The sequence below is a fragment of the Streptomyces sp. NPDC102278 genome (genome assembly GCF_044766345.1).
GTDB lineage: Bacteria > Actinomycetota > Actinomycetes > Streptomycetales > Streptomycetaceae > Streptomyces.
Genome location: NZ_JBIWLV010000006.1, coordinates 1 through 57310, shown reverse-complemented (window position 1 = coordinate 57310; position 57310 = coordinate 1). Strand labels below are relative to the sequence as shown.

Here is a 57310-nt window from a genome sequence, read left to right as displayed (position 1 = left end):
GTGCTCGGCGGCCGCGGCATGGAGATCGTCTACGACGAGACCCGCCTGGAGTCGTACATCGCGGAGTCCACCGAGATCTCCCCGACCCGCCCCGTGCTGGTCGACCGCTTCCTCGACGACGCGATCGAGATCGACGTCGACGCGCTGTACGACGGCCACGAGCTCTACCTCGGCGGCGTCATGGAGCACATCGAGGAAGCCGGCATCCACTCCGGCGACTCGGCCTGCGCCCTGCCCCCGATCACCCTCGGCGGCCACGACATCAAGCGCCTGCGCACCTCCACCGAGGCCATCGCCAAGGGCGTCGGCGTCCGCGGCCTGATCAACATCCAGTTCGCGATGGCGGGTGACATCCTCTACGTCCTGGAGGCCAACCCGCGCGCCTCCCGGACCGTGCCCTTCACCTCGAAGGCGACCGCGGTACCGCTGGCCAAGGCCGCCGCCCGCATCTCGCTCGGCACCACCATCGCCGAGCTGCGCGAAGAGGGCATGCTGCCCAAGACCGGCGACGGCGGCACCCTGCCGTTCGACGCGCCGATCTCCGTCAAGGAGGCCGTGATGCCGTGGTCGCGCTTCCGCGACATCCAGGGCCGCGGCGTCGACACCGTCCTCGGCCCGGAGATGCGCTCCACCGGCGAGGTCATGGGCATCGACTCCGTCTTCGGCACGGCGTACGCCAAGTCGCAGGCCGGCGCCTACGGGCCGCTGCCCACCAAGGGCCGCGCGTTCATCTCCGTCGCCAACCGCGACAAGCGCTCGATGATCTTCCCGGCGCGCGAGCTCGTCGCCCACGGCTTCGAGCTGATGGCGACCTCGGGCACGGCGGAGGTGCTGCGCCGCAACGGCATCAACGCCACCGTCGTGCGCAAGCTCAGCGAGGGCGAGGGCCCCGACGGCGAGAAGACCGTCGTCCAGCTCATCCACGACGGCCAGGTCGACCTGATCGTCAACACCCCGTACGGCACCGGTGGCCGTCTCGACGGCTACGAGATCCGTACGGCGGCCGTGGCGCGCGGCGTCCCGTGCCTGACCACGGTCCAGGCGCTCGCCGCCGCCGTCCAGGGCATCGACGCGCTCAACCGCGGCGACGTCGGCGTCCGCTCGCTCCAGGAGCACGCGGAACACCTGATCGCGGCCCGCGACTAGCAGCCCGTACGAAAGGGGGGCACCGGCACAGCGACCGGTGTCCCCCCTTTCATGAGCGCACAAGGGATATTTCGGACGATGTACAAACTGTTCTTCAACCTCGTCTTCAAGCGCATGGACCCGGAGCGGGCGCACCACCTGGCCTTCCGCTGGATCCGCCTCGCGGCCCGCGTCCCGGTGCTGCGGACCTTCGTCGCCGCTTGGCTGGCGCCCCGCCACAAGGAACTGCGCACCGAGGCCCTGGGCCTGCGCATGCACGGCCCCTTCGGCCTCGCGGCGGGCTTCGACAAGAACGCGGTCGCCATCGACGGCATGACGATGCTCGGCTTCGACCACGTCGAGATCGGCACGGTCACCGCCCAGGCCCAGCCCGGCAACCCCGGGAAGCGGCTCTTCCGGCTGGTCGCGGACCGCGCCCTGATCAACCGCATGGGCTTCAACAACGAGGGCTCGGAGGCCGTCGCCGCCCGGCTGGCCGCCCGCAACCCCGTCTTCAAGACCGTGGTCGGCGTGAACATCGGCAAGACGAAGGTCGTCCCGGAGGCGGAGGCCGCGGCGGACTACGTCGCCTCCACCGAGCGGCTCGCCCGCCACGCGGACTACCTCGTCGTCAACGTCTCCTCCCCGAACACCCCGGGCCTGCGCAACCTCCAGGCCACCGAGTCCCTGCGCCCGCTGCTGACGGCCGTACGGGAGGCCGCGGACCGCGTGGTCACCGACCGCCGCGTCCCGCTGCTGGTCAAGATCGCCCCCGACCTCGCCGACGAGGACGTGGACGCGGTCGCCGACCTGGCCCTGGAACTCGGCCTCGACGGCATCATCGCCACCAACACGACCATCGCGCGCGAGGGCCTGGGCCTGAAGTCCGCCCCCGACCTGGTGAAGGAGACCGGCGGGCTGTCCGGCGCTCCGGTCAAGGAACGCTCCCTGGAGGTCCTCAGGCGGCTGTACGCCCGCGTGGGGGACCGTCTGGTCCTCGTGGGCGTCGGGGGCATCGAGAACGCCGAGGACGCCTGGCAGCGGATCCTGGCCGGCGCGACGCTGATCCAGGGCTACAGCGCCTTCATCTACGAAGGCCCGCTCTACGCCCGCGCCATCCACCGGGGCCTGGCCGCCCGCCTGGCGGACAGCCCGTACGACTCGCTCGCCGACGCGGTGGGCGCCGAGACCCGGAAGGCCTCGCTGTGACCTCTGTGACCCCCTTCGGCACCCGCCTGCGCGCGGCGATGGACTCCCGGGGCCCGCTGTGCGTCGGCATCGACCCGCACGCCGCCCTGCTGGCCTCCTGGGGCCTGGACGACGACATCGCGGGGCTGGAGAGGTTCTCCCGCACGGTCGTGGAGGCACTGGCGCAGGAGGTCGCGGTCTTCAAGCCGCAGGCCGCCTTCTTCGAGCGGTTCGGGTCGCGCGGCATCGCGGTGCTGGAGCGGACCGTCGCGGACGCCCGGGCCGCGGGCACGCTGGTCGTCATGGACGCCAAGCGCGGGGACATCGGTTCGACGATGGCCGCGTACGCGCAGACCTTCCTGTCACCGTCCTCGCCCCTGTTCTCGGACGCGCTGACGGTCTCCCCGTACCTGGGCTACGGCTCGCTCGCGCCGGCGGTGGAACTCGCGCGCGCCTCGGGCGCCGGCCTGTTCGTACTGGCCCTGACCTCCAACCCGGAGGGCGCCGAGGTCCAGCGCGCGGTGCGCGAGGACGGTCGCTCGATCGGGGCGACCATGCTGGCGCACCTGGCGGCCGAGAACGCGGGCGCCACCCCCATGGGTTCCTTCGGCGCGGTGGTGGGCGCCACCCTGGGGGACCTGTCCTCGTTCGACCTGGACATCAACGGGCCGCTGCTGGCCCCGGGCATCGGCGCGCAGGGCGCCACCGCGGCCGACCTCCCGCGCGTCTTCGGAGCGGCCGTGCGCAACGTCGTGCCGAACGTGTCGCGCGGCGTGCTGAAGCACGGCCCCGACGCCGGTGCGCTGCGCGCGTCGGCGGCCCGGTTCGCGGACGAGGTCCGGACCGCGGTGGCGTCGGCCTGAGCCCCGGCGGGGCGAGGGGCGGGGCGAACGTGACGCGGATCACGATCGCCCCGCCGGAACGGCGGTCCCGGAGTGCGGAACGGGGACGTTCGGGGAGTCGCGGGACGGACGCGTCGCACTGCTTGACGAAATTCGAACGTCCTTCACCGGACAAAACCGAGGTATTTTGTCCGTGATGTACGGTTCGACAAAGGCTGACCAGGACTTTTCGTCCGTTCTCGCTGACGGGAGCGGCCTTGGCCGCTAGTCTCCGACCAGAGTGAACGAGCAGCGATCGAGCACCACCGCTGTTCGGGGGCTCGCCTGGTGTGATGCCTTCCGGCATCCCGCCGGTCCGTATCCGACAGTTCGACATCCGAGGTGACGTAGGCGTGGCTCTTCCGCCCCTTACCCCTGAACAGCGCGCAGCAGCGCTCGAAAAGGCCGCCGCGGCTCGCCGGGAGCGGGCCGAGGTGAAGAATCGACTCAAGCACTCCGGCGCCTCCCTCCATGACGTCATCAAGCTGGGCCAGGAGAACGACGTCATCGGCAAGATGAAGGTCTCCGCTCTTCTGGAGTCCCTCCCCGGCGTGGGCAAGGTCCGCGCCAAGCAGATCATGGAGCGCCTCGGCATCTCCGAGTCTCGACGTGTTCGAGGTCTCGGCTCCAACCAGATCGCCTCTCTGGAGCGCGAGTTCGGCGGCAAGCCCGCCTGAGGCTTCGTCCGAAGTTCTCCCGGCGTTCTCAGGCAGTCCCGAGAACCTGGATAATCGCTCTATGGCAGCAGAGGTTCGTCCGCGGCTGACCGTGCTCTCCGGCCCCTCGGGGGTCGGCAAGAGCACGGTCGTCGCGCATATGCGCAAGGTTCACCCCGAGGTATGGCTCTCGGTGTCGGCCACCACCCGCAAGCCGCGGCCCGGTGAGCGACACGGAGTCCACTACTTCTTCGTCAACGACGACGAGTTCGACAAGCTGATCGCCAACGGCGAGCTGCTGGAGTGGGCCGAATTCGCGGGCAACCGCTACGGCACACCGCGCGGCGCGGTGCTGGAACGCCTGGAGAACGGCGAGCCGGTCCTGCTGGAGATCGATCTCCAGGGAGCCCGACTCGTCCGCGATTCCATGCCCGAGGCGCAGCTCGTCTTCCTCGCCCCGCCGAGCTGGGAGGAGTTGGTCCGCCGACTCACCGGTCGCGGGACCGAGTCGGCCGAGGTCATCGAGCGCCGGCTCGGCGCGGCCCGGATCGAACTCGCTGCCGAATCGGAGTTCGACACCACCCTTGTCAACACCTCCGTCGAGGACGTGGCGCGCGAGCTGCTAGCCTTGATGGAAGTTGTCTGATCGTTGATCGATGTTCTTTCGATCGATGTTTGAATCTTCACCCATCTTCGGAAGGTAGAGCGTGTCCTCTTCCATGACTGCGCCCGAGGGCATCATCAACCCGCCGATCGACGAGCTGCTCGAGGCCACCGACTCGAAGTACAGCCTCGTGATCTACGCGGCCAAGCGTGCCCGTCAGATCAACGCGTACTACTCGCAGCTCGGCGAGGGCCTGCTTGAGTACGTCGGCCCGCTGGTGGACACCCACGTCCACGAGAAGCCGCTTTCGATCGCGCTGCGCGAGATCAACGCGGGTCTGCTGACGTCCGAGGCCATCGAGGCCCCGGCCCAGTAAGCACCGAGAATTCCTTTCACCACAGGCCCGGCAGAACATCTGTCGGGCCTGTGGTGTGTCATAGGTGTCAGTAGACGTTCCGCGAAGGGGAGTGTGTGGTGGGCAAGCCGAGGGTCGTGCTGGGGGTCAGTGGCGGAATCGCCGCGTACAAGGCCTGTGAGCTGCTGCGTCGGCTGACCGAGTCCGGACACGACGTACGGGTGGTGCCCACCGCGGCCTCCCTGAACTTCGTCGGCGAGGCCACCTGGGCCGCGCTCTCCGGGAACCCGGCCTCCCAGCAGGTCTGGGAGTCCGTGCACGAGGTGCCGCACGTCCGCATCGGGCAGTCGGCCGACCTGGTCGTCGTCGCCCCCGCCACCGCCGACATGCTCGCCAAGGCCGCCCACGGGCTCGCGGACGACCTACTGACGAACACCCTGCTCACCGCCCGCTGCCCGGTCGTCTTCGCACCCGCGATGCACACCGAGATGTGGGAGCACCCCGCCACCCAGGAGAACGTGGCCACGCTCCGCCGGCGGGGCGCCGTCGTCATCGAGCCCGCCGTCGGCCGGCTCACCGGCAAGGACACCGGCAAGGGGCGACTGCCCGACCCCGAGGAGATCTACGAGGTCTGCCGCCACGTCCTGCGGGGCGCCGGCCGCTCCGCAGGGACCGCCGGCCCCGACCTGGCCGGCCGACACGTGGTGATCAGCGCCGGCGGCACCAGGGAGCCGCTCGACCCGGTCCGCTTCCTCGGCAACCGTTCCTCCGGCAAGCAGGGCTACGCGCTCGCCCGCACCGCCGTCGCCCGCGGCGCCCGCGTCACGCTGGTCGCGGCCAACGCCGCGCTGCCCGACCCGGCCGGGGTGGACGTCGTACGGGTGGGCACGGCCCTCCAGCTCCGGGAGGCGGTCCTGAAGGCCGCCGCCGATGCCGACGCGGTGGTGATGGCCGCGGCCGTCGCCGACTTCCGGCCCGCCCGCTACGCGGACGGGAAGATCAAGAAGAAGGACGGGCAGGAGCCCGAACCGGTGGCCCTCGTGCGCAACCCCGACGTCCTCGCGGAGATCTCCGCCGACCGGGCCCGGGAGGGGCAGGTCGTGGTGGGATTCGCCGCCGAGACGGACGACGTGCTCGCGAACGGCCGGGCGAAACTCCTCCGCAAGGGGTGTGATCTTCTCGTCGTCAACGAAGTGGGCGAGAGCAAGACCTTCGGTTCGGAGGAGAACGAGGCGGTCGTCCTCGCCTCCGACGGTACCGAGACGCCCGTCCCGTACGGTCCGAAGGACGTCCTGGCCGAGGTGATTTGGGATCACGTCGCCCCCAGGCTCGCGCCGCGACGCGCCTGAACGGGACGCTTCCCGCGGACATGCTCGTGGGTCAGAATGGAGTGCCGCAGGTCACACGGCTCCCACAAGGCGAGACGGGTGGTCCGACAGACGGCGGCGACCGATAAACTGCACACTCGGAACGTGATCGGGCGCAGCCCCCGGTGTGGTTCCGCCAAATGATCAGCCAGCAGCCGCTGCAACCCCAGGGAGCGTTGTGTCCCGTCGCCTGTTCACCTCGGAGTCCGTGACCGAGGGCCACCCCGACAAGATCGCTGACCAGATCAGCGACACGATCCTCGACGCGCTTCTCGCCGAGGACCCGACTTCGCGCGTGGCCGTGGAAACCCTCATCACCACCGGTCTCGTGCACATCGCGGGAGAGGTGACGACGAAGGCCTACGCCCCGATCGCGCAGCTCGTCCGCGACAAGATCCTCGAAATCGGCTACGACTCCTCGAAGAAGGGCTTCGACGGCGCCTCCTGTGGCGTGTCGGTGTCCATCGGCGCGCAGTCCCCCGACATCGCGCAGGGCGTCGACACCGCGTACGAGAAGCGGGTCGAGGGCGACGAGGACGAGCTGGACAAGCAGGGCGCCGGCGACCAGGGCCTGATGTTCGGGTACGCCTGCGACGAGACGCCCGAGCTGATGCCGCTCCCGATCCACATCGCGCACAAGCTCTCGCGCCGGCTGTCCGAGGTCCGCAAGAACGGCACCATCCCGTACCTGCGCCCCGACGGCAAGACCCAGGTCACCATCGAGTACGACGGCGACAAGGCCGTGCGCCTGGACACGGTCGTCGTGTCCTCGCAGCACGCCGCCGACATCGACCTGGACTCGCTGCTCGCCCCGGACATCCGCGAGTTCGTCGTCGAGCACGTGCTGGCCCAGCTCATCGAGGACGGCATCAAGCTCGACACCGAGGGCTACCGCCTCCTCGTGAACCCGACCGGTCGCTTCGAGATCGGCGGTCCGATGGGCGACGCCGGCCTCACCGGCCGCAAGATCATCATCGACACCTACGGCGGCATGGCCCGTCACGGTGGTGGCGCGTTCTCCGGCAAGGACCCGTCCAAGGTCGACCGCTCGGCCGCCTACGCCATGCGCTGGGTCGCCAAGAACGTCGTCGCCGCCGGGCTGGCCTCGCGCTGCGAGGTGCAGGTCGCGTACGCCATCGGCAAGGCCGAGCCGGTCGGTCTCTTCGTGGAGACCTTCGGCACCGCCAAGGTGGACGTCCAGAAGATCGAGGAGGCGATCGGCCAGGTCTTCGACCTCCGCCCGGCCGCCATCATCCGCGACCTGGACCTGCTGCGCCCGATCTACGCGCAGACCGCCGCCTACGGCCACTTCGGCCGTGAGCTGCCGGACTTCACCTGGGAGCGCACCGACCGCGTCGACGCCCTGCGCGCCGCCGCCGGTCTCTAGGACCCGGGGCGCGGACGCGCCCGCACGCACGGCCCCGGACCCCGCGGTCCGGGGCCGTGCGTCGTTGTCACCGGCATTTGGTAAGAATTCGGGTGTGAGCAGCGAGAGCGATTCCGAAGAGCGGCCCGAGGACGGGAGTCCCGGTGGCCCGCCGGAGCAGCTCGCGCTGATCCGGGGGATGGTGGCCGAGGCCAAGGCGACGGCCGAGGAGAAGGCCAAGCCCCGCACCTGGCGGGGGGCGCCGCTGGCCAAGGAGCTGCCGATCGCCAGGATCCTCGTCAACAAGGGGGTCCTGCACCTCGATCAGACCTGGGACTACGCCGTGCCCGAGCACCTGGCCGAGGACGCCCAGCCGGGCGTGAGGGTCCGGGTCCGCTTCGGCGCGGGAGAGGGCCGCGTCCGCGACGGACGCCGCGAGGGCGGCGGCCTGATCGACGGCTTCGTGATCGAGCGGATCGCGGAGACGGACTACGACCGGCCGCTCGCCGCGCTGGCACAGGTCGTGTCCCCCGAGCGGGTGCTGAGCCCGCGCATGGAGAAGCTCGCCCGGGCCGTGGCCCAGCGCTACGCGGGCAGCCTCGCCGACGTCCTCCAACTGGCGATCCCGCCGCGCCACGGACAGGCCGAGAGCCGACCCTCCCCGGAGCCGAGGCCCGCCCCCGACGTGCCGGAACCGGGCGGCTGGGAGCGGTACCCGGCCGGACCGGGCTTCCTGCGCGAGCTGGCGTCCGGCGCGAGCCCCCGCACGGTGTGGACGGCGTTGCCCGGTCCGCACTGGCCGGACGAGCTGGCGCGCGCGATGGCGACCACCCTGGCCTCCGGCCGCGGCGCGCTGGCCGTCCTTCCCGACGGGCGCGCCGCCGCCCGGGTGGACGAGGCGCTGACCGCGCTGGTGGGCAAGGGGCTGCACACGCTGCTGACCGCCGAATCGGGACCCCAGAAGCGGTACACGCAGTGGCTCTCGGTGCACCGGGGCTCGGTGCGGGCCGTGATCGGGACCCGCGCGGCCATGTTCGCGCCCGTCCGGGACCTCGGGCTGGTCGCCGTCTGGGACGACGGGGACTCCAGCCACAGCGACGACAACGCCCCCTTCCCGCACGTGCGGGAAGTGCTGCAACTGCGCTCGTTGACGGAGGGCTGCGCCTTCCTGCTGGGCAGTACGAGCTGCACGGTCGAGGCCGCCCAGCTGGTCGAGTCCGGTTGGGCCCGGCCCCTGGTGGCCGACCGGACGACGGTGCGCGCGCACGCTCCCCGCATCCGGACCGTCGGCGACGAGCTCCTCGCGCGCGACGAGGCGGCCCGCGTGGCCCGACTGCCCAGCCTGGCCTGGGAGACCGTGCGGGAGGGCCTGAAGTCCGGGCCGGTGCTCGTCCAGGTGCCCCGACGCGGGTACGTGCCCCGGCTCGCCTGCGAACGGTGCCGGACCCCCGCGCGCTGCGGGGCCTGCGCGGGCCCGCTGGAGGCGCCTGACGAGCGGGAGCTGCACTGCGGTTGGTGCGGGCGGCAGGAGAGCGCCTGGCACTGCGAGGAGTGCGGATCCTTCCGGCTGCGCGCCCAGGTGGTCGGGGCGCGCCGTACCGCCGAGGAACTGGGACGTGCCTTCCCCGCCGTGTCCGTACGCACCTCCGGGCGTGACCACGTGCTGGACCGGGTGCCCGACGCCCCGGCCCTGGTGGTCTCCACGCCGGGCGCGGAGCCGGTGGCGGAGGGCGAGGGCTACGCGGCCGCGCTGCTCCTGGACGGCTGGGCGATGCTCGGCTTCCCCGACCTGCGCGCAGGCGAGGAGGCGCTGCGACGGTGGCTCTCGGCGGCGGCCCTGGTGCGCGGCAGCGGCCAGGTCGTCATCGTGGCCGAGCCCACGCTGCGCCCCGTGCAGGCCCTGGTCAGGTGGGACCCCGTGGGACACGCGCTGCGCGAGCTGGCGGAACGCGCCGAGCTGCACTTCCCCCCGGTGTCGCGGATGGCGTCCGTCATCGGCCGCAAGGAGGCGGTGGAGGGCTTCCTGGCGACGGCGGACCTGCCGTCGGACGCCGAGATCCTGGGCCCGGTGCCGCTGCCGGGCCGCCGCGGGGAGGCCTCGCCGGGCGAGCGGGCGCTGGTTCGGGTGCGGCCGGGCAGCGGGGCCGCCCTGGCGGCGGCGCTCAAGTCGGCGCAGGCCGGCCGGCTGGCCCGGGGCGTGTCGGCGGCGGAGTCGGTGCGGGTCAGGATCGACCCGCCGGACATCGGCTGAGGGCGGCGCGGGCGGCCGATGGTTTCGCCGGAGGGCCGGAGGGCCGGAGAGCCGGGGCCGCTTGGCGTGGGGGCGGCGGGTGGTCGGGAGGGCCGTCGGGTGGTCGGGACGCCGAAGGCCCCCGGCGGGGCGACCGTTCGGATCGCTCCACCGGGGGCGGGGACTGCGCTGTGGCCGGATCGGCCCGGCCGTCGGGGGTCGGCGACCCGGCGGCGGGGACGATCAACCGTTGCGCGGTCCGGGGAAGGCCGGTGAGCGGGGGAGCGCCCCCGCCGGAGCCCCGGCCGGGGCCGTCGCCTGCGACTCCTCGCGTACGGGCTGCGGCGGTACGGAGCGCGCCGCCGGGATGGTGGGGAGCGGCCCCAGGGGGCGGGGGGCGGTCGCCTCGGTCGGGGGCGGCTCGGCCGCCTCGACGGGCTGCGCGCGCCGGGCCCCGTACCGACGGTGCACGGCCTGCTTGGTGACGCCGAGAGCCGAGCCGACCGCGTCCCACGAGAAACCGAGCGAGCGGTCGAAGTCCACCGCGGCGGTGACCAGGGTCTCGACGCTGTCCCGCAGTTCCTGCGCGAGGCGGACGGTGGGCGCGGGCGCCCTGCCGTAGACGACGAAGCCCGTGGAGGGACCTGAGCGGCGCGGGCGGTACACGTTGCCGAGCTGGGCGGTGAGCGTACGCAGAGCATCCACCTGCCGGCGAACCCGCTCGATGTCCCGCACCAGGAGGTGCAGGCTGGCCCGTGCTTGGGCGTCGTGGGTGGCGTGGTCGGCCATGAAGAAGCCTCTCGAACCGGTGCTGAAGAGCGGATGGGCCGCAGACGCCGGTGTGACGCGCAGCCCGTTTCGGTCAATCTCTCTTGACCAACGCTCCACCCGGTGCCCAGGTCACGCTGTGGGGGCGTGTCGGCATATGCGAGGGGCGCGCGCGTGTGCGCACGCCCCCTCGGGGCCGCAGGTGGGCCGCCTCGCGCGCACCCCCATAGACTGGTGTGCTGCTGACAGCCGAGATAGCGAGGTAGTAACCGGTGAAGCTCGTCTTCGCAGGCACCCCCGAGGTCGCCGTGCCCGCCCTGGACGCCCTGATCGCCTCCGGGCGCCACGAGGTCGCCGCCGTCGTCACCCGGCCCGACGCACCGGCTGGTCGTGGTCGACGGCTCGTCGCGAGCCCGGTCGCCGAGCGCGCCGAGGAGGCGGGGATCGAGGTCCTCAAGCCCACCCGGCCCCGCGACCCCGAGTTCCAGGCCCGGCTGCGCGAGATCGACCCCGACTGCTGCCCGGTCGTCGCCTACGGGGCGCTGCTGCCCAAGAGCGCGCTGGAGATCCCCCGCCGGGGCTGGGTCAACCTGCACTTCTCGCTGCTCCCCGCCTGGCGCGGCGCGGCCCCCGTCCAGCAGTCGATCATGGCGGGGGACCAGGTCACCGGCGCGTCCACCTTCCAGATCGAGGAGGGCCTCGACTCCGGCCCGGTCTACGGGATCCTCACCGAGGAGGTCCGGCCGACCGACACCAGCGGCGACCTGCTGACCCGGCTCGCCTTCGCCGGGGCCGGTCTGCTGGCGGCCACCATGGACGGGATCGAGGACGGAACCCTGCGCGCCGTCGAGCAGCCGACCGACGGGATCTCGCTCGCACCCAAGATCACGGTGGAGGACGCGCGGATCGACTGGAAGGCCCCCGCCCTGCGCGCCGACCGCGTGGTGCGGGGCTGCACGCCCGCCCCCGGGGCGTGGACCGTCTTCCGCGGCGAGCGGCTCAAGCTGATCTCCGTCGGGCTGGTGCCCGACCGCACGGACCTGGAGCCCGGGGCCCTCGCCCCGGCCAAGAACAACGTGTACGTCGGCACCGGTTCGCACGCCGTGGAGCTGCTCTGGGTGCAGCCGCAGGGCAAGAAGCCGATGAAGGGCGCCGACTGGGCGCGCGGGGTGCGGATCGCGCCCGGCGAACGCCTCGGTGGGGTCGACGTAGGCTGATCCCCTTCGTTCCTCCCCTCAGCACACCCGTAGCACCTCGTACATCCGGAGCACCTTTCACGTGAGCGAACAGCCTCGCCAGCCTCGTCGTCGACCCGCCGCCACCGGGGGAGGCAAGCCGTCCGGGGCCCAGGGCGGCAAGCCGGGCAAGCCGTACCGCCGGCCGCAGAAGGACCCCGTGCGGATGCTGGCCTTCGAGGCGCTGCGGGCGGTGGGGGAGCGGGACGCGTACGCCAACCTCGTGCTGCCGCCGCTGCTGCGCAAGGCCCGCCAGGACGAGAACTTCCAGGCGCGCGACGCGGCGCTGGCCACCGAGTTGGTGTACGGGACGCTGCGCCGCCAGGGGACGTACGACGCGGTCATCAAGGCCTGCATCGACCGACCGCTGCGGGAGGTGGACCCGCCGGTGCTGGACGTGCTCTCGCTCGGCGCCCACCAGTTGCTCGGGACCCGGATCCCGACGCACGCGGCGGTCTCCGCGAGCGTGGAACTGGCGCGGGTGGTGCTCGGCGACGGGCGCGCCAAGTTCGTGAACGCGGTCCTGCGCAAGATCGCCGCGCACGACCTGGACGGCTGGCTGGAGAAGGTCGCCCCGCCGTACGAGGACGACGCGGAACAGCACCTGGCGGTGTACCACTCGCACCCGCGCTGGGTCGTCAGCGCGCTGTGGGACGCCCTCGGCGGGGGCCGCGCGGGCATCGAGGACCTCCTGGAGGCCGACAACGAGCGGCCCGAGGTCACCCTGGTGGCGCGGCCCGGACGGTCCACCACCGAGGAGCTGACGGAAGCGCTCGGCGAGGACTCGGTCCTGCCCGGGCGCTGGTCCCCGTACGCCGTGCGGATGGCCGAGGGCGGCGAGCCGGGCGCGCTGGAGGCGGTGCGCGACGGGCGCGCCGGCGTACAGGACGAGGGCAGCCAACTGGTGGCGATGGCCCTGGCGGCGGCCCCGATCGAGGGCCGTGACGCCCGGTGGCTGGACGGCTGCGCCGGCCCCGGCGGCAAGGCGGCCCTGCTGGCGGCGCTCGCCGCGCGGCGGGGCGCGTTCCTGCTGGCCTCCGAGAAGCAGCCCCACCGGGCGCGCCTGGTGGAGAACGCGCTGGCCGGCAACCCCGGCCCGTACCAGGTCATCGCCGCCGACGGCACCCGCCCGCCGTGGCTGCCCGGCTCCTTCGACCGGGTCCTGATGGACGTGCCCTGCTCGGGCCTGGGCGCCCTGCGTCGTCGGCCCGAGGCCCGCTGGCGGCGTCGCCCCGAGGACCTCGACGGTTTCGCGCCGCTCCAGCGCGGCCTGCTCAGGGAGGCCCTCTCGGCGGTCCGCGTCGGCGGCATCGTCGGCTACGCGACCTGCTCCCCGCACCTGGCGGAGACCCGGGTGGTGGTCGACGACGTCCTCAAGGGGCGCGGCGCCGGCGCGTCGCCCGTCTCGGCCGAACTGATCGACGCCAGGCCCTACATGGCCGGCGTACCGGCCCTGGGGGACGGCCCGGACGTCCAGCTCTGGCCGCACCTGCACGGTACGGACGCGATGTACCTGGCACTGCTGCGCCGCACCGCCTGAGGACCGTCCCGCCGCCCCCGGCCCAGGGGGCGGCGTGCGGTGGGGCGGTGGCGGGATCCCTCGGCGGCCGCGGGGCGCGCGGCGCGGCCGTGGCAGGGATGGTGACGTGGGGCGAGTGGGGCGTGGCCCATGATCACTCGCGCGTTCCGCCCGGTACGGAGACTTCCGGGGTCATGGCCGGAACCGGGCGGGGGCATGGCAACCTTGGGGCATGGCCGTTCAGATCAATCCCAGCATCCTGTCCGCCGACTTCTCCCGGCTCGCCGAAGAGGCCAGGGCCGTCGAGGGCGCCGACTGGCTGCACGTCGACGTCATGGACAACCATTTCGTCCCGAACCTCACCCTCGGCATGCCGATCGTGGAGTCCCTGAGCCGGGCCACGGACATCCCGCTCGACCTGCACCTCATGATCGAGGACCCCGACCGCTGGGCGCCCCAGTACGTGGAGGCGGGGGCCGGGTCGGTCACCTTCCACGCCGAGGCCGCCGCCGCGCCGGTGCGCCTGGCGCGGGAGATCCGGGCCAAGGGCGCGCGGGCGTCGATGGCGCTGAAGCCGGCCACGCCGATCGAACAGTACGAGGACCTGCTCCCCGAGCTGGACATGGTGCTGATCATGACGGTGGAGCCCGGCTTCGGCGGGCAGGCCTTCCTCGACATCATGCTGCCCAAGATCCGCCGTACCCGGGAGCTGATCGCCAAGCACGGACTGGAGCTCTGGCTCCAGGTCGACGGCGGGGTCTCGGCCTCGACGATCGAGCGGGTCGCCGAGGCCGGCGCGGACGTGTTCGTCGCCGGGAGCGCGGTCTACGGCGCGGTCGACCCGGCCGCCGCGGTGCGGACGCTGCGTGAGCAGGCGAGTGCGGCCATCGCCGCCGCGCCCTGGGGTTGCGACCACTGAGACAAGGCTTGGTGAACAGCTCGGTGAACGGGGGCTGTGCAGGCTGATCAACGGCCGTCGGATCTGACAGGATGAACGGCGAGTCGAGAGTGTGAACACGAGAGTGTGAACAGCAGTGAGGAGAACGCGGTGTCTGCAATGTCGGCGGGACGGTCAGCCCTGCGGATGGGACCCGCGGAGCTGGTGCAGGCGGCGGCCATGGCGCGCCGCTTCTACCTGGAGGGGAAGTCCAAGATCCAGATCGCCGAGGAGTTCGGCGTGAGCCGCTTCAAGGTGGCCCGGGTCCTGGAGACGGCGCTGGAACGCGACCTCGTGCGCATCGAGATCCGGGTCCCGGCCGAGCTGGACGCGGAGCGGTCGGACGCGCTCCGGGCCCGGTACGGGCTGCGGCACGCGGTCGTCGTGGAGTCGCCGGCCGACGCGACCGAGGACGCTCCCGACCCGGAGAACCTCGGCGCGGTCGCGGCCGACCTGCTCGGCGAGCTGGTCAACGAGGGCGACGTACTGGGTCTGGCCTGGGGCAGGTCGACCATCCACATGGCCGCCTCCCTGCACCGGCTGCCTCCCTGCACGGTGGTCCAGCTGACCGGTGTGTACGACGCGGGGACCGCCGAGCGCGGCTCCGTGGAGGCCGTACGCAGGGCCGCGCAGGTCTCCGGCGGCGACGCGCACCCCATCTACGCCCCGATGCTGCTGCCCGACCCGGCGACGGCCGCCGCGCTGCGCGGCCAGACGGGCATCGCGCGGGCCTTCGAGTACTTCGACAAGGTGACCGTCGCCGCCGTCTCCATCGGGTCCTGGGAGACGGGCATCTCCACGGTCCACGACATGCTCACGGACGAGGAGCGCGCGCACTACGCCTCCCTGGGCGTCGCAGCCGAGATGTCCGCGCACCTGTTCGACGCGCAGGGGCGTCGGGTCGGACGGGACCTCGGCGAGCGCTGCATCACCGTCGAGGCGGACCGACTGCGTCGCATCCCCGAGGTCGTGGCCATCGCAGGCGGGCTGCGCAAGGCCTCCGCGATCGGGGCCGTGCTCCGGTCGGGCCTGGTGACCAGCCTCGTCACGGACACCGCGGTGGCCGACTACCTGCTCACGGAATCCGAGCCGGGGCTCCGGCCGGCCCTGGAGCGGGCCGACCCGGACGACTGACCGGGCCCGGTCGGCGGTCCGTGGTGCGGATGGTGCCGGAATTGAGATCCGAACGGCGGACCGTGGGGCGGCCTGTGGGGCGCATACTGGGTTCAATGACAAAGTCAGCAGTACCTCGCCGCCATTTGCCGTCCAGCCCGTTCAAGGCCCCTGTGGAAGCGCCCTTGAGGCACTTCAACGTGGGCGACCGGGTTACTCACGACGAACACGGTCTCGGCCGTGTCGTCGGGATCGAGGAGGGGATCGCCGTTCTCGTCGACTTCGGGTCGGTACAGAAACGAATCCTGAGTCCCTACACCAAGATGGCCGCGCTCTGAGGCCACCGGGCGATTCGCGAGCGAATCGGATATTTGGCACGATCGGTGCATGATCTTTCGGAACGTGCTCCGATCGTTGCTGCGTGTGCTGGGGGCGCTGTTCCTCTGTGTCGCGCTGGTCGGTGCGGCGGGCTGCGGTGCGAAGAATCCCGCGCCCACCGCCGCCAGCCCGCGGGCCTCCGGCTCGGCCTCGGCCTCCGCTTCCACCGGGGGCGACGCCGCCGTGCCGAAATGGGCGAAGGGGATGGCCACGGTACGCGCGGACGCGCTGCCGCGGCAGGCACGTGAGGTGCTGGCGCTGATCGACAAGGGCGGGCCCTACCCGTACCGCCAGGACGGGACCGTCTTCGGGAACTTCGAGAAGGCGCTGCCCCGACAGAAGCGCGGCCACTACCACGAGTTCACCGTGACGACACCGGGGGCGCGCGACCGGGGGGCCCGCCGGATCGTGACGGGCGAGGGCGGGGAGTTCTTCTACACGGACGACCACTACGAGACCTTCAAGGCGGTTCTCCGATGACCCTCGAAGCGCAGCCGCTCGAACCGGCCCTCGCCGCCGCGCGGGAGGCGGGGTGGACGACCCTCCGCCTGGACCTGGACGGGGTGCGGAGCAAGGCCGAGCTGATGCGGCGCCTCGGCGAGACGTTGCGGGCCCCCCGGTGGTTCGGCGGCAACTGGGACGCGCTGGCGGACGCGCTGATCGACCTGTCGTGGCTGCCGGCGGCGCCGGGTCGGCTGGTCGCGGTGACCTCGTGGCGCGGGTACGAGCGGGCCCGACCGGGCGACTGGGAGACCCTGCGGGAGATCCTGGAGGAGGCCGTGGACTTCTGGGCCCGCGACGACGAGGGACCGCCGTCCCCGCTGACCGTGCTGCTGGCGGACGGGGCGGCGCCGGATCGCGGGAACTCGCCCGGCCCTGCGCGCCGCGAACCTCGGCGGGACTGAACGGGAGAACGGGACCGAACGGGTGTGAAGGGTGGGGGCCTGGCCCCCACCGGGGACGAGGTGCTCATGACCGGGAGGCGGCCCTCCCCGGGCCGACCACGTCGGTCACCCGGTAGTGCTTCATTTCCTCGATGTTGCCCACGTACGGGCGGATCGCGCTGAAGAACGCCGGGAACTGCTCGCCCTTGCGGAAGCCCTCCATGTGGTCCGTGACCGAGGTCCAGCGGATGCGCAGGACGTACCGCTCGGCCTCCTCCTCCCCGTGGGCCAGCTCGTAGTCGATGCACTCGGGCGACGCGGCCAGCGACTCGGCGGCCCGGGCGTACGCCGCCTCGAACTCCTGCTGATCGCCCGGGGCGATCCGGTAGCGGATGTATTCAACGGCAGTGGTCATGGGGTGCGTGCCTCTCCCTGGGTTCAGGTGGTCCGGCCAGCCTTCCGCGATCTTGCGTTCCCGACGAGGATTTCGGCTGTGGGGGACCGGACTTCTTGATGTCGGAGTCGTCGTCCGAACCGAGGTCGGGGCCGCGTCGGTGTTCCGGGTGGAACGCGAAACCGTGCGGGTCGAGGCAAGGGGGGCGCGCGGGCAACCCGAGGAAGAGCGGCTCGAAACCGACGGTGACGTCAGGAAGTAGCCGTCTCGGCCCACGGCCGTTCTCCGCGGTCCCGTAGGGTATTGGATCCAGCTGGTCGCGGGGGAGGCCCAGATGGCGCGCGTAGCCCTGCCGGAGGATTCCACGAAGGAAGTCTCCGATGCGATCGACGTACTGATCTCGCTCTTCTTCGAGTCATTACCCCGGCGGGACCAGCGAAACTGGGCCCGCGTTTATCTGAATGGACTGGTGCGAACCACCGGGAAGAAGACCATCCGTAACATCGCCGGAGCCGGGGCCAGTTCCGTCGAACAGAGCCTCCAGCAGTTCATCAGCAAATCACCGTGGGACTGGACCCCCGTCAGACGGTCCCTCGCACAGCACCTCGAACGGACCGCCCAGCGCCCCCTGGCCTGGGTGGTCCAGCCCATGGTCGTCGAGAAGGCCGGCGACGCCTCCGTGGGCGTCGGCCGACAGTTCGTCCCGCAGCTGGGGCGCACCGCCAACTGCCAGCAGGCCGGCGGGATCTGGCTCGTCTCCAGCGAGGCCGGCTTCCCGGTCGAATGGACCCTCACCCTTCCCGAGGCCTGGACCGGCGAACCCCTGCGCCGCACGCGCGCGGGCATCCCGGACACCGCGCGCTCGCTCACCCCCGCGCAGGACGCCGTACACGCCGTCCAGCGGATGGCCGCCACCTGGCAACTCCAGCGGCGCCCCGTGGTGATGGACGTGTCCAACGCCGAACTGCCCCACTGCGTCGCAGCCTTCGCCCTCCAGGACATCCCGTTCGTCTTCAAGGTCGACGGGTCACTGCCCGTCTCCTTCGGCGGCGCGGGTCGCCACAAGCCCGGCCCGCACACCGCGCCCGCCCGGGAACTCATCGAGTCGCTGCGCTCCCGGCGGCGCGTCGTGGAGTGGACCCGGCACGGCCGCACCGAAAGGGCGGTGACCCTGCTGACCTCGGCCGCCATCCTCGCCACCGTCGCCGAGGGCCGGCCGCCACCGGCCCCGACCGCACCCCTGCTGCTCGTGGGGGCCTGGACGGAAGCCGCGCTGCTGCCGTCCGAGTTCTGGATCACGAACATCGGGGACCGGCCGCTCGCCCAGCTCTTCCTCCTCGCCAAACTCACCGACCGGGTCTCCCTGGACTTCGTCGAGACGTGCGAACCCGTCGGCATCCGCGACTTCGAAGGCCGCTCCTTCCGGGGCTGGCACCACCACGCCACCCTCGCGAGCGTGGCCCACGCCGCCCGGCTGCTCGGCTGCGCCACCGGCCGGGCCCACGAACCGGGCGCCCGCCCGCCCTGCCCGGGGCCGTCGCGGTCCCCCGCCGCCCGGTCACCCGCCGCCGCGCCGCCGCGCCCGCCCATTCCCGGGCAGGCCGCGCGCCGCGAGTACACCCGCTGATGCGTCGAGCGGCGGGCCTGGCCACCGTGGTCGCCGTCGGCGGGAGCGCGCCGCGCGGACCGGGCGCCTCGTCAGGCGTGGACGCCGCCGGCACCGCCTGCGGCTTCCTCTCCGGTGGCTGCGCGGAGTCGGCCGTGCACGAGCTGTGTCTCGACGCGATCGCCTTCGGCGAAGGCGGCGGGCACCGCTTCGGCCGCAGCGCCGACGACGCCTTCGCGGTCGGCCTGACCTGCGGAGGAGGCCTGGACGTGCTGATCACCCCGGCCCGACGGCAGGATCTCGTGCGATGCGATCTGCCCTGCACGCGTGATCGACGCCGCCGCCGGCGGGGCGCGGGCCGCGCCCCGCCCCGGGTGGTGTCCGGGCCGCCCGAGCAGCTCGGTCGGGCGCCGGCCGTCCGCGCCGACGGCTCGTACGAGGGGTGCCCGGGCGGCGCCCCGACCCTCGACGAGAGCGCCGGGGGTCGGGGCGCCGGCCGACCGGACCGGTATCGGGGAGCTCGCGGGACGACCGGCTGGCCGTGTGGGACGCCAGTGACCCTGCTGGTCGAATCGGCCGCCCAACGGTCCCGGCTGATCGTTTACGGGGCCATCGATTTCGCCGCCGCCCCGGCGCGGATCGGGGCGTTCCCCGGGCACCGGGTCACCGTTTGCGACGCCCGGCTCGTCTTCGCCACGCGGGCGGCTCCGGCCGCACCGGCACCTCGGCGCGGAAATGGGAGGTGGGGCGCCTGGACGCCCGTACGGCGGTCTGCGTACCGATCCCACGACGTCCGGTTCGACGCTCCGCTGCTCGCACTGGCCCTCGCCCTGGCCCTCGGGCTGCCACTGACCCACGTGGGAGCCGTGGGTTCCCGGGCGCACCCACGGGGAACGGGCCGGTCGACCGCGCGAGGAGGGTGACCGAGGCCGCGCCCGCCGCCCGACCGCGCCGCCCGCCCGGTTCGGGACCAACGTCCCGTAGGAAAGAACCACCCGGCCCGGTCTGTCCTGGACGATCTACCCGGGCCACACCCACACCAGGACGTGGGAGAATGAAGTACGTGCGTTTCCTCGGCTGCCCCGCCCGGGCATGACGGGCTCCTCCGAACGACTGGGATGTTCAGCACGTGCGTTTCCTCAATGACCTGAAGCCGCCGTACGACCTGACGTACGACGATGTGTTCATGGTGCCGAGCCGCTCCGCGGTCGGCTCCCGCCAGGCCGTGGACCTGTCCTCGCCCGACGGCACCGGTACCACCATTCCGCTCGTCGTGGCGAACATGACCGCCATCGCGGGGCGCCGGATGGCCGAGACCGTCGCCCGGCGCGGCGGCATCGTCGTCATCCCGCAGGACATCCCCATCGATGTCGTCACCGACGTCATCTCCTGGGTGAAGACCCGCCACCACGTGCTCGACACCCCGATCACCCTGGCGCCCACCCAGACCGTCGCCGACGCGCTGTCCCTGCTGCCCAAGCGGGCCCACGGCGCCGGCATCGTCGTCGACGCCGACAACCGCCCGATCGGTGTCGTCACCGACCACGACCTGACCGGCGTGGACCGCTTCACCCAGCTCTCCGAGGTCATGTCGAAGGAGCTCCTGCTCATCGACGCCGACATCGACCCGCGCGAGGCCTTCAACAAGCTCGACGCCGGCCACCGCAAGCTGGCCCCCGCCGTCGACAAGGACGGCAGGCTCGTCGGGATCCTGACCCGCAAGGGCGCCCTGCGCGCGACCCTGTACACCCCCGCCACCGACGCCGACGGCAAGCTGCGCATCGCCGCCGCCGTCGGCATCAACGGCGACTTCGCGGCCAAGGCCAAGCAGCTCCTCGGCGCGGGCGTCGACACGATCGTGATCGACACGGCCCACGGCCACCAGGAGTCGATGATCAGCGCGATCAAGGCCGTCCGGGCGCTTGACCCGCAGGTGCCGATCGTGGCGGGCAACATCGTCGCCGCCGAGGGCGTCAAGGACCTCATCGAGGCCGGCGCCGACATCATCAAGGTCGGTGTGGGCCCCGGCGCCATGTGCACCACCCGCATGATGACCGGCGTGGGCCGCCCGCAGTTCTCCGCGGTGATGGAGTGCGCGGCCGAGGCCAGGAAGCACGGCAAGCACGTCTGGGCCGACGGCGGCGTCCGTCACCCGCGCGACGTGGCGATGGCGCTGGCCGCCGGTGCCTCGAACGTCATGATCGGTTCCTGGTTCGCCGGGACGTACGAGTCCCCGGGCGACCTCCAGCAGTCCGCCGACGGTCGCTTCTACAAGGAGTCCTTCGGCATGGCCTCGGCCCGCGCGGTGCGCAACCGCACCTCCGAGGAGTCGGCCTACGACCGCGCCCGCAAGGCGCTCTTCGAAGAGGGCATCTCCACCTCCCGGATGTTCCTCGACCCGACCCGTCCGGGCGTCGAGGACCTGATCGACTCGATCATCGCGGGCGTGCGTTCCTCGTGCACCTACGCCGGCGCCGGCTCCCTCGCGGAGTTCGAGGAGAAGGCCGTGGTCGGCATCCAGTCCGCCGCCGGGTACGCCGAGGGCAAGCCGCTGCACGCCAGCTGGAGCTAGCCACCCGCCTGACCGGCGCGTCCTCGTTCGCGGCCCCGGGCCCGCCCCTTGCGGGCGGTCCGGGGCCGCGGGCGTTCGCGCAGGCCTTCCCGACCCGCTGTCTGCATCACCACCACCCCGCCGCTCGTAGCCTGGTGACACCCCGTCAGGATTCGAGAGGCTCTTCTGTGACCACGTATCTCGTCGGCTCGCGCGCGAGCAATCTGGCCCGGACCCAGGTCCGCGAGTTCCTCGCGCCGCTGCGCGAACGGTTTCCCGACGTGGCGTTCACCCACCGCGTGATCCTCGAAGGCGGGGACCGGGACCGCCGCTCGCCCCTGTCCAGCGTCTCCGCCGTCAGCGGCGGCTCGGCGTTCAGCAGCGAACAGGAGGCGGCGCTCGTCCGGGGCGACGTGGACGTCGTCGTGCACTCGCTCAAGGACCTGCCCACCGAGAGTCCGACCGGCCTGACCCTGCTCCCCCCGCCCGCCCGCGAGGACGTGCGCGACGCGCTGTGCGGATCCACGCTCGCCGGACTGCGCCGGGGAGCCCGGGTCGGCACCGGGTCCGCCCGCCGCAAGGCCCAACTCCTCGCCGTCCGGCCCGACCTCGACGTGGTGCCGATCCGCGGGAACGTGCCGCCGAGGCTCCGCAAGATCCAGACGGAGGGGCTCGACGCGGTCGTCCTCGCGGCCGCCGGTCTGCACCGGCTCGGACTCGCCGACGCGGTGGGGGAGTTCCTCCCGCTCCGGGACTTCCCCCCGTCGCCCGGGCAGGGCGCGCTCGGCATCCAGGTCCGCGAGGGGTGCGGCGCGCTGCGCGAGATCCTCTCCGCGGTCGGAGACCTCGACACCGACGCCCAGGTGCGCGCGGAGCGCGCGCTGCTCGCCGAACTGCACGGCGGGTGCAGCGTCCCCGTGGGCGCCCACGCGCGCATCGCGCCCGACGGGACCCTCACCCTCCACGCCCAGGTCAGCTCCCTCGACGGCCGCCGCAGGGTGTCGGGAACCCTCACCGGGCCCGCGGACGCGCCCGAGAAGATCGGCGCCGCCCTGGCCGGTGAACTGATCGACGAGGGCGCCCGCGAGATCCTCGACGCGGCCCGCGCGGCCCTCTGACGGCGGCGCGGGCCTGGCCGCCGCCGGGCGCCGCACTGACGGGCAGTGCCGGTGGCGGCCCGTCAGTGCGGCGCCCGGTCGGTGCCGGCGCCGGTCGGTACAGGCGCCCGGTCAGTGCCGGTGGCGGTCCGGGGGGCCCGGGTCACCGGGCGCCGACGTGTGCACGCCCGCCCGGTACTTGGGGATCCGTATCGTGATCTTCATGCCGGCGCCCACACCCGTCTCGATGACGAGGCCGTACTCGTCCCCGTACACCTGCCGCATCCGCTCGTCGACGTTCGGCAGGCCGACACCCGAGGAGGAGCCGGTCCGCTCCCCGGCCAGGATCCGCCGCAGCAGCGCCGGATCCATCCCGACCCCGTTGTCCTCGATGGTCAGTACGGCCTCGGAACCCTCGTCCCGGGCCGCGATGGTGATCCGACACTCCTCGGTGGAGTCCTCCAGCCCGTGCTTGACCGCGTTCTCCACCAGCGGTTGCAGGCACAGGAACGGCAGCGCCACCGGCAGCACCTCCGGCGCCACCCGCAACGTCACCTTCAGCCGGTCGCCGAACCGGGCCCCCGCCAGGGCCAGGTACTGCTCGATGGAACGCAACTCCTCGGCCAGCGTGGTGAAGTCGCCGTGCCGACGGAACGAGTAGCGGGTGAAGTCCGCGAACTCCAGCAGCAGCTCCCGCGCCCGCTCCGGGTCGGTCCGGACGAACGAGGCGATCGCGGCCAGGGAGTTGAAGATGAAGTGCGGGGATATCTGCGCCCGCAACGCCTTGATCTCCGCCTCCATCAGCCGGGTGCGCGAGCGGTCCAGCTCCGACAGTTCCAGCTGCACCGAGACCCACCGCGCGACCTCCGTCGCGGCCCGCACCAGCACCGCCGACTCCCGCGAGCCGTACGCGACGAGCGCGCCCAACATCCCGTCCTCACCGGTCAGCGGAGCGAACACCGCCCACTTCAGCGGACAGCCGGGCCGCTGACAGTCGGTGCGCAGACTCACGCTGCGCCCCGATTCAAGCATCTCCGTCACCCGGTCCATCGCCCGCCGCTCGTGGTGATCGGCGCCCGGCCCGTCCCAGGCCAACACCGCCACCCGGTCGGTGAGGCACAGCGCCTCCGTGCCGAGCAGCGACCTCAGCCGCCTGGCGGCCTTGCGGGCCGCGTCCTCGGTGAGCCCGGCCCGCAGCGGGGGAGCGGCCAACGAAGCGGTGTGCAGCGTGTGGAACGTGGCCCGCTCGACGGGAGTACCGAGGTCCAGCCCCGACGCCCGGTCGCCGCGCCGCGCCTGCCACCGCCCCCCGGCCCAGCCCAACCCCAGCAGCAGCGCCGCACCCGCCAGGGCCGGCGCCGCGAGCGCCACCGCGCCCAGGGTGCCGGTCACCGCGCGTCCCCGGCGCGGTTCCCGGCCACGTCCTCCGGCAGATGCAGCCGGGCCAGGGTCGCCGCGGTCCCCGCCGGGATCCGGGACCTCGTACCCAGCGACACCGCCACCATCGTCAGGAAGCCCAGCGGCACCGACCACACCGCCGGCCAGGCCAGCAGGGTGTGCGACCAGCCCGGCGCCGCCAGCCCGCAGCGGGTCGCCACCACCGCGCCCAACGCCGCCCCGCCCCCGGTGACCAGCCCGGCGACCGCCCCCGGCGGGGTCAGCCCGCGCCACCAGATGCCCAGTACCAACAGGGGGCAGAAGGAGGACGCGGACACCGCGAAGGCCAGGCCCACCGCGTCCGCCACCGGTACCGCCGTCGCCGCCACCGCGCCCACCAGCGGAACCAGCATCGCGACCACCACCGCGAACCGGAAGCTGCGCACCCCCCGCCTCGGCAGCACGTCCTGGTGCAGCACCCCGGCCACCGCCATGGTCAACCCCGAGGCCGTCGACAGGAACGCCGCGAACGCGCCCCCCGCCAACAACGCCCCCAACAGCTCGCCGAGCAGACCGCCCACCATCCGTCCCGGCAGCACCAGCACCGCGGCGTCGGCGTCACCGGTCAGCGCCAGCTCGGGCGTGTAGATCCGGCCCAGCGTCCCGTAGACCGGCGGCAGCAGGTAGAAGATCCCCACCAGCCCCAGCACCACCAGCGTGGTGCGCCGGGCGGTCCGCCCGTCCGGGCTCGTGTAGAACCGCACCGCCACGTGCGGCAGGCCCATCGTGCCGAGGAAGGTCGCCAGGATCAGCCCGTACGTGGCGTACAGCTGGTGCCCCCGCCGCTCCCCGGACAACGGCTCCGACCAACTGGACGGGCCCGGCCCCGACTCGGCGCGGGCGTCGGGCACCGGGCTGTTCGGCGCGAACTCCAGCAGGGTGCCCGCCCGTACCGCGTGCTGCCCGGTGGCCAGGACCAGCGACTCGCCCTCGACGTCACGCCCGTCCACCCGCCCGGTCACCGTCAGGGCCAACGGCTCGTCCAACGCGATCCGCAGGTCCTCGCCCACCGTCACCGCCGTGTGCTCACGGAAGACCGCCGGGGCGTCGAAGCCCGCGCGCGGGGCCCCGTCCCCCGCCCAGGCCGCGATCAGGAAGAAGGCCGGCACCAGCAGGGCGGTGAGTTTGAGCCAGTACTGGAACGCCTGGACGAAGGTGATGCTGCGCATCCCGCCGGCCCCCACGGCCGCCGTCACCACACCGGCCACGACCAGCCCGCCGACCCAGGTCGGGGCCCCGGTCAGGATCTCCAGGGTCAGCCCGGCACCCTGCAACTGGGGCAGCAGGTAGAGCCAGCCCACCCCTACGACGAACAACACGGCGATCCGACGCACCGCCCGCGACTCCAACCGGGCTTCGGCGAAGTCGGGCAGCGTGTACGCGCCCGAGCGCCGCAACGGGGCCGCCACCAGCACGAGCAACACCAGGTACCCGGCCGTGTAGCCGACCGGATACCAGAGCATCTGCGGCCCCTGGAGCAACACCAGCCCCGCGATGCCGAGGAACGAGGCGGCGGAGAGGTACTCCCCGCCGATGGCCGCCGCGTTCAGACGGGGACCCACGGTGCGCGAGGCGACGTAGAAGTCGGAGGTGGTCCGGGATATCCGCAGGCCCAACGCCCCGACGAGCACCGTGACCAGGACGACGACGGTGACCGCGGTCAGCGCGTACGTCTGGTTCACCGGGCGGGTCCTTCGACGGGGGAAAGTGACGGGCGGAGGGGACTTCGGAGTCTATGCAGCGCCGCGCACCGGCGAACAGGCTCGTTCCGTCACGTCCGTGACGGGCCGGGGCCGACGGGCCGGGACCAGTCGACCGGGGATCGGCCCAGGCGGGGATCAGTCGACGGGGGACCAGTCGACCGGGGATCGGCCCGCCCGGGGATCGGCCGCCCGGGGGTCCGCTCGCCCGAGGTCAGGGGGCCGGCGTCAGCGGGCCGGGTCGCGGTGGTCCGCGCAGTCGCGCAGGGCGATCTCCAACTCCACGTACGACTCCTCCGCCCGACGGAAGGCCTGCATCAGGGCGGCCTCCGCGCGGGGCGGCAACTGCCGGCGGGTGCCGTCGTGGGCCTCGTACAGCAGGTCGGCCCAGCGGGCGGCCGCGCTCCGCAGCCGGGCCAGCAGGGCCTCGGCCTCGGCGGGCCCGGCGGGCCGGGTCCGGGGCAGTCCGGTCAGCGCGTCCAGCAGCGCCTCGATCTCGGACAACCGTTGCTCCTCCCACGCCGGAAGATCCACGATACGCGCGGCCGGCGGGCGCGGAAGGCGCCGGGGCGACCGGTGCGACCGACGGGCCCCGGGGATCGCCGTACGCCCCGCCCGGCGCGACGAACGGCGCGACGAACGGTGCGTCGGGCGGTGCGTCGGACGGTCGGCGGTGCGGGTGTCAGCCGGTGGCCTGGCGCATCAGCAGCTCGCGGAGTTCGCGTGCGTGGCGGCGGCTGACCTGGAGTTCCGCCGAGCCGACGCGCACGGTCGTGGCGCCGGCGTCCAGGCGCAGTTCGTCGATCCGGCGCAGCGCCACCAGGTGTCGGCGGTGGATCCGGACGAACCCGCGCGCCGCCCAGCGCTCCTCCAGCGTGGACAGCGGGATCCGTACCAGGTGGCTGCCCTCGTCGGTGTGCAGCCGGGCGTAGTCGCCCTGGGCCTCCACGTGGGCGATGTCGGATATCGCCACGAAGCGGGTGACCCCGCCCAGTTCGACGGCGATCTGATCGGGCGCGCGGTCGGCCGCGAGGACCCCCGGCGGGGTCCGGCCCTGACCGGGGACCGCCGCGACCGGCGGCGCGGCGCCGTCCGTTCCGGCGCCGGAGACCGGGAGTTCCGCCGCCGGCGGCTCCTGCGCCCGGCCGAGCTGGGCGCCGACCCGGCGGACGGCCTCGGCCAGCCGCTCGGGACGCACCGGCTTGAGGACGTAGTCGACCGCCTTGAGGTCGAAGGCCTGGACGGCGAACCCCTCGTGGGCGGTGACGAACACGATCAGCGGCGGCCGTGCGAACCCGGCCAGCAGCCGGGCGATGTCCAGGCCGGTCAACCCCGCCATGTGGATGTCGAGGAAGACCACGTCGATGCCGTCGGGACCGTCCGGGCCGCTCTCCAGCGCCCGCGTGATCCGGCGCAGCGCCTCGGTGGCGTCCGAGGCCCCCTCGGCGCTGCGGACCCTCGGGTCGGAACGCAGCAGGTAGAGGAGTTCCTCCAGCAGGGGTCTCTCGTCGTCGACGGCCAGTGCGCGCAGCATGAGGACGAGTCTAGGTTTCGCTCCGCCGGGGCGGAACGGGGGCGCGACCCCCGCCGGGGGGAGGGGGGCGGGGGTCGCGCGTTCAGGATGGTCCGTGGCGCCTACTTGGCGGTGGTGATGAGCTTGCCCTCGGGGGAGACGGCGTACCAGGTGCCGCCGACGCCCTGGCCGTTGGTGTCGCCGGCCTTCTTGTCGCCGCTGAAGGTGTAGATGGGCCAGCAGTCGATGGACTGCTGCTTCTTGCCGTCGGGGCGGTTCAGGACCGTGTAGCCCTTCTCGACGATGCCCTTGGCGTTGGCCTTGTCGACCGGGGCCACCACCGGCCACTTGGCCACGCAGGCGTCCTCGCAGTTGGACTTCATCGGCCAGGCGCTGTCCTTCTTGAACCGGTAGACGGTCATGCCGTTGCCGTCGACGATGTGCTCGCCCAGCTTCGGGTCCTTGGCCACGGTCAGCGCGCCGGTCGCCTCGCCCGCCCCTTCCGGAGCGGGGGCGGGAGCCGCCGCCGCGTCCTTGGCCGCCTTCTTGCCGTCGGGGGCCGAGGCGAACCAGGTGCCGCCGACGCCCTGGCCGTTGGTGTCGCCGGCCTTGGTGTCCTTGCTGTACCGGTACATCGGCCAGCCCGCCACCGTCAGCTGCCTGCTCCCGTCGGCGCGCTCCACCTCGCCCAGCAGCGCCGCGTCCACGCCCGCGGCGGCGGTGACGTCCCCGGCGGGGACGACCGGCCACGTGGTGGCGCAGGCACCCTCGCAGTTCGACTTCGGCGGCTTCGGGGTGTCCTTGTCGAAGCGGTACAGGGTGAACCCGGCGCCGTCGGTGAGCACGGAGCCGAGCTTGCCGTCGGCGGCGACGGCCAGTTGGCCGGCGGGCTTGGCCTCGGCGGCGGCCGCGGGGTCCGCGCCGGCGCCGGCGCCGTAGGGATCCGCCGCGGGAGCCACGGCCCCGGCCGGCTGGGTGTTGCCGCCGGCCTTGTCGGCTCCGCCGCACGCCGTCGCCGAAAGGGCGACCGCGACTGCGACGACGGCCAGGGTGGTTCCGCGCTTGAAGCCCATCTTGATCTCTCCCACGTGTGATGACTGCCGAGTCCGTCGCCGGAGCGTCGGCAACTTGTGCAGGACACGTCGTCGGGGGAGCGAACCGTTCAGCGCGCGGGGTGTGTCGTCTTTCACCTAGCCCGCGTCGAACCCGGCCCGGCGCAGAGCCGTGCACACAGCGAGGCCGAGAACCCGGTGTCCGTCGTCGTCGGGGTGCAGCCCGTCCGCGAGGTGCTCGGGTCCCAGCAGGTCCCGCCCGGGCAACAGCGCCAACCGGGCGTCCCCGGCGGCCATCCGGTCGCGGGTGGCGCGCTCCATGGCGTCGCGCAGGGCGCCCAGGGTGGCGCCGAGCCGGTTCGGCGTCCGCTCGGCGTCGGGGCGCAGCACCGGGGAGAGGAGCAGCAGCGGGGTGCTCGGGTGCCCCTGCCGGACCAGGTCGAGGAAGGCGCGCGTGGTCTCGTACAGCATCGCCGGGGTGAACGGCACCCGGGACCAGCAGTTGGTGCCGAAGGCCAGGGTGAGCACGTCGGCGGGGAGCCCCGCGATCTGTTCGGCAGTGGCGAGTTCCCCGCGCGCGGCGCCCGCGTAGCCGAGGTTGACCGTGTCCCAGCCCAGCGACCGGCCGGCGACGGCGGGCCAGCCGTGGGCGGGGCGGGTGGACCACCAGCCCTCGGTGATGGAGTCGCCGTGCACCACCCAGCGCGGGGCCGTCGGGGCGGGGGCGATCGGGCCGCCGACCCCGCGGATCCCGAGGATCACGGGGGAATGGGCCTCGGGCGGGTGGACGGTGAACGGTCCGCGCCCGCCGGTGATCGCGATGCGTACGACGGCCTCCGCGGCCGGCTCGGTGAAGACCTCGGTGAGCATGCCGTGCCGGTTCCACAGCGCGAAGCCGTGCGCGAGGTCGCGCAGCGCGTCGGTGGGGCCGGGCACGGTCGCCCGGTAGCGGATCTCCACGGCGTGCGCCGACCCGGTGGTGAACTCCAGCCGCACCCCGATGGGCAGGGCGGCCCGCTCGCCGGTGTCCCAGGGCAGCCGCATGGTGTCCGCCGGGTCGGCGCGCACGGGCCGTCCCTCGTCCAGCCAGGCGACACCGCGCAGGAAGGGCCCGGGGTCCAACCACCCGCCGTCCGCCTCCAGTGGTCTCACCACGCTCACTCGTCGCCTCCGCTCGTCGGGTACGGGAACCTCGCGCCGACCCCGCGGTCGACCACCATCGTCTGCCCGTCACGTGCGGGAACACCCCTCACGTGCGGAAACACCGCACAGGTGTGCGGACGTCGGCCCGTCGCCGACCGCGGTGGCGCCCGCGGCCGCGCCGTCCTGGCGGCACCGTGCGGCAGATCTGACGAGGAGTCAAGGATGCGCCGCCGGAGAGGCTCGAAGGGGGGTCGCGCAGTGATCGATCGTCCGCGCGCAACAAAGGACCATCCAGGACAGATCCGCGCAACGATCGTGCGCCAATGTGCAAGGATGGTGCATTACGGGCGGTATCCCTCAGCTCGTAGGCTCACTCGCTGTACGTGGAGTGGCGTGGACCGCCTGCTCGGCGGTCCCCCATGCCCAGGTCGGCTCCTGCCCGCCTGCTCCTGCTCCGGACCGCTGCGGTCGATGCCTGAATCCCCACCCGCAGTGTCAAAGGAGTCCCCTCGTGCTCGAAACCGGCCAGGCGCCACCGCTCACCTCCGAGCCCCGCAAGCCTGCCCATCCTTTGCTGCGCCGCAAGCCGGTCGAGCAGCTGGTCGCCGAGGGCGGCCAGGGTGAGGGCGGCTCGCTGCGCCGCTCGCTCACCATGTGGCAGCTGACGATGATCAGCATCGGCGCCACCCTGGGCACCGGCATCTTCGTCGTCCTCGGCACGGCGGCCCCCAAGGCCGGCCCCGCCGTCACGATCTCCTTCGTCATCGCGGGCCTGACCGCGCTGTTCTCCGCGCTCTCCTACGCGGAGCTGGCCGGATCCGTGCCGGTCTCCGGTTCCTCGTACTCCTACTCCTACGCCACCATGGGCGAGCTCATCGCCTGGGTCTGCGGCTGGTGCCTGGTCCTGGAGTACGGCGTGTCCGTCGCGGCGGTCGCCGTCGGCTGGGGCGAGTACCTCAACGAACTCCTCGACGGCACCATCGGCGTCACCATCCCCGAGGCGATATCCGCCCCGCTGGGCGAGGGCGGCTTCATCAACCTGCCCGCGCTGGTCGTGGTCCTGCTCGCCATGGTCTTCCTGATGGGCGGCGCGAAGGAGAGCGCCCGGGTCAACTCGATCATGGTGGGCGTGAAGATCGTCACGCTGCTGCTCTTCATCGGCATCGGCTTCATGGGCATCAAGGCCGGCAACTACACCCCGCTCGCCCCGCTCGGCATCACCGGCATCAGCGCCGCCGCCTCCACGCTGTTCTTCTCGTACATCGGCTTCGACGCCGCCTCCACCGCGGGTGAAGAGGCCGAGAACCCCAAGCGCGACCTGCCCCGCGCGATCATGCTCTCGCTGGGCATCGTCACCGTGCTCTACGTCCTCGTCGCCTTCGTCGCCGTCGGCGCCATGCCGTGGCAGGACTTCGAGGGCACCGAGGCCGCGCTGGCACAGATCATGACCGACGTCTCCGGGCACACCTTCTGGGGAGTCGTCCTCGCCGCCGGCGCCGTCGTCGCCATCGCGTCGGTGGTCTTCGCCGTGCTCTACGGCCAGACCCGCATCCTCTTCGCCATGTCCCGCGACGGCCTCGTGCCCAAGGTCTTCGCCAAGGTCAACCCGAAGACCGGCGCCCCCCGCGCCAACGTCGTGATCGTCTCCCTCTTCTGCGGGATCCTCGCGTCCTTCATCCCGCTCGGCAAACTGGCCGACGCCACCAGCATCGGCACCCTCTTCGCCTTCGGCCTGGTCAACGTCGCCGTCATCATCCTGCGCCGCACCAAGCCGGACCTGCCGCGCACCTTCAAGGTGGCGCTGTTCCCGATCACGCCCATCCTCGGTTTCCTCGCCTGCGGCTACATGATGTTCAGCCTGGACACCGTCACGTGGATCGTTTTCGGTGGCTGGATGGCAGCGGGTCTCGTGTTCTACTTCCTGTACGGCATTCGCCGCTCCCGACTGGCCACAGCAGAGAAGTGATCCACCCGCAGTGCGACTGAACGATCTCGACGAACGCATCGTGCACGCCCTCGCCGAGGACGCCCGACGTTCCTACGCGGACATCGGCTCCGAGGTCGGACTCTCGGCCCCCGCCGTCAAACGGCGCGTGGACCGGCTGCGCGCCGAGGGGGCCATCACCGGCTTCACCGTCCGGGTCGATCCCGCCGCCATGGGCTGGGAGACCGAGGGCTTCATCGAGATCTACTGTCGCCACAACACCTCGCCGGACGACATCCGGCGGGGGTTGGAGCGGTACCCCGAGGTCGTGTCCGCGTCCACCGTCACCGGTGACGCGGACGCCCTCGTCCAGATCTTCGCCTCCGACATGAGGCACTTCGAACGCGTACTGGAGCGGATCGCGGGCGAGCCGTTCGTGGAACGCACCAAGTCCGTCCTGGTCCTCTCGCCGCTGCTGCGCCGCTTCACCTCGGGAGCACCGGCGTAGCTCGCCGGGATCCGCGACCGGGGCTCAGCAGTACGCCTCGCGCGCCACGGCCGCGCCCTTCTTCCAACCGTTCGAGAACTGCTGGTTCGCCGAGGGCGGCGCGCTCGCGTCACAGCTCCCCTTGACGGCGTCCCACCCGGCGACGACACCGGCCTTGTACGGGTCGCCGCCCGCCCGGGCGTGAGCGTCCGCCTCGTCCCCGCCGCCGCACTTGATGTCCCGGCCGCCCTGGGACACGGTGTACGCGCCGTTCTGCCGCTTCGGGAGCGTGAAGGCGCCGTCGGGGCCGACCTCGAACCGGCCGCCCTGGGCGGTCGGCGAGGACAGGACGGCGGCCCCCGGCTCGAACCCCTTGCCGGACACGGACACCGTTCCATCGGGACCGGTGACCGACGCGGAGCAGGTGGCCGCGGGCGCGGCCGCCCCGGCGCCGCCCGAGGAGACCACCAGGGAGCCGACGGCGAGGGCGCCGGTCGCCAGCGGGGTGAGCACGGTCAGACGGATGCGTCGCTTCATGGGTGTTCCTCCCGTGGGACCCCCGGTCGACAGAACGCGTCGCGCGGCCCACGCGCCCCGGCGCGACCGCTGCCCCCAACCGCCCCATTTTATCCCGGTGGCAACGGCGCCGCCCGCTCTCGCCGACAGGTCGGGGCGGCCAGCGGGCCGGGACAGCAGAACGGGTCGGACGCGTTCGCACGTCCGACCCGTCGTCGTTCCCGATCCCTTTCGCGCCCGCCCGGGCGGCTCTTCTACACATGGGCGGGGGCGCGCCGACCGCCCAGGAGGGCGTGCCGCTCCTCCTCGGTCAGGCCGCCCCAGACCCCGAAGGCCTCACGGGTGCGCAGCGCGTGTTCGAGGCAGGCCGTCCGTACAGGGCATCCGGCGCAGACCCGCTTGGCGGCCTCGTCGCGGTCCTCGCGGTCCTCGCCCCGCTCACCGGCGGGGTGGAAGAAGCGGCCGGACCCCAGGTCCCGACAGGCCGCCCGGGACTGCCACTGCCAGTTGTCGGGGGCGGAACCCGGCAGGCGGGAGACGTCGGTCATGGCGGTTCCTTTCCAAGGGGTACGTGGGTTCCCCCGCGTGTGACCGCTCACCGCCCCCTGAAACATCCCCGGCACGCAAGGGAGTTGGACGCCGACCGGGCGCCGCGGGCGCCGGTCGGGTCGGGGGGTGGGATGGGCGCCGCACACTGCGTGGCCACCGCCACCCCCCTGTTCATCGCTACCCACCCCGAACCTAAGGCGCCGGGTGCGCCCATTCAATGAACCCCGTGTTAAGCCTTCTTTTCGTCGCCCGGGGTCCGCAGCCCGATGAACACCGGCTCGCGGCGCAGGACGAAGCCCATCGACGTGTACAGGCGGACGGCGTTCACGTTGCTCGCGGCGGCGTGCAGGAACGGCACGTCGCCGCGCTCGCGGATGCCGGCCGCCACCGCCCGGATCAGTCGCGCCGCCAGCCCCTTCCCCCGGTGGTCGGGGTGCGTGCACACGGCGCTGATCTCCGTCCAGCCCGGCGGTCGCATCCGCTCCCCGGCCATCGCGACCAGCCGGCCCTCGTGCCGGATCCCGAGGTACGTGCCCAGCTCGACGGTGCGCGGGAGGAAGGGCCCCGGCTCGGTCAGCCGGACCAGGTCCAGCATCTCGGGGACGTCGGCCGCCCCGAGCCGCACCGCCTCGGGCGCCGACTCGCCGGGCACCCCGCTGCCGTCGAGCTGGACGCCCGGTACGGCCAACACCGTCTCCCAGCCGGCGGGCGGCGTCGGCAACCCCGTCAACCAGACCTCCGTGCCCGGGCCCACCAGCGCCGCGAGGTCCGCCCAGGCGCGCGGGTCGTCCGGGTCCTCCAGGGCGGCGAAGGGGTTCGCGTCCGTCCGGTAGCGGGCGGCGCGCCCACCGGACACCGCGAAGTCGCGGTGCGGGCCGCTCAGCGCGGCCCAGACCGGATTGTCGAGGGGATGTGTACCGGTGTCCGTGCGGGGGGACATGAGGTGCGGGGATCCTTCCGTCGAATACGCGGGGTCGTCGGTTCGTGACCGACTTCTTGACGGCCCCGCGCGACGCCGTGAGACTGCGGGGGACGGTCAGGATCGTCAGCGCCCACGACGGGCGGGTTTATGCCCCGACGACAGGACGAGATCGGTGGAGATGGCCCGGAGACCCGAGGCGGGGACACATCCCCTCCGCCGCTCGTGGCTGACCCGACGCCTCCACATCGACCTGCTCCGCGTCTGCAGCGCCTTCGCCGCGCGCGCCTGAAGCCCCCGCCCCGCCCCGGCCGATCCGGCCGTGCCCGCCCCGCGCGGCCGACGCCCTTGCCGCGCCGGTCCGCCGGGGCGTGTGCGACGGACCCGGGGCGAGCCGCCGGAGCCCCTGAAGCCCGGCGCGGCCGGGGACGCGCCGGCATGCCGCCGTACGCCCCCTTCCGTCCGGACCCGCGGCCGCGCCCACCGCACACCTTCCGTCCGGACCCGCGGCCGCGCCCACCGCACCCCGCCCGTCCCGGCCCGGGGCCCCGCAGGCTAGGGCCCCGCAGGCCCGGGTCCCGCTCGCCGACGCCCCACCCCGCAGGCCCGTGCCGGGCCCGGTACCGACGACCGAGGAGAGCCATGCTCCAGATGACCCTGCCCCGCACCGCCCCCGTCCCGGCCCCCCGGGGCCGCATCGGCAGCGGCTTCTCGCCCGACCCCCGCCGCTACCACCTCTACCTCTCCGCCGGCTGTCCCCGCTCCCTGCGGGTGACCACCGCCCTGCGTCTCCTCGGCCTCGCCGACTCCGTGGGCACCACCGTGCTCGGCGACCCGGCCTCCCACGCGGCCCTGCGCGCCGCGTACGAGGCCGCCGGACACCACTACGACGGCACCCTCGCCGTTCCCGCGCTCTGCGACACCTGGAGCGGCCGCGTGGTCAGCAACCACACCCCCGACATCCTCGACGACCTCGCCGTCGGCCTCGCGGGCCGTCCCGACCTGGCCCCGCCCGCCCCTGCCGCGCTCGCCCCGGCCGTCCGGGCGCTCCTGGACGACGCCGCGCCGCGGGCCGAACGATCGGCCGCCCTCGCCCTGCTGGAACACCGCCTCGCCCGGTCCCCGTACGCCCTGGGCGACCTGCCGACCGTCACCGACGTGGACCTGTGGGTGGCGCTGCGACACCGCCCCGAGCCGCTCGCGGCGGGGCCGGCCGTACGCTCGTACCTGGGTCGTCTCCGCGCCCATCCGGCCTTCCGCACGGGCGAGTGAATCGGCGGCGGAGGGGGTGCGCGCAACGAATCGCCGCCTGCCCCGCCGAATGCGCAACGAATCGATCCTCTGAGCGCAACGGTGACGGCTTGTCCCGGTCGAACGCCCGAACGTACCGTCTAATGACCCCCTCCCCACCTGTCACAGAGGTACGCCCATGCCCCCGCTGCGCACCGCCCTCCTCCAGAGCTCCGGACGGCTCGGCGACACCGCCGCGAACCTGAAGGCGCTCGACGAGGCCGCGGCACGTGCCGCACAGGGCGGGGCCGGGCTCCTCGTGACGTCGGAGATGTTCCTGACCGGCTACGCGCTGGACCTCCAGGACATCCCCGGCCTCGCCGAACCGGTCGACGGCCCGTCCGCCGTCGCCATCGGCGAGATCGCCCGCCGCCACGGTGTCGCCGTCCTGTACGGCTACCCGGAGCGGGCGGGCGACGCCGTCTTCAACTCCGCGCAGCTCATCGGCCCCGACGGGACCCCGCTCGCGAACCACCGCAAGACCCACCTCTTCGGCGGCTTCGAGCGGGACGCCTTCACCGCCGGCGACACCCCCGTCGTCCAGGCGGACCTGAACGGCCTCCGTGTCGGCATCATGATCTGCTACGACGTGGAGTTCCCCGAGAACGTCCGCGCGCACGCGCTGGCCGGCACGGACCTCCTCCTGGTCCCGACCGCGCAGATGCACCCGTTCCAGTTCGTCGCCGAGCAGCTGGTCCCCGTCCGGGCCTTCGAGAACCAGATGTACATCGCGTACGTCAACCGCACCGGCCCCGAGGGCGAGTTCGAGTTCGTCGGCCTCAGCTGCCTGGCCGGTCCCGACGGGGTCACCCGGACCCGGGCCGGCCGCGGCGAGGAGCTCGTCTTCGGCGAGGCCGACCCGGAACTGCTGCGGGCCTCGCGCGAGACCAACCCCTACCTGCGCGACCGCCGCCCGGGGCTGTACGCCTCGCTGGTCTGACCCCCCCCAGATCCCCCGCACCTCCCGGAACCCCGGTCCCGGGCCCGCCCCCGGTCCGCCCGCCCGCCCCCCACCCTGCCCGAGTCCGTTCGCAAGGAGCCGTACCCCATGACGTCCACGGTGCCCACCACCGCCGTCCCGCACAGCGACGGACAGCCCCCGATCACCATGTTCGGCCCGGACTTCCCGTACGCGTACGACGACTTCCTCGCCCACCCGGCAGGGCTCGGCCAGATCCCGGCGACGGAGCTCGGCACCGAGGTCGCCGTCATCGGCGGCGGACTGTCCGGCATCATCTCCGCGTACGAGCTGATGAAGATGGGCCTCAAGCCCGTCGTCTACGAGGCGGACCAGATCGGCGGCCGGCTGCGCACCGTCGGCTTCGAGGGCGCCGGCACCGAAGAGCTGACCGCGGAGATGGGCGCCATGCGCTTCCCGCCGTCCTCCACGGCCCTCCAGCACTACATCGACCTGGTCGGCCTCGTCACCGAGCCCTTCCCGAACCCGCTCGCCGAGGCCACCCCCTCGACGGTCGTGGACCTCAAGGGCGAGACGCACTACGCCGAGACCATCGCCGACCTCCCGCAGGTCTACCGTGACGTCGCCGCCGCGTGGAACGCCTGCCTCGACGAGGGCGCCGACTTCTCCGACATGAACACCGCGATGCGCGAGCGGGACGTCCCGCGCATCCGCGAGATCTGGGCCAAGCTCGTCGAGAAGCTCGACGACGAGACCTTCTACGGGTTCCTCTGCAAGTCCGAGGCCTTCCAGTCCTTCCGCAAGCGCGAGATCTTCGGCCAGGTCGGCTTCGGCACGGGCGGCTGGGACACCGACTTCCCCAACTCCATCCTGGAGATCCTGCGCGTCGTCTACACCGAGGCGGACGACCACCACCGCGGCATCGTCGGCGGCTCGCAGCAGCTGCCGCTGCGCCTGTGGGACCGCGAGCCCGGCAAGATCGTCCACTGGGCCCAGGGCACCTCGCTGTCCTCGCTGCACGGTGGCGCCCCGCGCCCCGCGGTGACCCGCCTGCACCGCACGGCCGGCAACCGGATCACCGTCACGGACGCCACCGGCGACATCCGCACGTACCGCGCCGCGATCTTCACCGCGCAGTCGTGGATGCTGCTGTCCAAGATCGAGTGCGACGACACGCTCTTCCCGATCGACCACTGGACGGCGATCGAGCGCACCCACTACATGGAGAGCTCGAAGCTGTTCGTGCCCGTGGACCGGCCGTTCTGGCTGGACAAGGACGAAGAGACGGGCCGCGACGTCATGTCGATGACGCTGACCGACCGGATGACGCGCGGCACCTACCTCCTGGACAACGGCCCGGACAAGCCCGCCGTCATCTGCCTCTCGTACACCTGGTGCGACGACAGCCTGAAGTGGCTGCCGCTGTCCGCGAACGAGCGGATGGAGGTCATGCTGAAGTCCCTCGGCGAGATCTACCCGAACGTCGACATCCGTCGGCACGTCATCGGCAACCCGGTGACCGTCTCCTGGGAGAACGAGCCCTACTTCATGGGCGCGTTCAAGGCCAACCTGCCGGGCCACTACCGCTACCAGCGCCGCCTGTTCACCCACTTCATGCAGGACCGCCTCCCCGAGGACAAGCGCGGCATCTTCCTCGCGGGCGACGACATCTCCTGGACGGCCGGCTGGGCCGAAGGCGCCGTACAGACCGCCCTCAACGCGGTCTGGGGCGTCATGCACCACCTCGGTGGCACCACCGACACCACGAACCCGGGTCCGGGCGACGTCTACGACGACATCGCGCCGGTGGAGCTCCCGGAGGACTGACCCCTCCCGGACCCCGTGAACACGGGCCGCCGCCGCGCGAACAGCGCGACGGCGGCCCGTTCTCATGCCCGGCTCCGCCCGTTGTCGGTTCGAGGACCCGAGGACCCGTGGGGCGGCGGCCCCGACCCTGCCGGGCCTTCAGCCGCGCGGGGTGAGCAGGCAGCGGCCGACCAGTCCGACGCCCGCGTCCAACGAGTCGGCGAACTCCTCGGCCAGTTCGGGGGCGCGCCGCAGCGTCCACAGCAGGCGGGCCGCGGACCAGGCACCGGCCCGGGCGCGCTCCAGGCTCCACGAGCCCACCAGGTGGGTCAACGGGTCGGCGATCTCCAGCAGGTCGGGGCCCGGCATCAGGTCTTCGCGGATCTGCTCCTCCAGGGAGACCAGGGTGTCGCCGACCCGGTCGAAGTCCCCTTCCAGCGCGGCCGGTTCGCAGCCCAGGTGGAGGCAGGTGGACACCACCGCCAGTGCCAGGTCGTGTCCGATGTGCGCGTTGATCCCCGCCAGCGCGTGCTGGAGGGGGCGGATCCCCGGGTGCCGGCGGTACTGGAGGAGCGGCCGCCAGCAGGCCGGCGCCCGGTCCGCCTCCACCGCCGCCAGGTAGCGCTCGGCGAAGCACACGCTCAGGGCCTGTGCCCTGCGCGGGGCGGGGAACGCCCCGCGGGAGAGCCGTTCGTGCAGCGTCTGCGTCACCGTCAGGTACACCCGGTTGAAGACGGCCACACCGTCCTGCGCGGGGAGCCGCTCATCCAGGGCGCGCATCCGCGCGAGCACCGCTTCCATGGGAGGCAGCGTCGCAGCAGGAACGCGCCGCGCGGGGAACTTGGCCGTACGCTTCGCCGGTTCGGGCGAAGCAGCGTCAACCCCGCTTGTCCCCGGGCCCGTCCCCGCCCTCGGGGTCGTCGTAGTCGGAGGTCCCCGAGTCGAGCAGCGGCCCTTGCCCCTTCATGTGCGCCGGGGCGAAGTACCGCAGGGTGTGGTAGCCGGTGATCACCACGATGGTGCCGAGCGCGATGCCGCCCAACTCGAAGCTGTCGGTGATGTTCAGCGTCACCCCGCCGATGCCGATGATGATGCCCGCCGCGGCCGGCACCAGGTTCAGCGGATTGCGCAGGTCCACTCCGCCGCTGATCCAGATCTGGGCGCCGAGCAGGCCGATCATGCCGTAGAGGATCACGGTGATGCCGCCCAGCACCCCGCCGGGGATGGCGGCGACGACCGCGCCGAACTTCGGGCACAGGCCGAAGAGCAGGGCGAAGCCGGCGGCGGCCCAGTAGGCGGCCGTCGAGTAGACCCGGGTGGCGGCCATGACGCCGATGTTCTCGGAGTAGGTGGTGTTGGGTGGGCCGCCCACCGCCGTGGAGAGCATCGACGCGGCCCCGTCGGCCGCGATGGCGGTGCCCAGCTTGTCGTCGAGCGGGTCACCGGTCATCTCGCCGACGGCCTTGATGTGCCCGGCGTTCTCCGCGATCAGCGCGATGACCACCGGCAACGCGATGAGGATCGCCGACCATTCGAAGGCCGGCGCGTGGAAGCCCGGCAGTCCGATCCAGTCGGCCTTGGCCACCCCGGAGAGGTCGAGCCGCCAGTGGTCGACCTTGTCCGGGCCGCCCGCGGTCGAGTGGATCTTCCCGAAGACCAGGTCGAGGATCCAGGAGAGCGCGTACCCGAAGACCAGGCCCAGGAAGATCGCGATCCGGGACCAGAAACCCCGCAGGCACACCACGGCGAGTCCGGTGACCAGCATGGTGAGCAGCGCCGTCCACTGGTCCTGCGGCCAGTACGTGGAAGCCGTCACGGGCGCCAGGTTGAAGCCGATCAGCATCACCACCGCGCCGGTCACCACCGGCGGCATCGCCGCGTGGATGATCCGTGCCCCGAACCGCTGGACCGCGAGGCCCGCCAGGAACAACGCGACGCCGACGACGAACACCGCGCCCGTCACCACCGCGCTGTCCCCGCCGCCCGCCCGGATCGCGGCCGCGACCCCGACGAAGGAGAGCGAACAGCCCAGGTAAGAGGGGACCCGGCCGCGCGTCGCGAGCAGGAAGATGATCGTCGCGACGCCCGACATCATGATGGCCAGGTTCGGGTCCAGGCCCATCAGGACCGGCGCCACGAAACTCGCGCCGAACATGGCCACGACGTGCTGGGCGCCGAGCCCGGCGGTGCGCGGCCACGTCAGCCGCTCCTCGGGCCGCACCACCGCGCCGGGGGCGGGGGTCCGCCCGTCTCCGTGCAGGGTCCAGCGCACGCCGAAGCCCATGTTCCACCACTCCCGTTTCACCGACCGGTCACGCATATCGGCCGCACCGCGTGCCGAACCGCGGGAGCCAGCCGACATATTACGGCCGGATTCCAGCGGTTTCGTCCCGGTTGGTCGTGGCGGCCTCGCCCGCCGCGGCCTTCGGGCGCAGCACCGCGGCCCCCACCACCAGCGCGAACGCCAGCAGTGTGACCAGAGCGAAGGAGACCACGAGCGAGGTCGCGTCCGCCACCGCGCCGATCGCGGACGGCGCGATCAGGCCGGAGGTGTACGTGATCGTCGCCACCCCGGCGATCGCCTGCGCCGGCGCCGGACCGCTGCGCGCCGCCGCCGCGAACGCCAGCGGGACCACCACCGCGATCCCTAGCCCGATCAGCCCGAATCCCGTGAGGGCCGCCGCCGGATGCCGCACGGTCACCACCAGCACCCCGCCCAGGGTGGCCAGTACGCCGCCCACGCGGACGGTCCGCACGGCGCCGAACCGGTCCACCACCCGGTCCCCGACGAGCCGGGCGACGGCCATCGTCAACGCGAACGCGGTGGTCGAGGCGGCGGCCAGACCCGCGTCCGTGTGCAGCACGTCCCGCAGGTACACGGCGGACCAGTCGAGACTGGCGCCCTCCGCGAAGACCGCGCAGAAGCCGATCGCGCCGATCAGCAGCGCGGACCTCGGGGGCAGTGCGAAGCTCGGCGGCGCCTCCGCGTTCTCCGCGCTGCGCAGGTCCAGCACGCCCCGTACGGCGAACAGCCCGACGGCTGTCAGCGCGAGCGCCGCGATCAGGTGGTGCAGGCGGGCGTCGGCCCCGGTGTGGGCGGCGAGCGTGCCGGCCGCCGAACCGAGGAGCGCGCCCACGCTCCACATGCCGTGCAGCGAGGACATGATCGAGCGGCCCATGCGGTTCTCGGTCTCCACGCCGAGCGCGTTCATGGCCACGTCCGCCATGCCCGCGCTCGCCCCGTAGACGAAGAGCGCGAGGCAGAGCGTCACCAGGTTCGGGGCGAGGCTCGGCAGGATCAGCGACAGCGTCCACATCGACAGCAGTCCGCGCAGCGCGGTGCGCGCGCCGAACCGGTGGTTGATCCGCCCGGCCAGCGGCATCGCGAGCGCCGCGCCGAGGGCGGGGAAGGCGAGCGCGAGCCCCAGGGTGCCGGCGCTGAGCTGCGCGTGGTCCTGGATCCACGGGATGCGGGTGGCGAAGGAGCCGGTGACGGCGCCGTGGGCGCAGAACACGGCGGCGATGGCGAAGCGGGCATGGCGCAGTCGCGCCGGGCTGAGGTCGGTTTCCCCGGTCATGACACGCAAACTATCAGGGACCCTGCCTGATGGTTAATGCCCCGGACTCCCTAAGATGGGCGCCGTGACCCCTGCCAAGGCCCTGACGGCCGCCGCTCCCTCGCCCGCGTCGCCGAGCACGGCCCGAGCCATCAACGACCGGCTCGCCCTCGGACTCCTCCAGTCCGAGGGGCCCCTCACGGCCACGCAGCTCAAACACCTCACCGGCCTGTCCCGGCCGTCGGTGGCCGACCTCGTGGAACGGCTCACCGAAGCCGGCCTGATCGAGGTCGTGGGGGAGTCCGGGGAACAGCGGCGCGGCCCCAACGCCCGCCTGTACGGAATCGTCGCCCGCCGCGCCCACTTGGCCGCGCTGGACGTGCGCACCGACAGCGCGACCGCGGTCGTCACCGACCTGCTGGGCCTGCCGCTGGCCGAGGCCTCACTGCCGATCGACGCCGTCGAGGAGGCCGTGGACCGGCTGGACGCCCTCGCGCGGGAGGCCGGCGCGGCCCCCCTGCACACCGTGGTCGTCGGCGCTCCGGGGCTGGTCTCCCCGGACAGTGGCCAACTCGGCGACACCCTGCGGCTGCCGTCCTGGCACCGGGATCTCGTGGCGGCCCTGCGGCGACGACTGCCGGCGAAGGTGGTCGTGGAGAACGAGACCAACCTCGCCGCCCTGGCCGAACAGCGGATCGGCGCGGCCCGGGACGTGGACTCCTTCGTCCTGCTGTGGCTGGGCGCCGGCGTGGGCGCCGCGGTGGTCCTGGACGGGCGGCTGCGCCGAGGGGCCTCCGGCGGAGCGGGGGAGATCGGCTTCCTGCCCGTCCCGGGGACCGCCGCACTGCCGTCCGACACCGACTGCGGCGGAGGCTTCCACGCGCTGGCCGGGCGCCGGGCCGTCACCGCGTTGGCGGCCGAGCACGGGTTCCGGGGGTCCGCGGAGGAGGCGGCGGCGGGAGCCGCCGGCGAGCCGTTCCTGGACGCGCTGGCCGAACGCCTCGCGATCGGGGCGGCGGCCGTCGCGGCGATCCTCGACCCGGGCTGCGTGGTCCTGGCCGGCGAACTCGGCCACGCCGGCGGCCCCGCGCTGGCGGCCCGCGTCGCCGCCCGCCTGAGCACCCTGACCCCGGTCACGACGGAGGTCCGCGCCACGGTCCTCGGCGGGGCGGCGGTCCTGGCGGGGGCCCGACTGGCCGCCCGCGAGGAAGCGCAGGCCGTGCTGTTCGCCGGCTGACCCTCGCGGCCCCGGCCCGGCCCCGCCGCGCCCCCGGCCCGCCGCCCCCCGGCCCGACCCCGCCGCGGCCGCTCCGATCCCTCGCGGCGCCGTCCGTGGTCACCGCGCCGGCCCACGAGCGGACGCGCGTGGACCCGGTGGCCGCCGGGCCACCGGGTCCTCACACTCGTCGGGTCAAGCGGGCAGACCGGGGGTCAGCACGCGCCCTGGTCCTTCCAGACGCCCCAGTCACCGGTGGTGCCGGGCTCCTCGTTCTGCGTCCACCAACCGGCCTTCCAGTTGCGGCCCTTGTGCGAGACCACGTTGCCGCTGTTGTAGACCTGACCCGCGACGTACGCCGGGTTGGTGCACGTGCCGCCCGGAGGCGTCGTCGGCGGGGTCGTCGGAGGCGTGGTCGGCGGGGTGGTCGGGGGAGTCGTCGGCGGGGTGGTGGGCGGGGTCGTGGTGCCCGGCTCCACCACCGTGGTGCCGCGCGCCAGGTCGCCGGCGAGGGCGTAGGTCGTGCCGGAGATGTTCACCGTCCAGTTGGAGGGCGTCGACACCGGCAGGTAGTAGTTGAAAGCCAGGTCGACCGAGGCGCCCGGGGCCAGGGTCTGCCAGGCCGGGAGCTTCAGGGAGACCCGGTGGAAGTCGCCCTTCAGGCCACCGACGTTGCTGCCGGTGTGGTCACTGCTGATCACCTTCGTGCCGAACCCGGACTGGTCCGAGGCGTTGTTCGGAGCCGAGGTCGCGTAGTCGAACTGGAACTCGGTACCGCCCGGCAGCGTGGTCCGGGTGTTGTTGGTGATCTTGATCTTCGGGGTGATCGGGTAGTTGGAGTCGCCGAGCTTGAACTCGGTGAACTCCGTCGTCACGTCCACGGCCTTCTTCGGCAGCGCGGTGTTGGACTTGCTCGCGCCGTACGGGGCGGCCGCCTTGAACTTGTCGTACATCAGCGAGGTGAGCGTGTCGCCCATCTCGTACTGGCCCTTGGCGGCGTTCCAGGCGTAGTCGCCGGCCATCTCCCAGACCATCGTGCCGCCGATGCCGCGGTCCACGACGTAGTCGGCCTTGGCCGCCACCGACTGCTCGTCCTCGGTGGAGAGGAAGACCTTCTTCTGGGCGTTCCACAGCCACGGCGCGACCAGCTTGGCGTCGTACTTGCGGACGTAGGTGCCGGTCAGGGTGGTGTTCGCGGGGAAGCCGTACGTGGTGACGTAGTCGCCGACGATCCCCTTCTCCAGGTTCTTGGCGTGCCACATCGGGTTGGAACCGGCGGGGGACTCGACCCCGTTGGTGTCCTTGTCGTGCCACAGGTTGTCGATGCCGACCGCGCCGTCACCGCACTTGGTCAGACCGGCGCCGGCCGGGCAGGTCGTCGCGGACGCCTTGCCCCACAGGCCGTCGGTGCCGCCCTGCACGTTCTTGTGGCCGCGGGTGTAGTACGGCAGGCCGATGTTGATGCGGCCCGCCGGCATGGAGCCGCGGAAGTAGTGGTAGGCCCAGTCGGTGTTGAGGTACCCGACGCCCCCGTACTGGGAGCTGCCGTAGACGTTGGCGGCCGCCAACTCGGCGTCCTTGCCGTCGTCGAAGAGCGAGGCGTTGGGGCCGACGTACTCGTTCCAGGCGCCGTGCAGGTCGTAGGACATGATGTTCACGTAGTCCAGGTACTTCTGCATCTGGAACGTCTCCATGCCCCGCAGCAGGTAGCCGGAGGAGGGGGCGGCGACGGTGAGCAGGTAGTGCTTGCCGTCGGTGGCGCCCGCGCGGTCGAGCTTCTCGCGCAGCGACTTCATCAGGGCCGCGTAGCCCTTGACCAGTCCGGCCCGGCGGGCGTTGGAGAGCTGCCAGTCCAGCGGGTTGCCCGCGTCCTTCATGGTGGTCGGGTACTCGTAGTCGATGTCGACGCCGTTGAACCCGTACTTGCGGATGAACTCGACCGAGGAGGTCGCGAAGGTGTCGATGCCGGCCTGGTTGACCGAGCCGTCGGCGTTGGTGGCCATCGAGTAGAAGCCGCCGGAGGCGACCCGGTTGCCGTCGTCGCCGAAGTAGCCGCCGGTCTCGGCCCAACCGCCCACCGAGATCAGGGTCTTCACGTTCGGGTACTGCTTCTTGAACTTCGTCAGCTGGTTGAAGTGGCCCTTGTAGGGGAGGGCCGGGTCCATCTCCGCGCCCGCGACGCCCGGCCAGGTCATCCCGGTGGCAGCGTTGTTCGCGTTGTCCGCGCCGACGGAGATCTTGTTGTCCCCGCCGACGTGGGCGAAGGCGTAGTTCAGGTGGGTGACCTTGGACCACGGGATGTTGTTGGCGAGGTAGGCGGGGGTGCCGTCCTTGCCGGTGCGCCATCCGGTGAAGTAGCCGATGACGCGGCGCTGGTGGTCCGCGCCCATCTTCTCGCGGCCCTCGGAGTCGTAGACCGAGCAGTACGGGACGTCGACACCGGCCGTCTTGTACAGCCCGTCGGGGCGACAGGACTCGTTGTCGGCGGCGTGCGAGACGCCGGCCGAGAGCCCGCCGACCAGCAGTCCGGCGATCGCGGCGCCGGATGCCAGGAGCATCGCTCTCGTACGTGTGGGGGACGGCATGGTGCCTCCTGGGGAGGGGAGGATGGCAGGACACAACGTGCAGCAACATGCGGAAAGATGACGCTGGTTGGCCCGTGACGTGCGCACATCCGACGGGCCGACTCCCTGGGAAGATGAAGGGAACGTTAAGAGGACTAGACCAACCCGTCAATAGGTCTGGACCAACGCTCGGTCGGAAGTGCGCGCCCCGCGCCGGCGCCGCGCGGCCGGCGCGACAGCGGCGCTCAAGAATGGCTGGTTTGTGATCCAGGCCACACGCGCTCACCCGCATGGCCGCCGATCACCCGTGGCACACTGGCCTGAGTACCAGTAGCAGCGCACTCCGGGGTCGGTGCAATTCCGAACCGGCGGTTATAGTCCGCGACCCGTCCGCAGCCAGCGGCCGGTTGACCAGGTGAAATTCCTGGACCGACGGTTAAAGTCCGGATGGGAGGCAGTGCGCGGCGGGCCAGTCACCGGTACGCCGCCGTCGGCGGTCCATCGGCGTATCCAGCGGATACGTCTCGAACGGACCGTGCTTCCGGCCTCGGCGTCCCCGCGTGTGCCACCCGCTTCATCTGTCGTTTCCCGACAGGCCCCGGAGTCCGTGCCCGATTGAGGCAGGAGGACCCGGTGGCGCCACACGCCGACGCGCACCACAGCGAGGCACCCGCACGCCCTGAGCGCGATGTACGTGATGAATCCGCCATGCGCCGAGCCATCGAGCTCGCGGCCCGCGGACTCGGCTCCACCAGCCCCAACCCCGTCGTCGGCTGCGTCGTCACGGACGCCACCGGTTCCGTCGTCGGCGAAGGCTGGCACGAACGGGCCGGCGGCCCGCACGCCGAGGTCCACGCCCTGCGCGCGGCCGGAGCCGCGGCCCGCGGCGGCACCGCCTACGTCACCCTCGAACCCTGCAACCACACCGGCCGCACCGGCCCCTGCGCGCAGGCCCTCGTCGACGCCGGCGTCACCCGCGTGCTCTACGCCGTCCCCGACCCGACCCCGCAGGCCGGCGGCGGCTCCGCCACCCTGCGCGAGGCCGGGATCACCGCCGAGGCCGGCCTCCTCGCCGACGAGGCCGAGGACGGCAACGCCGCCTGGCTGACCTCCGTACGCCTGGGCCGCCCCCACGTCCTGTGGAAGTACGCCGCCACCCTCGACGGCCGCGTCGCCGCCGCCGACGGCACCAGCCGCTGGATCAGCTCCGCCGAATCCCGCGCCGACGTCCACCGGCTGCGCGCCGAGGTCGACGCCGTCCTCGTCGGCGCCGGCACCCTGCGCGCCGACGACCCGCACCTCGCGGTGCGCGGACCCGCGGCGCGGGCCCTCGCCGGCCGGCCGCTGCGGGTCGTCCTGGACACCCACGCCCGCATCCGGCCCGGCGCCCGCGTCCTGGACGACGCCGCGCCGACCCTGCTCGCCGTCGGCGAGGACGCCGACACCCGGCACCTGCCCGGAGTCGACGTGGTCCGCCTCCCCGGCGACGCGCACGGACTCTCCGTCGGGGCCCTGCTCGCGGAGCTGTACCGGCGCGGAACCCGCTCCGTCCTCCTCGAAGGCGGCCCGACCCTGGCCGGCGCCTTCGTCGCGGCGGGCGCCGTGGACAAGGTCGTCGGCTACCTCGCCCCCGTCCTGCTCGGATCGGGCCCGAGCGCCCTCGCCGACGCCGGCGTCGCCACCCTCACCGACGCGCTCCGTCTCCGGATCACCGACACGACCCGCATCGGCACCGACATCCGCGTCACCGCAGTCCCCGAAGCCGCCCCCACCGCCCCCAAGGAGCACTGAGTGTTCACCGGAATCGTCGAAGAACTGGGCGAGGTCACCGCCGTCGAGCAGCTCGCGGAAGCCTCCCGCTTCCGCCTGCGAGGCCCCCTCGTCACCGACGGCGCCAAGCACGGCGACTCCATCGCCGTCAACGGCGTCTGCCTGACCGTGGTGGAGACCGCCGACGGCGAGTTCACCGCCGACGTCATGCAGGAGACCCTGAACCGCTCCAGCCTCGGCGCCCTCGCGCAGGGGTCCCGGGTCAACCTGGAACGTCCGATGGAGCTCGGCGGGCGGCTCGGCGGGCACCTGGTCCAGGGCCACGTGGACGGCACCGGCACGATCCTCTCCCGCACCCCCTCCGAGCACTGGGAGATCGTCAAGGTCGGCCTCCCCGCCGGCCTCGCGCGGTACGTCGTCGAGAAGGGCTCCATCACGGTCGACGGCGTCAGCCTCACCGTGGTCGAGGCCGCCGCCGACTGGTTCACCGTCAGCCTCATCCCGACCACCCTCGCCCTGACCACGCTCGGCCTCAAGCGGAGCGGCGACCCGGTCAACCTGGAGGTGGACGTCCTCGCCAAGTACGTGGAACGCCTGCTCGCCGCCGGAGTGAACCCCCTGCACGCCCGGGAGGAGTCGAAGTGAGCGCCCTGACCTGGCTCAACACCGAGGCCTTCGAGGTCGTCGGCCAGAAGGTCATCTGGTCCGACATGATCGGCAACCTGATGGGCCTGGCCGCCCTCGCGCTCGGCTGGCGCCGCTCCCTGTGGACCTGGCCCGCCCAGCTCCTCTCCGGCCTGATCCTCATCGCCGCCTACGCCTCCGCCCACCTCGCCGGCGGCGTCGGCAAGCAGCTCCTCGTCATCGGCGTCGCGGTCTGGGGCTGGCGGGCCTGGCAGAAGGGCCGGCAGCAGGCCCAGGACGGCTCCATCGCCGTTCGCACGGCGAGCTGGAAGGAACGCGGCCTGCTCCTGGCCGGCGCGGCCCTCGGCACCCTCGCGGTCGGCGGCCTGTTCACGCTGTTCCCGCACCTGTCGTGGAGCCCGTGGGCGGACGCCTACATCTTCGTCGGCACGATCGTGGCCATGGTCGCCCAGGCCCGCGGCCTCGTGGAGTTCTGGTTCGCCTGGCTCCTCGTCGACCTCGTCGGCGTCCCGCTCGCCTTCAACAACGGCCTGGCCTTCTCCGGTCTCGTCTACGTCGTCTACTTCGCGCTCGTCCTGTGGGGCGCGTACGACTGGTACCAGCGCTCGCGCACCACTCCCGCCCCGGCCCTCGAAGGAGCAACGGCATGACCCCCCTCAAGCCCGTGCCGGACATGCCCGCGATCGAGGAGACCTTCCGCCTCGACCCCGTCGAGCAGGCCATCCGCGACATCGCGGCGGGCCGCCCGATCGTCGTCGTCGACGACGAGGACCGAGAGAACGAGGGAGACCTCGTCATCGCGGCCGAGAAGGCCACCCCCGAGATCATCGCGTTCATGATGAGCGAGTGCCGCGGCCTGATCTGCGCCCCCATGGAGGGCCCGGAGCTGGACCGGCTCGAACTCCCCCAGATGGTCCGGCACAACACCGAGTCCATGCAGACGGCCTTCACCGTCTCCGTCGACGCGAGCGCCGCCCACGGCGTCAGCACCGGCATCTCGGCCGCCGACCGCGCCACCACGCTGCGCCTGCTCGCCGCCGGCACCAGCGAACCCTCGGACTTCGTCCGCCCCGGCCACGTCTTCCCGCTGCGCGCCAAGCCCGGCGGCGTCCTGGTCCGCAACGGCCACACCGAGGCCGCCGTGGACCTCGCCCGCCTCGCGGGCCTGCGCCCGGCCGGCGCCATCGTGGAGATCGCCGGCGAGGACGGCGTCATGCTGCGCCTGCCCGAGCTGATCCCCTTCGCCCGCAAGCACGGACTGACGATCATCTCGATAGAGGATCTGATCGCCTACCGGCGCTCCGCCGAGCCGACCGTGCGCCGCGAGGCCGAGGTCAGCCTGCCGACCGCCTTCGGCGAGTTCACCGCGTACGGCTACCGCTCCACCGTCGACGGAGTCGAGCACATCGCGCTCGTCCACGGCGAGGTGGGCGACGGCAAGGACATCCTGGTCCGCATGCACTCCGAGTGCCTGACCGGGGACATCTTCCAGTCCCAGCGCTGCGACTGCGGCCCCCAGCTGCACGCCTCCATGGCCCGTATCCAGGCCGAGGGCCGCGGCGTGGTCGTCTACCTGCGCGGCCACGAGGGCCGCGGCATCGGGCTGCTGTCCAAGCTGCGCGCGTACGAGCTCCAGGAGCTCGGCCGCGACACCCTCGACGCCAACCTCGAACTCGGCCTGCCCGCCGACGCCCGCGACTACGGGGCCGGCGCCCGGATCCTCGCCGACCTCGGGGTGCACGGCGTCCGGCTGCTGACGAACAACCCCGACAAGGCCGCCGCCCTGGTCCGCCACGGCATCACGGTCGACAGCCGGGAGCCGATGCCCGTCGAGGCCGGCGAGCACAACCTGCGGTACCTGCGCACCAAGCGGGACCGGATGGGCCACGACCTGCCCTGGCTGGACGAGGCCGTGTCCACCTCCGCCTGCGGCAACCAGTAACACGTACGAGCCAACCCGACACCACCCGAGCACCACCCGACCAACACCCGAGGAGCAGAGCTGTGAGCGGCAAGGGCGCACCCGAACTGAGCGTGAAGAACTGCGGAGACCTGCGAGTCGCCGTGATCGCGGCCCAATGGCACGAGAAGGTCATGGACGGTCTGGTCGACGGCGCCCTGCGGGCCCTGCACGAGCTGGGCATCGACGAGCCCACCCTCCTGCGGGTCCCGGGCAGCTTCGAACTCCCGGTCGTGGCGAAGGTACTCGCCGGTCGCGGTTACGATGCCATCGTCGCCCTCGGAGTGGTCATCCGCGGCGGCACCCCGCACTTCGACTACGTCTGCCAGGGCGTCACCCAGGGCCTGGTACAGGTGTCGATCGACACCGGAGTCCCCGTCGGCTTCGGCGTACTGACCTGCGACAACGACGAGCAGGCGCTGGACCGCGCCGGGCTCGAGGGGTCGAATGAGGACAAGGGGCACGAAGCGGTCACCGCCGCCGTCTCCACCGCCATGACCCTGCGGACCGTCAGCGAACCCTGGCGCTGAGTGGCGGCGGGGGACCCCTTATTCTGAGGACCATCATGGCGAACAAACCCCCCAAGAGCTTCGAAGAGCTCTTCACCGAGCTCCAGCTCAAGGCCGCCAACGGCGACCCCAGCACCTCCCGCACCGCCGAGCTCGTCTCCAAGGGCGTGCATGCCATCGGCAAGAAGGTCGTCGAGGAGGCCGCCGAGGTCTGGATGGCCGCCGAGTACGAGGGCAAGGAAGCCGCCGCCGAGGAGATCTCCCAGCTGCTCTACCACGTCCAGGTGATGATGGTGGCGCGCGGGATCTCCCTCGACGACGTCTACGCGCACCTCTAGACCGGCAGACGCTCCCGCGGGCCCCCGCCCGCCCCCACCTTTCGCAACCCACGCATCAAAGGAAGCCCCATGCTGCGCATCGCCGTCCCCAACAAGGGTGCACTCTCCGGACCTGCGTCGGCGATGCTCCATGAGGCCGGCTACCGGATGCGCAAGGAGTCCAAGGAGCTCGTGGTCGTCGACCCCGAGAACGAGGTGGAGTTCTTCTACCTCCGACCCAAGGACATCGCGATCTACGTGTCCTCCGGGAAGCTCGACATCGGCATCACCGGCCGCGATCTGCTGCTCGACTCCGGCGCCAGCGCCGAGGAGATCCTGCCGCTGAACTTCGGCCGGTCCACCTTCCGCTACGCCACGATCCCCGGCACCGCGAAGGGCCCCGAGGACTTCACCGGGATGACCATCGCGACCTCGTACGAGGGAATCGTCGCCAAGCACCTCGCCGACCAGGGCATCGACGCCTCCGTCGTGCACCTCGACGGCGCGGTCGAGACCGCCATCCAGCTCGGCGTCGCCCAGATCATCGCCGATGTCGTCGAGACCGGCACCAGCCTGCGCAACGCGGGCCTGGAGGTCATCGGCGAGCCGATCATGACCTCCGAGGCGGTCGTCATCCGCGGCAACACCGCCGACGCCGAGGACCCGCGCACCCAGCAGTTCCTGCGCCGCCTCCAGGGCGTCCTGGTGGCCCGCAGCTACGTGATGATGGACTACGACTGCCGCGCCGAGCACCTGGAGCGCGCGGTCGCCCTCACCCCGGGCCTGGAGTCGCCGACCGTCTCCCCCCTGCACAACGAGGGCTGGGTCGCCGTCCGCGCGATGGTCCCCGCCAAGGAAGCCCAGCGGATCATGGACGACCTGTACGAGCTCGGCGCGCGCGCGATCCTCACCACCTCGATCCACGCCTGCCGCCTCTGACCGGTGCCTGCCCGGCGGATCCGCCGTCACCGCGGATCCGCCCACCCCACCGGCCCCACCGTCTGACCGCATCCCGAGCAGAACCGAGCGCACATCATGGTCGAGTCCGCCGCCCCGTCCGCACCACCCGCCCTGCCGGTCACCTTCCGGCCGACCCGCACCCGGGTCGTGTTGCTGAGCGTCGGGCTCGCCATGTTCGTGACCATCTCGGCGATCGCCCTGCTCCTCGACACCCTCCATCCGGGCGAGCGGATCAGCTTCATCTTCGTGGCGATCCTGCTCAGCTCCGTCCTGGTCCTGCTCAGCCGCCCCAAGGTGGTCGCGGACGAGGCCGGCGTCACCGTGGTCAACCTCACCACCACCCGACGGCTGGAGTGGGCGCAGATCCTGCGCGTCAACCTTCGCCCCGGCGACCCGTGGGTGTTCCTCGACCTGAACGACGGCACCAGCCTGCCCGTACTCGGCATCCAGCCCGGCGTCGCCAAAGCCCGGGCGATCGGCGACGCCCGCGCCCTGCGCGCCCTGGCCGAGTAGCCGCGGAACTGGCGGACACGACCACTGACCCCGCACAGGATCGTCGCTGCGTCCCATTGCGGCGGCGATCCCAGTGACTACCCTGGTGGCGGGGCGCAGCCGTGCGCCCTCCCACCGGCCCCGGGACCCCGTGGCCCGCGGGCAACTGCGACTTGAGGAGTGACTCCCTCCAGCAATGGACGGATCGTCCGGTAGTACCCGCGCCGCCCTCCCGATGGAGGCGGCGGCATGACCATCCCGCTACTCCTGCTCGTGGCGGCTTTCGCCCTGATCCTCGCCAACGGTTTCTTCGTGGCCGCCGAATTCGGTCTCGTCACGGTGGAGCGACCCGAGGCCGAACGCGCCGCCGCCGACGGCGACCGCCGTGCCCGCACGGTGGTCGCGGCCCTGCGAGAGCTGTCCTTCCAGCTCTCCGGCACCCAGCTCGGCATCACCATCACCTCCCTCGTCGTCGGCATGCTCGCCGAACCGGCCCTCGCGGCGCTGCTGTCCGGGCCGCTCGCGGCGACCGGCCTGCCCGGGGGAGTCGTTCCCGGCGTCGCCGTCGTCATCGGCATGCTGCTCGCCTCCGCCGTCCAGATGGTCGTCGGCGAGCTCGTACCGAAGAACTGGGCGGTCTCCCGGCCGCTCCAGGTGGCCCGTTTCGTCGCCGGCCCCCAACAGGTCTTCTCCAGCGCCTTCCGGCCGGTCATCGCGGGCCTCAACGCCGTCGCGAACCGGCTCGTCCGGGCGCTCGGGGTGGAGCCCACCGACGAGATGGCCTCCGCCCGCACCCCCGGCGAGCTGGTCTCCCTGGTCCGCCACTCGGCCCAGGCCGGCGCCCTCGAACAGGACACCGCCGACCTCTTCGTACGGACCCTCTCGCTGGGCGAGCTCACGGCCCAGCACGTCATGACCCCCCGGGTGAAGGTCAGCGCCCTCCAGCACACGGCCACCGCCGCCGACGTGCTCAACCTGACCCGGGCCACCGGCCTGTCCCGCTTCCCGGTCTACCGCGAACGCATCGACGAGATCACCGGCGTCGTCCACCTCAAGGACGCCCTTGCCGTGCCCGAGTCCGAGCGCGCCCGCACCACCGTCGGCCGGATCTGCGTCGCCCCGCTGCTGGTCCCCGGCTCCCTGCCGGTACAGCCCCTGCTGGAGCGGCTGCGCAGCGAACAACCGATGGCCGTGGTCGTCGACGAGTACGGCGGCACCGCCGGAGTCGTCACCCTGGAGGACATCGTGGAGGAACTCGTCGGAGAGGTCCGCGACGAGCACGACCTCGCGGAGGACGGCACGCCCGAACTGGCCGCCGTACCCGCCGAGGACGGCCGCCCCTCCTGGGAGGCCGACGGCAGCTGCCGCGTGCACACCCTGCGCCGCATAGGCCTGGAAGTGCCCGAGGGCCCCTACGAGACCGTCGCCGGCCTGGTCGCCGACCTGCTCGGCCGGATCCCCGCCCCCGGTGACCGGGCCGAGCTCCCCGGCTGGAAGCTGTCCGTCCGCCAGGTCGGCCGCTACCGGGCCGAACGGGTCAGGCTGGTCCGCACGGCCCCCGCCCCCACCCGGGCCGAACCCCAGGCGGTGGGCCGGTGAACGCGCTCCAGCTCGTCTTCGCCCTGCTCCTGGTCCTGGCCAACGGCTTCTTCGTCGGCGCCGAGTTCGCCCTCGTCTCCGTACGCCGCAGCCAGATCGAGCCCCTCGCGGCCGATTCCAAACGGGCCCGTCAGGTGCTCCACGGCCTGGAGAACCTGCCGCGCATGATGGCGGCGGCCCAGTTCGGCATCACCATGTGCTCGCTGACCCTCGGCGCGGTCGCCGAACCGACCGTGGCCCGGCTCCTGGAGCCCGTCTTCCACGCCGCGCACGTGCCGGAAGGCCTGATCCACCCCCTCGGCTACGCCGTCGCGCTCGCCGCCGTGGTCTTCCTGCACCTCGTCATCGGCGAGATGGTCCCCAAGAACCTCGCCATGGCCGCCCCAGAGAAGACGGCCCTGTGGTTCAGCCCCGGCCTGGTGGCCTTCGCCCGGGTCTGCGGACCGGTCACGACCGCCCTCGGCGCCTGCGCCACGCTCGTCCTGCGGCTCTTCAAGGTCGAGCCGAAGGACGAGGTCGAGGCCGTCTACACCAGCGCCCAGCTCGGTCGCCTCCTCAAGGACTCCCGACAGGCCGGGTTCCTGGAGCCGGTGCAGCACGAACGGCTGGAGGACGCCCTCGAACTGGGCAGCCGCCCGGTCACCGACGTGCTGCTGGCCCACGACCGGCTCGTGTCGGTCAGCCCGGCGGTCACCCCCCGCCAGATCGAACAGCTGACGGTGCGCACCGGCTACTCCCGGTTCCCCGTCCAGTCCGACAGCGGCGCCTTCATGGGCTACCTGCACGTCAAGGACGTACTGGACCTGGAGGAACGGGAACGGGCCGTGCCCCAGCGGGTCTGGCGCCGGATGACCACCGTGTGCTCCACCCTCCCGCTGGACGACGCCCTCACCGTCATGCGCCGCGACGCCACCCACCTGGCCCAGGTCGCGGACCCCGGCGGTCGGGTGCTGGGCCTGGTCGCGATGGAGGACGTACTGGAGATGCTGGTCGGAGAGGTACGCGACCCCGCGCACCGCACCGCCCCGCCGGCCCGTCGGGCGCCCCTCTCGGAGGAGGCCATGGCGAGCTGACCCCGCCCGTCCCGGAGCCCCCGTCGCCTACTGCGGCGGGGGCTCCGTGCGGTCCTGGGGACCCCGGCCCGACAGGACCTCCCCGTAGGCCTGCATCAGGTCGGCCAGTCGCAGTGTGGCCAGGTCCTCCCGGGTGGGATCCACGGCGAACCCCGCCAACCGCAGGTCCCGGTACGCGCAGCTCTTCTCGTACAGGGTCCGCAGGAAGCGGCCGTTGCCGAGCTCGTCGATCCAACCCTGCTCGACGACGTGCCCGCTGATGCTGCGCAGCTCGTCCAGGGCCTCCTCGTCCCAGCAGTCCCCGTTCGCCTCGGCCAGCACCCCGCCGATGGCGGTCAGCTCCGCCGGCCGGTAACTCGGGAAGTCCACCCGGGTGGTGAACCGCGAGGAGAGGCCCGGGTTCGTGGCGAGCAGCCGGTCCATGCCGGCCGGATAGCCCGCCAGGATCACCACCAGGTGGTCGCGGTTGTCCTCGGCCCGCTTCAGCAGGACCTGCAGGGCCTCGTCCCCGTACGCGTCGCCCTTGCTGTAGCCGGAGTTGGACAGGCTGTAGGCCTCGTCCACGAACAGCACCCCGCCGATCGCGGAGTCGATCAGCTCGTTCGCCTTCACGGCCGTCTGCCCCAGGAACTCGCCGACCAGATCGGCCCGTTGGGCCTCCACCAGATGGTCGCCACCCAGCAGGCCGAGCGCGTAGAACACCCGGCCCAGGATGCGCGCGACCGTGGTCTTGCCCGTGCCCGAGGGCCCCGAGAAGACGAAGTGCCGCTTCGGCGGCTGCACCGGCAGCCCCTGGCTCGCCCGCAATCCCGCCATGTGCAACTGCGCCGACAAGGCCTTCACCTGCCGCTTGACGGGCTCCAGGCCCACCATCCGCTCCAGCTCGGCGAGCGCTTCGGCCAACGCCCGCGGATCGGCCGGCCCGGCCGGCAGCCCCACCGTCCGCGGCGGAACCGACACCTTGCGGCGCGCGCCCTCCGACCGGTTCGGTCCGGCAGGCCCACCGCCCGGCCCGAACCGCTGGTCCGGCGGCTCCAGGACCGCCGGCGGATCCGGCTCGACCTGCCCGTCCGCCGCGATGTCCTGCACCGGGCCGGGGCCACCGCCCAGCGCCACCGCCGCGAAGTCCCCGCCGGACGGGGAGAGCCCGTGCCCGGCGAAGCCCTCGCCGGAGTGCCCGTACCCCGCGTACCCGTCGGCCCCGTCGACGAAGTCGGCGTCCTCGATCGCCGTCAGCCGGGCCACCGTGTCCATGAACGCCGGATCCACCCGGTGCACGGCCCGGTACAGCGGCAGCGCCGCCGCGCTGCGGCCCGTGCCCTCGTGCGCCCGCGCCAGCCAGTACCGCAGCTCCTTGCGCTGCGGCTGTTCGCTGCGGCACCGCATCAGCGCCGCCGACAGCATCGGCTCGGCCTGCCCGTACATCTCCAGCCGGACCCGGGCCATCCCGCCGAACAGACCCGCCTCGATGCCCAGCAGCGGATCGTCCACCAGCGGCTCGGTGTGCCGGACCAACTGGTCCCAGTCCTTGACCAGATAGGCCCGGCAGGCGTGCAGGAAGCGCACCTGGGCATCGGTGTCCACCGGCGGCAGGGCCGCCAACGCCTGGTCCAGCTCGGGCACGTGACGGCCGTCCAGCCAGTGCGAGGCGTGGGCCAGCAGCAGATCGCGGCGGCTCTCCAGCACCGGCTGTACCCACCAGCCCAGCCAGTACCAGGAGTTCAGCATGCGCCGGTGACGGGCCCGCTGCTCGCCGAACCGGTCCCGGTGGGCGTACATGCGCAATAACGCGTTGGTGGTGTCCACCCGGAGCGCGTGGAGACCCAGCCAGGCGTCGGCCATCGCGGGATCGAGCCGTACGGCCGCCCGGAACTCCTCCTCGGCCTGCGGGTAGGCGCCCATCGTGCAGGCGTCGACCCCGCGCAGCCAGGCGAGTTCGGCCGGGGCGTGCGTGCTGCCCGGCGTGCCGAAGTCCATCACATCCCCCACAAGCCTGCCCCCGTGGTACGCGGCAACCCCCGCGGCTCTCCCGCGAGTTGCCCGCCGCGCCAGATGAAATCAGGGCTGCATCGTACCTGCGGTGACGCACCTTACCCAGGGTGCGGGGGGTACGCGTCGGGGGCGCGTTCCGGGCGCCGGTGGTGACAGAGGGTGAAGGGCCGGGGTGGTGGTGGACCCGACGCAGGACAGGGCGAAGCCCCCGGTCACGGGGGAACAACCGGGGGCTTCGCGTCCGCCGCGGCCCTCGCGGACCGCGCATTCAGAACGTAAGGCCGCCGCGGGCGCCAGGTCAAGCCGGTCGGAGAGGGGCCGTGCGGACGGATTTCCGGACGTGCTCAGGCGCGGGGGAGCCCGTCACCTTCCGTGACGGAAGAGGGGGTTGCCGGGGTCGCACCCGCCTCGGAAGTCCACTCGTATCCCGTACCGCTCTGGCGCACCAGGGTGTCGGCGAAGGGGCGTGAAGGGTCGTCCGAGAAGTGCGCGAGCTCCGCGCGCTCCCATCCGTCCCAGAAGTCGGAGAGTTCGCGCCCGTCCCGGTTTCGTCCGCGCCCCCAGGACTGCGCGCGCGGTGTCTCCATCCACAGCAGCCTCGCCAGCCACGGCCGCAGCGCCCGCCGCCCCGCCCCGACCCCCTCGACGAGCAGCACCGGGGCCGGCTCCAGCTCCCGCGCGGGGCCGAACCGGCGCTCCACCCAGTCGTACGGCGTCCAGAGCGCGGACCGGCCGGCGCGGAGCGGCTCCAGCACCTGGGCGCCCAGTCGCCCGTCCCACGCGAACAGCTCCTCGTGGGTGGCCACGTCGTCCAGGCGCATCACCGGCGCCCCGCCCAGGGCCTCGGCGAGCCGCTCGGCGAAGGTGCTCTTCCCGGAGCCGGCGTGCCCGTCGACGCCGATCAGCCGCACCGGACCGAGGGACGGGGGCAGGACGGCCAGCTCCCGGGCGAGCCGCTCCAGGGGGCCGGTCGTCCAGCGGGGGCCGGGGTGCCCGGCGGCCGCGGGGGGACCGGGTGACGGCGATGAGGGGTGTGGCTCCACCCGGCCAGCCTAGTGACCTGGTCCGGAGATCCTGTCGCAGTAACGGCAGATTCGGTCGAGGATTTGATCAGCGGTCTTGGTCCACTTGAAGGGCCGGGCCTCGT

53 protein-coding genes and 1 riboswitch (1 of these 54 cut by a window edge) are annotated in these 57310 nt (G+C 72.7%); of the genes, 36 read left to right on the top strand and 17 right to left on the bottom strand.

The window, feature by feature from the left end:
• From carB to ACIRO3_RS17005, 9 genes are all read left to right on the top strand, one after another.
• Positions 1-1146, top strand: the final stretch of a protein-coding gene (gene carB, locus ACIRO3_RS17045; protein ID WP_361779045.1) for a carbamoyl-phosphate synthase large subunit. Its footprint begins 2163 nt before the window's first position; only the last 1146 of its 3309 coding nucleotides appear in the window; its start codon lies off the left edge, out of view; its stop codon occupies positions 1144-1146.
• A gap of 78 nt (positions 1147-1224) precedes the next feature.
• Complete coding sequence (locus ACIRO3_RS17040; RefSeq protein ID WP_404137260.1) at positions 1225-2334, top strand: quinone-dependent dihydroorotate dehydrogenase; 1110 nt, start codon at positions 1225-1227, stop codon at positions 2332-2334.
• Entirely contained in the window at positions 2331-3176 is an 846-nt protein-coding gene (gene pyrF, locus ACIRO3_RS17035; RefSeq protein WP_361779051.1) for an orotidine-5'-phosphate decarboxylase, read from the top strand. The genes ACIRO3_RS17040 and pyrF overlap by 4 nt, the downstream gene beginning before the upstream one ends.
• Before the next feature lie 371 nt (positions 3177-3547).
• Complete coding sequence (locus ACIRO3_RS17030) at positions 3548-3871, top strand: integration host factor (RefSeq protein ID WP_053676615.1); 324 nt, start codon at positions 3548-3550, stop codon at positions 3869-3871.
• Between the two features lie 61 nt (positions 3872-3932).
• Positions 3933-4496, top strand: a complete 564-nt coding sequence (gene gmk, locus ACIRO3_RS17025; protein ID WP_361779055.1) for a guanylate kinase — start codon at positions 3933-3935, stop codon at positions 4494-4496.
• 61 nt (positions 4497-4557) lie between these two features.
• On the top strand, positions 4558-4830 hold the full coding sequence (gene rpoZ, locus ACIRO3_RS17020) for a DNA-directed RNA polymerase subunit omega (RefSeq protein WP_030879741.1): 273 nt from the start codon (positions 4558-4560) through the stop codon (positions 4828-4830).
• A 98-nt stretch (positions 4831-4928) separates the two neighbouring features.
• Positions 4929-6158 (top strand): bifunctional phosphopantothenoylcysteine decarboxylase/phosphopantothenate--cysteine ligase CoaBC, encoded by a 1230-nt coding sequence (coaBC, locus tag ACIRO3_RS17015; protein ID WP_404137255.1) that lies wholly within the window; start codon positions 4929-4931, stop codon positions 6156-6158.
• Between the two features lie 196 nt (positions 6159-6354).
• Positions 6355-7563: a methionine adenosyltransferase gene (gene metK, locus ACIRO3_RS17010; protein ID WP_267797434.1), complete on the top strand. Its 1209-nt coding sequence runs from the start codon at positions 6355-6357 to the stop codon at positions 7561-7563.
• Between the two features lie 94 nt (positions 7564-7657).
• Positions 7658-9793: a primosomal protein N' gene (locus ACIRO3_RS17005; RefSeq protein WP_366000308.1), complete on the top strand. Its 2136-nt coding sequence runs from the start codon at positions 7658-7660 to the stop codon at positions 9791-9793.
• A gap of 222 nt (positions 9794-10015) precedes the next feature.
• On the opposite strand, the gene ACIRO3_RS17000 is transcribed toward ACIRO3_RS17005, so the two are convergent.
• A complete protein-coding gene (locus ACIRO3_RS17000) occupies positions 10016-10561 on the bottom strand; it encodes a hypothetical protein (RefSeq protein WP_404137251.1) in 546 nt (181 codons plus the stop codon).
• A gap of 251 nt (positions 10562-10812) precedes the next feature.
• Between ACIRO3_RS17000 and fmt the strand changes: the two genes are divergently transcribed.
• From fmt to ACIRO3_RS16965, 7 genes are all read left to right on the top strand, one after another.
• Positions 10813-11757: a methionyl-tRNA formyltransferase gene (gene fmt / locus ACIRO3_RS16995; RefSeq protein ID WP_404137249.1), complete on the top strand. Its 945-nt coding sequence runs from the start codon at positions 10813-10815 to the stop codon at positions 11755-11757.
• 61 nt (positions 11758-11818) lie between these two features.
• Complete coding sequence (locus ACIRO3_RS16990) at positions 11819-13315, top strand: RsmB/NOP family class I SAM-dependent RNA methyltransferase (protein ID WP_404137246.1); 1497 nt, start codon at positions 11819-11821, stop codon at positions 13313-13315.
• Between the two features lie 211 nt (positions 13316-13526).
• Complete coding sequence (rpe, locus tag ACIRO3_RS16985; protein ID WP_351375216.1) at positions 13527-14213, top strand: ribulose-phosphate 3-epimerase; 687 nt, start codon at positions 13527-13529, stop codon at positions 14211-14213.
• Positions 14214-14318: 105 nt separating this feature from the next.
• Positions 14319-15365, top strand: a complete 1047-nt coding sequence (locus tag ACIRO3_RS16980) for a sugar-binding domain-containing protein (RefSeq protein WP_361779070.1) — start codon at positions 14319-14321, stop codon at positions 15363-15365.
• Positions 15366-15460: 95 nt separating this feature from the next.
• On the top strand, positions 15461-15682 hold the full coding sequence (locus ACIRO3_RS16975) for a CarD family transcriptional regulator (protein ID WP_053676605.1): 222 nt from the start codon (positions 15461-15463) through the stop codon (positions 15680-15682).
• Between the two features lie 49 nt (positions 15683-15731).
• The gene (locus tag ACIRO3_RS16970; protein WP_404137240.1) at positions 15732-16202 is read left to right on the top strand and encodes a ribonuclease domain-containing protein; all 471 of its coding nucleotides are present in this window, start codon (positions 15732-15734) and stop codon (positions 16200-16202) included.
• Positions 16199-16627 (top strand): barstar family protein, encoded by a 429-nt coding sequence (locus tag ACIRO3_RS16965; protein WP_366000311.1) that lies wholly within the window; start codon positions 16199-16201, stop codon positions 16625-16627. Before ACIRO3_RS16970 ends, ACIRO3_RS16965 begins: the two co-directional genes overlap by 4 nt.
• 64 nt (positions 16628-16691) lie before the next feature.
• Here ACIRO3_RS16965 and ACIRO3_RS16960 read toward each other — a convergent pair whose 3' ends face one another.
• The gene (locus ACIRO3_RS16960; protein ID WP_404137237.1) at positions 16692-17021 is read right to left on the bottom strand and encodes an antibiotic biosynthesis monooxygenase family protein; all 330 of its coding nucleotides are present in this window, start codon (positions 17019-17021) and stop codon (positions 16692-16694) included.
• 313 nt (positions 17022-17334) lie between these two features.
• Here ACIRO3_RS16960 and ACIRO3_RS16955 point away from each other — a divergent pair, with 313 nt between their 5' ends.
• The 4 genes from ACIRO3_RS16955 to hemC all read left to right on the top strand — a co-directional run bounded on the left by ACIRO3_RS16955 (position 17335) and on the right by hemC (position 22275).
• Positions 17335-18627: an IS701 family transposase gene (locus tag ACIRO3_RS16955; protein ID WP_404137234.1), complete on the top strand. Its 1293-nt coding sequence runs from the start codon at positions 17335-17337 to the stop codon at positions 18625-18627.
• Positions 18627-19529, top strand: coding sequence for an XdhC family protein (locus tag ACIRO3_RS16950; protein WP_404137231.1), 903 nt, complete (start codon positions 18627-18629; stop codon positions 19527-19529). Before ACIRO3_RS16955 ends, ACIRO3_RS16950 begins: the two co-directional genes overlap by 1 nt.
• Before the next feature lie 206 nt (positions 19530-19735).
• Entirely contained in the window at positions 19736-21178 is a 1443-nt protein-coding gene (locus tag ACIRO3_RS16945) for a GuaB1 family IMP dehydrogenase-related protein (RefSeq protein ID WP_404137228.1), read from the top strand.
• Between the two features lie 167 nt (positions 21179-21345).
• Positions 21346-22275 carry a hydroxymethylbilane synthase gene (gene hemC / locus ACIRO3_RS16940; RefSeq protein ID WP_404137225.1) on the top strand — a complete coding sequence of 310 codons (930 nt, stop codon included), beginning with the start codon at positions 21346-21348 and terminating at the stop codon, positions 22273-22275.
• 111 nt (positions 22276-22386) lie between these two features.
• Here the strand turns inward: hemC and ACIRO3_RS16935 are convergent, their stop codons facing one another.
• The 6 genes from ACIRO3_RS16935 to ACIRO3_RS16910 all read right to left on the bottom strand — a co-directional run bounded on the left by ACIRO3_RS16935 (position 22387) and on the right by ACIRO3_RS16910 (position 29108).
• Positions 22387-23646, bottom strand: a complete 1260-nt coding sequence (locus ACIRO3_RS16935; protein ID WP_404137222.1) for a sensor histidine kinase — start codon at positions 23644-23646, stop codon at positions 22387-22389.
• Complete coding sequence (locus ACIRO3_RS16930) at positions 23643-25373, bottom strand: cation acetate symporter (RefSeq protein WP_404137220.1); 1731 nt, start codon at positions 25371-25373, stop codon at positions 23643-23645. Before ACIRO3_RS16930 ends, ACIRO3_RS16935 begins: the two co-directional genes overlap by 4 nt.
• A 246-nt stretch (positions 25374-25619) precedes the next feature.
• Complete coding sequence (locus ACIRO3_RS16925) at positions 25620-25895, bottom strand: hypothetical protein (RefSeq protein WP_361779096.1); 276 nt, start codon at positions 25893-25895, stop codon at positions 25620-25622.
• Positions 25896-26073: 178 nt separating this feature from the next.
• Entirely contained in the window at positions 26074-26925 is an 852-nt protein-coding gene (locus tag ACIRO3_RS16920) for a LytR/AlgR family response regulator transcription factor (RefSeq protein ID WP_404137216.1), read from the bottom strand.
• Positions 26926-27026: 101 nt separating this feature from the next.
• On the bottom strand, positions 27027-27977 hold the full coding sequence (locus ACIRO3_RS16915) for an SCO0930 family lipoprotein (protein WP_361779273.1): 951 nt from the start codon (positions 27975-27977) through the stop codon (positions 27027-27029).
• Positions 27978-28094: 117 nt separating this feature from the next.
• On the bottom strand, positions 28095-29108 hold the full coding sequence (locus tag ACIRO3_RS16910; protein ID WP_361779276.1) for a GDSL-type esterase/lipase family protein: 1014 nt from the start codon (positions 29106-29108) through the stop codon (positions 28095-28097).
• A gap of 502 nt (positions 29109-29610) precedes the next feature.
• On the opposite strand from ACIRO3_RS16910, the gene ACIRO3_RS16905 reads away from it, so the two are divergent.
• Together ACIRO3_RS16905 and ACIRO3_RS16900 are read left to right on the top strand one after the other, a co-directional pair.
• Entirely contained in the window at positions 29611-31065 is a 1455-nt protein-coding gene (locus ACIRO3_RS16905) for an amino acid transporter (RefSeq protein ID WP_361779100.1), read from the top strand.
• A 10-nt stretch (positions 31066-31075) separates the two neighbouring features.
• Entirely contained in the window at positions 31076-31531 is a 456-nt protein-coding gene (locus ACIRO3_RS16900; protein ID WP_030027017.1) for an Lrp/AsnC family transcriptional regulator, read from the top strand.
• Positions 31532-31555: 24 nt separating this feature from the next.
• Here the strand turns inward: ACIRO3_RS16900 and ACIRO3_RS16895 are convergent, their stop codons facing one another.
• The 3 genes from ACIRO3_RS16895 to ACIRO3_RS16885 form a co-directional block, all read right to left on the bottom strand.
• Positions 31556-32047, bottom strand: a complete 492-nt coding sequence (locus ACIRO3_RS16895; RefSeq protein WP_404137211.1) for a hypothetical protein — start codon at positions 32045-32047, stop codon at positions 31556-31558.
• 233 nt (positions 32048-32280) lie between these two features.
• Positions 32281-32574 carry a WhiB family transcriptional regulator gene (locus ACIRO3_RS16890; RefSeq protein ID WP_361779107.1) on the bottom strand — a complete coding sequence of 98 codons (294 nt, stop codon included), beginning with the start codon at positions 32572-32574 and terminating at the stop codon, positions 32281-32283.
• Positions 32575-32804: 230 nt separating this feature from the next.
• Positions 32805-33515 carry a GNAT family N-acetyltransferase gene (locus ACIRO3_RS16885; RefSeq protein ID WP_361779110.1) on the bottom strand — a complete coding sequence of 237 codons (711 nt, stop codon included), beginning with the start codon at positions 33513-33515 and terminating at the stop codon, positions 32805-32807.
• A gap of 621 nt (positions 33516-34136) precedes the next feature.
• Here ACIRO3_RS16885 and ACIRO3_RS16880 point away from each other — a divergent pair.
• The 3 genes from ACIRO3_RS16880 to ACIRO3_RS16870 all read left to right on the top strand — a co-directional run bounded on the left by ACIRO3_RS16880 (position 34137) and on the right by ACIRO3_RS16870 (position 37530).
• Entirely contained in the window at positions 34137-34766 is a 630-nt protein-coding gene (locus ACIRO3_RS16880) for a cell envelope biogenesis protein OmpA (RefSeq protein WP_361779113.1), read from the top strand.
• 157 nt (positions 34767-34923) lie between these two features.
• On the top strand, positions 34924-35724 hold the full coding sequence (locus ACIRO3_RS16875; RefSeq protein ID WP_361779116.1) for a carbon-nitrogen hydrolase family protein: 801 nt from the start codon (positions 34924-34926) through the stop codon (positions 35722-35724).
• 108 nt (positions 35725-35832) lie between these two features.
• Positions 35833-37530, top strand: coding sequence for a flavin monoamine oxidase family protein (locus ACIRO3_RS16870; RefSeq protein WP_404137206.1), 1698 nt, complete (start codon positions 35833-35835; stop codon positions 37528-37530).
• A 138-nt stretch (positions 37531-37668) separates the two neighbouring features.
• On the opposite strand, the gene ACIRO3_RS16865 is transcribed toward ACIRO3_RS16870, so the two are convergent.
• From ACIRO3_RS16865 to ACIRO3_RS16855, 3 genes are all read right to left on the bottom strand, one after another.
• Positions 37669-38310 carry a DUF5995 family protein gene (locus ACIRO3_RS16865; protein ID WP_361779122.1) on the bottom strand — a complete coding sequence of 214 codons (642 nt, stop codon included), beginning with the start codon at positions 38308-38310 and terminating at the stop codon, positions 37669-37671.
• A 76-nt stretch (positions 38311-38386) separates the two neighbouring features.
• On the bottom strand, positions 38387-39793 hold the full coding sequence (locus ACIRO3_RS16860; protein WP_404137788.1) for a uracil-xanthine permease family protein: 1407 nt from the start codon (positions 39791-39793) through the stop codon (positions 38387-38389).
• Between the two features lie 79 nt (positions 39794-39872).
• Positions 39873-41087, bottom strand: a complete 1215-nt coding sequence (locus tag ACIRO3_RS16855) for an MFS transporter (RefSeq protein ID WP_404137203.1) — start codon at positions 41085-41087, stop codon at positions 39873-39875.
• 55 nt (positions 41088-41142) lie between these two features.
• Here ACIRO3_RS16855 and ACIRO3_RS16850 point away from each other — a divergent pair, with 55 nt between their 5' ends.
• Complete coding sequence (locus tag ACIRO3_RS16850; protein WP_404137201.1) at positions 41143-42303, top strand: ROK family protein; 1161 nt, start codon at positions 41143-41145, stop codon at positions 42301-42303.
• Positions 42304-42497: 194 nt separating this feature from the next.
• Here ACIRO3_RS16850 and ACIRO3_RS16845 read toward each other — a convergent pair whose 3' ends face one another.
• Positions 42498-44867 carry a chitinase C-terminal domain-containing protein gene (locus ACIRO3_RS16845; RefSeq protein WP_404137198.1) on the bottom strand — a complete coding sequence of 790 codons (2370 nt, stop codon included), beginning with the start codon at positions 44865-44867 and terminating at the stop codon, positions 42498-42500.
• 313 nt (positions 44868-45180) lie between these two features.
• Positions 45181-45311: riboswitch (FMN riboswitch) on the top strand.
• 243 nt (positions 45312-45554) lie between these two features.
• Between ACIRO3_RS16845 and ribD the strand changes: the two genes are divergently transcribed.
• From ribD to ACIRO3_RS16795, 10 genes are all read left to right on the top strand, one after another.
• Positions 45555-46637 (top strand): bifunctional diaminohydroxyphosphoribosylaminopyrimidine deaminase/5-amino-6-(5-phosphoribosylamino)uracil reductase RibD, encoded by a 1083-nt coding sequence (gene ribD, locus ACIRO3_RS16840; RefSeq protein WP_404137195.1) that lies wholly within the window; start codon positions 45555-45557, stop codon positions 46635-46637.
• Entirely contained in the window at positions 46638-47261 is a 624-nt protein-coding gene (locus ACIRO3_RS16835) for a riboflavin synthase (RefSeq protein ID WP_361779135.1), read from the top strand.
• Entirely contained in the window at positions 47258-47911 is a 654-nt protein-coding gene (locus tag ACIRO3_RS16830) for a nicotinamide mononucleotide transporter family protein (protein ID WP_361779138.1), read from the top strand. The genes ACIRO3_RS16835 and ACIRO3_RS16830 overlap by 4 nt, the downstream gene beginning before the upstream one ends.
• Positions 47908-49203, top strand: a complete 1296-nt coding sequence (locus ACIRO3_RS16825; RefSeq protein ID WP_361779141.1) for a bifunctional 3,4-dihydroxy-2-butanone-4-phosphate synthase/GTP cyclohydrolase II — start codon at positions 47908-47910, stop codon at positions 49201-49203. Before ACIRO3_RS16830 ends, ACIRO3_RS16825 begins: the two co-directional genes overlap by 4 nt.
• A gap of 62 nt (positions 49204-49265) precedes the next feature.
• Positions 49266-49751, top strand: coding sequence for a 6,7-dimethyl-8-ribityllumazine synthase (gene ribH, locus ACIRO3_RS16820; protein ID WP_007262951.1), 486 nt, complete (start codon positions 49266-49268; stop codon positions 49749-49751).
• A 35-nt stretch (positions 49752-49786) separates the two neighbouring features.
• Entirely contained in the window at positions 49787-50068 is a 282-nt protein-coding gene (locus ACIRO3_RS16815) for a phosphoribosyl-ATP diphosphatase (RefSeq protein ID WP_031144947.1), read from the top strand.
• A 69-nt stretch (positions 50069-50137) separates the two neighbouring features.
• Positions 50138-50986 (top strand): ATP phosphoribosyltransferase, encoded by an 849-nt coding sequence (hisG, locus tag ACIRO3_RS16810; RefSeq protein WP_053681799.1) that lies wholly within the window; start codon positions 50138-50140, stop codon positions 50984-50986.
• Positions 50987-51082: 96 nt separating this feature from the next.
• On the top strand, positions 51083-51520 hold the full coding sequence (locus tag ACIRO3_RS16805) for a PH domain-containing protein (protein WP_404137189.1): 438 nt from the start codon (positions 51083-51085) through the stop codon (positions 51518-51520).
• Positions 51521-51748: 228 nt separating this feature from the next.
• Positions 51749-53098, top strand: a complete 1350-nt coding sequence (locus ACIRO3_RS16800) for a hemolysin family protein (protein ID WP_404137186.1) — start codon at positions 51749-51751, stop codon at positions 53096-53098.
• Entirely contained in the window at positions 53095-54171 is a 1077-nt protein-coding gene (locus tag ACIRO3_RS16795; protein WP_361779151.1) for a hemolysin family protein, read from the top strand. Before ACIRO3_RS16800 ends, ACIRO3_RS16795 begins: the two co-directional genes overlap by 4 nt.
• A gap of 27 nt (positions 54172-54198) precedes the next feature.
• Here the strand turns inward: ACIRO3_RS16795 and ACIRO3_RS16790 are convergent, their stop codons facing one another.
• Both ACIRO3_RS16790 and ACIRO3_RS16785 read right to left on the bottom strand, forming a co-directional pair.
• Positions 54199-56148, bottom strand: coding sequence for an AAA family ATPase (locus tag ACIRO3_RS16790; RefSeq protein WP_361779154.1), 1950 nt, complete (start codon positions 56146-56148; stop codon positions 54199-54201).
• 359 nt (positions 56149-56507) lie between these two features.
• Entirely contained in the window at positions 56508-57125 is a 618-nt protein-coding gene (locus tag ACIRO3_RS16785) for a uridine kinase (protein WP_404137785.1), read from the bottom strand.
• Between the last annotated feature and the right edge of the window lie 185 nt (positions 57126-57310).

Excerpts from the sequence above, each read along its gene's own strand:
- ACIRO3_RS17040 (WP_404137260.1), top strand. The coding sequence starts at position 1,225 with ATGTACAAACTGTTCTTCAACCTCGTCTTCAAGCGCATGGACCCGGAG.
- gmk (WP_361779055.1), top strand. The coding sequence starts at position 3,933 with ATGGCAGCAGAGGTTCGTCCGCGGCTGACCGTGCTCTCCGGCCCCTCG.
- ACIRO3_RS17000 (WP_404137251.1), bottom strand. The coding sequence starts at position 10,561 with ATGGCCGACCACGCCACCCACGACGCCCAAGCACGGGCCAGCCTGCAC.
- rpe (WP_351375216.1), top strand. The coding sequence starts at position 13,527 with ATGGCCGTTCAGATCAATCCCAGCATCCTGTCCGCCGACTTCTCCCGG.
- ACIRO3_RS16975 (WP_053676605.1), top strand. The coding sequence starts at position 15,461 with ATGACAAAGTCAGCAGTACCTCGCCGCCATTTGCCGTCCAGCCCGTTC.
- ACIRO3_RS16970 (WP_404137240.1), top strand. The coding sequence starts at position 15,732 with ATGATCTTTCGGAACGTGCTCCGATCGTTGCTGCGTGTGCTGGGGGCG.
- ACIRO3_RS16965 (WP_366000311.1), top strand. The coding sequence starts at position 16,199 with ATGACCCTCGAAGCGCAGCCGCTCGAACCGGCCCTCGCCGCCGCGCGG.
- ACIRO3_RS16960 (WP_404137237.1), bottom strand. The coding sequence starts at position 17,021 with ATGACCACTGCCGTTGAATACATCCGCTACCGGATCGCCCCGGGCGAT.
- ACIRO3_RS16955 (WP_404137234.1), top strand. The coding sequence starts at position 17,335 with ATGGCGCGCGTAGCCCTGCCGGAGGATTCCACGAAGGAAGTCTCCGAT.
- ACIRO3_RS16950 (WP_404137231.1), top strand. The coding sequence starts at position 18,627 with ATGCGTCGAGCGGCGGGCCTGGCCACCGTGGTCGCCGTCGGCGGGAGC.
- ACIRO3_RS16920 (WP_404137216.1), bottom strand. The coding sequence starts at position 26,925 with ATGCTGCGCGCACTGGCCGTCGACGACGAGAGACCCCTGCTGGAGGAA.
- ACIRO3_RS16915 (WP_361779273.1), bottom strand. The coding sequence starts at position 27,977 with ATGGGCTTCAAGCGCGGAACCACCCTGGCCGTCGTCGCAGTCGCGGTC.
- ACIRO3_RS16895 (WP_404137211.1), bottom strand. The coding sequence starts at position 32,047 with ATGAAGCGACGCATCCGTCTGACCGTGCTCACCCCGCTGGCGACCGGC.
- ACIRO3_RS16890 (WP_361779107.1), bottom strand. The coding sequence starts at position 32,574 with ATGACCGACGTCTCCCGCCTGCCGGGTTCCGCCCCCGACAACTGGCAG.
- ACIRO3_RS16885 (WP_361779110.1), bottom strand. The coding sequence starts at position 33,515 with ATGTCCCCCCGCACGGACACCGGTACACATCCCCTCGACAATCCGGTC.
- ACIRO3_RS16880 (WP_361779113.1), top strand. The coding sequence starts at position 34,137 with ATGCTCCAGATGACCCTGCCCCGCACCGCCCCCGTCCCGGCCCCCCGG.
- ACIRO3_RS16875 (WP_361779116.1), top strand. The coding sequence starts at position 34,924 with ATGCCCCCGCTGCGCACCGCCCTCCTCCAGAGCTCCGGACGGCTCGGC.
- ACIRO3_RS16870 (WP_404137206.1), top strand. The coding sequence starts at position 35,833 with ATGACGTCCACGGTGCCCACCACCGCCGTCCCGCACAGCGACGGACAG.
- ACIRO3_RS16865 (WP_361779122.1), bottom strand. The coding sequence starts at position 38,310 with ATGGAAGCGGTGCTCGCGCGGATGCGCGCCCTGGATGAGCGGCTCCCC.
- ACIRO3_RS16860 (WP_404137788.1), bottom strand. The coding sequence starts at position 39,793 with ATGGGCTTCGGCGTGCGCTGGACCCTGCACGGAGACGGGCGGACCCCC.
- ACIRO3_RS16855 (WP_404137203.1), bottom strand. The coding sequence starts at position 41,087 with ATGACCGGGGAAACCGACCTCAGCCCGGCGCGACTGCGCCATGCCCGC.
- ACIRO3_RS16850 (WP_404137201.1), top strand. The coding sequence starts at position 41,143 with ATGGGCGCCGTGACCCCTGCCAAGGCCCTGACGGCCGCCGCTCCCTCG.
- ACIRO3_RS16845 (WP_404137198.1), bottom strand. The coding sequence starts at position 44,867 with ATGCCGTCCCCCACACGTACGAGAGCGATGCTCCTGGCATCCGGCGCC.
- ribD (WP_404137195.1), top strand. The coding sequence starts at position 45,555 with ATGCGCCGAGCCATCGAGCTCGCGGCCCGCGGACTCGGCTCCACCAGC.
- ACIRO3_RS16825 (WP_361779141.1), top strand. The coding sequence starts at position 47,908 with ATGACCCCCCTCAAGCCCGTGCCGGACATGCCCGCGATCGAGGAGACC.
- ACIRO3_RS16815 (WP_031144947.1), top strand. The coding sequence starts at position 49,787 with ATGGCGAACAAACCCCCCAAGAGCTTCGAAGAGCTCTTCACCGAGCTC.
- hisG (WP_053681799.1), top strand. The coding sequence starts at position 50,138 with ATGCTGCGCATCGCCGTCCCCAACAAGGGTGCACTCTCCGGACCTGCG.
- ACIRO3_RS16805 (WP_404137189.1), top strand. The coding sequence starts at position 51,083 with ATGGTCGAGTCCGCCGCCCCGTCCGCACCACCCGCCCTGCCGGTCACC.
- ACIRO3_RS16800 (WP_404137186.1), top strand. The coding sequence starts at position 51,749 with ATGACCATCCCGCTACTCCTGCTCGTGGCGGCTTTCGCCCTGATCCTC.
- ACIRO3_RS16790 (WP_361779154.1), bottom strand. The coding sequence starts at position 56,148 with ATGGACTTCGGCACGCCGGGCAGCACGCACGCCCCGGCCGAACTCGCC.